Source organism: Micromonospora sp. bgisy143, from assembly GCF_057708145.1.
In genome coordinates, this window is the sequence record NZ_JBYIRN010000006.1 from 1 (window position 1) to 57,671 (window position 57,671).

At 72.2% G+C, this 57,671-nt stretch carries 49 protein-coding genes (1 of these 49 running past the window's edge); 20 read left to right on the forward strand and 29 right to left on the reverse strand.

Going from position 1 to position 57,671, the window contains the following annotated elements; all coding sequences use genetic code 11:
* On the reverse strand, positions 1-939 hold a 939-nt coding region (locus AC3EN4_RS10340; RefSeq protein WP_435205712.1), incomplete at its 3' end, for a LysR family transcriptional regulator.
* 123 nt (positions 940-1,062) lie between these two features.
* Between AC3EN4_RS10340 and AC3EN4_RS10345 the strand changes: the two genes are divergently transcribed.
* The 4 genes from AC3EN4_RS10345 to AC3EN4_RS10360 are packed head-to-tail and all read left to right on the forward strand — an operon-like array spanning position 1,063 to position 6,134.
* On the forward strand, positions 1,063-2,355 hold the full coding sequence (locus AC3EN4_RS10345) for an MFS transporter (protein ID WP_435205713.1): 1,293 nt from the start codon (positions 1,063-1,065) through the stop codon (positions 2,353-2,355).
* 32 nt (positions 2,356-2,387) lie between these two features.
* On the forward strand, positions 2,388-3,410 hold the full coding sequence (locus tag AC3EN4_RS10350) for a pectinesterase family protein (protein WP_435205714.1): 1,023 nt from the start codon (positions 2,388-2,390) through the stop codon (positions 3,408-3,410).
* A complete protein-coding gene (locus AC3EN4_RS10355) occupies positions 3,407-4,843 on the forward strand; it encodes a cellulose binding domain-containing protein (protein ID WP_435205715.1) in 1,437 nt (478 codons plus the stop codon). The genes AC3EN4_RS10350 and AC3EN4_RS10355 overlap by 4 nt, the downstream gene beginning before the upstream one ends.
* Positions 4,844-4,877: 34 nt before the next feature.
* Entirely contained in the window at positions 4,878-6,134 is a 1,257-nt protein-coding gene (locus AC3EN4_RS10360) for a cellulose binding domain-containing protein (protein ID WP_435205716.1), read from the forward strand.
* A gap of 25 nt (positions 6,135-6,159) precedes the next feature.
* Here the strand turns inward: AC3EN4_RS10360 and AC3EN4_RS10365 are convergent, their stop codons facing one another.
* The 5 genes from AC3EN4_RS10365 to AC3EN4_RS10385 all read right to left on the reverse strand — a co-directional run bounded on the left by AC3EN4_RS10365 (position 6,160) and on the right by AC3EN4_RS10385 (position 10,080).
* A complete protein-coding gene (locus AC3EN4_RS10365) occupies positions 6,160-6,447 on the reverse strand; it encodes a hypothetical protein (RefSeq protein ID WP_435205717.1) in 288 nt (95 codons plus the stop codon).
* Between the two features lie 83 nt (positions 6,448-6,530).
* Positions 6,531-7,484, reverse strand: a complete 954-nt coding sequence (locus AC3EN4_RS10370; protein ID WP_435205718.1) for a hypothetical protein — start codon at positions 7,482-7,484, stop codon at positions 6,531-6,533.
* 69 nt (positions 7,485-7,553) lie between these two features.
* A complete protein-coding gene (locus AC3EN4_RS10375; RefSeq protein ID WP_435205719.1) occupies positions 7,554-7,877 on the reverse strand; it encodes an effector-associated constant component EACC1 in 324 nt (107 codons plus the stop codon).
* Entirely contained in the window at positions 7,814-8,455 is a 642-nt protein-coding gene (locus AC3EN4_RS10380; protein WP_435205720.1) for a hypothetical protein, read from the reverse strand. The genes AC3EN4_RS10375 and AC3EN4_RS10380 overlap by 64 nt, the downstream gene beginning before the upstream one ends.
* A gap of 65 nt (positions 8,456-8,520) precedes the next feature.
* Positions 8,521-10,080, reverse strand: a complete 1,560-nt coding sequence (locus AC3EN4_RS10385) for an NAD(P)/FAD-dependent oxidoreductase (protein ID WP_435205721.1) — start codon at positions 10,078-10,080, stop codon at positions 8,521-8,523.
* 158 nt (positions 10,081-10,238) lie between these two features.
* On the opposite strand from AC3EN4_RS10385, the gene AC3EN4_RS10390 reads away from it, so the two are divergent.
* The 3 genes from AC3EN4_RS10390 to AC3EN4_RS10400 all read left to right on the forward strand — a co-directional run bounded on the left by AC3EN4_RS10390 (position 10,239) and on the right by AC3EN4_RS10400 (position 12,543).
* Positions 10,239-11,456, forward strand: a complete 1,218-nt coding sequence (locus AC3EN4_RS10390; protein WP_435205722.1) for a hypothetical protein — start codon at positions 10,239-10,241, stop codon at positions 11,454-11,456.
* Positions 11,457-11,517: 61 nt separating this feature from the next.
* Positions 11,518-12,087: a GNAT family N-acetyltransferase gene (locus AC3EN4_RS10395; protein ID WP_435205723.1), complete on the forward strand. Its 570-nt coding sequence runs from the start codon at positions 11,518-11,520 to the stop codon at positions 12,085-12,087.
* Positions 12,088-12,129: 42 nt separating this feature from the next.
* Positions 12,130-12,543, forward strand: a complete 414-nt coding sequence (locus tag AC3EN4_RS10400; protein ID WP_422740546.1) for a type II toxin-antitoxin system Phd/YefM family antitoxin — start codon at positions 12,130-12,132, stop codon at positions 12,541-12,543.
* A 126-nt stretch (positions 12,544-12,669) separates the two neighbouring features.
* Here the strand turns inward: AC3EN4_RS10400 and AC3EN4_RS10405 are convergent, their stop codons facing one another.
* From AC3EN4_RS10405 to AC3EN4_RS10425, 5 genes are all read right to left on the reverse strand, one after another.
* Positions 12,670-13,734 carry an ABC transporter ATP-binding protein gene (locus AC3EN4_RS10405; RefSeq protein WP_435205884.1) on the reverse strand — a complete coding sequence of 355 codons (1,065 nt, stop codon included), beginning with the start codon at positions 13,732-13,734 and terminating at the stop codon, positions 12,670-12,672.
* A gap of 56 nt (positions 13,735-13,790) precedes the next feature.
* Positions 13,791-14,606: an ABC transporter permease gene (locus AC3EN4_RS10410; RefSeq protein WP_435205724.1), complete on the reverse strand. Its 816-nt coding sequence runs from the start codon at positions 14,604-14,606 to the stop codon at positions 13,791-13,793.
* Positions 14,603-15,397, reverse strand: coding sequence for a molybdate ABC transporter substrate-binding protein (gene modA / locus AC3EN4_RS10415; RefSeq protein ID WP_435205725.1), 795 nt, complete (start codon positions 15,395-15,397; stop codon positions 14,603-14,605). Before modA ends, AC3EN4_RS10410 begins: the two co-directional genes overlap by 4 nt.
* Positions 15,394-15,819: a TOBE domain-containing protein gene (locus tag AC3EN4_RS10420; RefSeq protein ID WP_435205726.1), complete on the reverse strand. Its 426-nt coding sequence runs from the start codon at positions 15,817-15,819 to the stop codon at positions 15,394-15,396. Before AC3EN4_RS10420 ends, modA begins: the two co-directional genes overlap by 4 nt.
* 99 nt (positions 15,820-15,918) lie before the next feature.
* Positions 15,919-16,362, reverse strand: a complete 444-nt coding sequence (locus AC3EN4_RS10425) for a winged helix-turn-helix transcriptional regulator (RefSeq protein WP_435205727.1) — start codon at positions 16,360-16,362, stop codon at positions 15,919-15,921.
* Positions 16,363-16,501: 139 nt separating this feature from the next.
* Between AC3EN4_RS10425 and AC3EN4_RS10430 the strand changes: the two genes are divergently transcribed.
* Positions 16,502-17,368: an aldo/keto reductase family oxidoreductase gene (locus AC3EN4_RS10430; RefSeq protein ID WP_435205728.1), complete on the forward strand. Its 867-nt coding sequence runs from the start codon at positions 16,502-16,504 to the stop codon at positions 17,366-17,368.
* A gap of 79 nt (positions 17,369-17,447) precedes the next feature.
* On the opposite strand, the gene AC3EN4_RS10435 is transcribed toward AC3EN4_RS10430, so the two are convergent.
* The 3 genes from AC3EN4_RS10435 to AC3EN4_RS10445 form a co-directional block, all read right to left on the reverse strand.
* The gene (locus AC3EN4_RS10435; protein WP_435205729.1) at positions 17,448-17,840 is read right to left on the reverse strand and encodes an SCO5389 family protein; all 393 of its coding nucleotides are present in this window, start codon (positions 17,838-17,840) and stop codon (positions 17,448-17,450) included.
* A 119-nt stretch (positions 17,841-17,959) separates the two neighbouring features.
* Positions 17,960-18,451, reverse strand: coding sequence for an SsrA-binding protein SmpB (gene smpB / locus AC3EN4_RS10440; protein ID WP_435205730.1), 492 nt, complete (start codon positions 18,449-18,451; stop codon positions 17,960-17,962).
* A gap of 25 nt (positions 18,452-18,476) precedes the next feature.
* The gene (locus tag AC3EN4_RS10445) at positions 18,477-20,729 is read right to left on the reverse strand and encodes a hypothetical protein (RefSeq protein ID WP_435205731.1); all 2,253 of its coding nucleotides are present in this window, start codon (positions 20,727-20,729) and stop codon (positions 18,477-18,479) included.
* Between the two features lie 147 nt (positions 20,730-20,876).
* On the opposite strand from AC3EN4_RS10445, the gene AC3EN4_RS10450 reads away from it, so the two are divergent.
* The 3 genes from AC3EN4_RS10450 to AC3EN4_RS10460 all read left to right on the forward strand — a co-directional run bounded on the left by AC3EN4_RS10450 (position 20,877) and on the right by AC3EN4_RS10460 (position 26,005).
* Complete coding sequence (locus AC3EN4_RS10450) at positions 20,877-22,535, forward strand: NAD(P)/FAD-dependent oxidoreductase (RefSeq protein WP_422740537.1); 1,659 nt, start codon at positions 20,877-20,879, stop codon at positions 22,533-22,535.
* Entirely contained in the window at positions 22,532-23,965 is a 1,434-nt protein-coding gene (locus tag AC3EN4_RS10455) for an ATP-binding protein (protein ID WP_435205732.1), read from the forward strand. Before AC3EN4_RS10450 ends, AC3EN4_RS10455 begins: the two co-directional genes overlap by 4 nt.
* Positions 23,966-24,058: 93 nt before the next feature.
* Positions 24,059-26,005 (forward strand): ABC transporter ATP-binding protein, encoded by a 1,947-nt coding sequence (locus tag AC3EN4_RS10460; protein ID WP_435205885.1) that lies wholly within the window; start codon positions 24,059-24,061, stop codon positions 26,003-26,005.
* 332 nt (positions 26,006-26,337) lie between these two features.
* Here AC3EN4_RS10460 and AC3EN4_RS10465 read toward each other — a convergent pair whose 3' ends face one another.
* From AC3EN4_RS10465 to AC3EN4_RS10510, 10 genes are all read right to left on the reverse strand, one after another.
* Complete coding sequence (locus AC3EN4_RS10465; RefSeq protein WP_422740535.1) at positions 26,338-26,853, reverse strand: NUDIX domain-containing protein; 516 nt, start codon at positions 26,851-26,853, stop codon at positions 26,338-26,340.
* A 172-nt stretch (positions 26,854-27,025) separates the two neighbouring features.
* Positions 27,026-27,664, reverse strand: a complete 639-nt coding sequence (locus AC3EN4_RS10470) for an SRPBCC family protein (RefSeq protein WP_435205733.1) — start codon at positions 27,662-27,664, stop codon at positions 27,026-27,028.
* Complete coding sequence (locus tag AC3EN4_RS10475) at positions 27,664-28,029, reverse strand: ArsR/SmtB family transcription factor (RefSeq protein ID WP_435205734.1); 366 nt, start codon at positions 28,027-28,029, stop codon at positions 27,664-27,666. The genes AC3EN4_RS10470 and AC3EN4_RS10475 overlap by 1 nt, the downstream gene beginning before the upstream one ends.
* 28 nt (positions 28,030-28,057) lie before the next feature.
* The gene (locus tag AC3EN4_RS10480) at positions 28,058-30,148 is read right to left on the reverse strand and encodes a xanthine dehydrogenase family protein molybdopterin-binding subunit (protein ID WP_435205735.1); all 2,091 of its coding nucleotides are present in this window, start codon (positions 30,146-30,148) and stop codon (positions 28,058-28,060) included.
* Positions 30,145-31,128 (reverse strand): FAD binding domain-containing protein, encoded by a 984-nt coding sequence (locus tag AC3EN4_RS10485; protein ID WP_435205736.1) that lies wholly within the window; start codon positions 31,126-31,128, stop codon positions 30,145-30,147. Before AC3EN4_RS10485 ends, AC3EN4_RS10480 begins: the two co-directional genes overlap by 4 nt.
* On the reverse strand, positions 31,125-31,622 hold the full coding sequence (locus AC3EN4_RS10490; protein WP_435205886.1) for a 2Fe-2S iron-sulfur cluster-binding protein: 498 nt from the start codon (positions 31,620-31,622) through the stop codon (positions 31,125-31,127). Before AC3EN4_RS10490 ends, AC3EN4_RS10485 begins: the two co-directional genes overlap by 4 nt.
* Positions 31,623-31,813: 191 nt before the next feature.
* Positions 31,814-33,181 (reverse strand): GH1 family beta-glucosidase, encoded by a 1,368-nt coding sequence (locus AC3EN4_RS10495; RefSeq protein WP_435205737.1) that lies wholly within the window; start codon positions 33,179-33,181, stop codon positions 31,814-31,816.
* Positions 33,182-33,210: 29 nt separating this feature from the next.
* Complete coding sequence (locus AC3EN4_RS10500) at positions 33,211-34,050, reverse strand: carbohydrate ABC transporter permease (RefSeq protein ID WP_422740529.1); 840 nt, start codon at positions 34,048-34,050, stop codon at positions 33,211-33,213.
* Positions 34,043-35,035, reverse strand: a complete 993-nt coding sequence (locus AC3EN4_RS10505) for a carbohydrate ABC transporter permease (protein WP_435205738.1) — start codon at positions 35,033-35,035, stop codon at positions 34,043-34,045. The genes AC3EN4_RS10500 and AC3EN4_RS10505 overlap by 8 nt, the downstream gene beginning before the upstream one ends.
* A 70-nt stretch (positions 35,036-35,105) precedes the next feature.
* Positions 35,106-36,404, reverse strand: a complete 1,299-nt coding sequence (locus tag AC3EN4_RS10510; protein WP_422740527.1) for an ABC transporter substrate-binding protein — start codon at positions 36,402-36,404, stop codon at positions 35,106-35,108.
* A 237-nt stretch (positions 36,405-36,641) separates the two neighbouring features.
* Between AC3EN4_RS10510 and AC3EN4_RS10515 the strand changes: the two genes are divergently transcribed.
* The 4 genes from AC3EN4_RS10515 to fxsT all read left to right on the forward strand — a co-directional run bounded on the left by AC3EN4_RS10515 (position 36,642) and on the right by fxsT (position 46,301).
* Complete coding sequence (locus tag AC3EN4_RS10515) at positions 36,642-37,844, forward strand: ROK family transcriptional regulator (RefSeq protein ID WP_435205739.1); 1,203 nt, start codon at positions 36,642-36,644, stop codon at positions 37,842-37,844.
* A 397-nt stretch (positions 37,845-38,241) separates the two neighbouring features.
* Complete coding sequence (locus AC3EN4_RS10520; protein WP_435205740.1) at positions 38,242-40,881, forward strand: discoidin domain-containing protein; 2,640 nt, start codon at positions 38,242-38,244, stop codon at positions 40,879-40,881.
* A 257-nt stretch (positions 40,882-41,138) separates the two neighbouring features.
* On the forward strand, positions 41,139-42,380 hold the full coding sequence (locus AC3EN4_RS10525) for a TIR-like protein FxsC (RefSeq protein WP_435205741.1): 1,242 nt from the start codon (positions 41,139-41,141) through the stop codon (positions 42,378-42,380).
* A gap of 12 nt (positions 42,381-42,392) precedes the next feature.
* Complete coding sequence (fxsT, locus tag AC3EN4_RS10530) at positions 42,393-46,301, forward strand: FxSxx-COOH system tetratricopeptide repeat protein (RefSeq protein WP_435205742.1); 3,909 nt, start codon at positions 42,393-42,395, stop codon at positions 46,299-46,301.
* Between the two features lie 264 nt (positions 46,302-46,565).
* On the opposite strand, the gene AC3EN4_RS10535 is transcribed toward fxsT, so the two are convergent.
* Genes AC3EN4_RS10535 through fxsA form a run of 3 tightly spaced genes read right to left on the reverse strand, consistent with a single transcriptional unit; the run spans position 46,566 to position 49,665 of the window.
* Positions 46,566-48,263, reverse strand: a complete 1,698-nt coding sequence (locus AC3EN4_RS10535) for an aKG-HExxH-type peptide beta-hydroxylase (RefSeq protein ID WP_435205743.1) — start codon at positions 48,261-48,263, stop codon at positions 46,566-46,568.
* A complete protein-coding gene (locus AC3EN4_RS10540) occupies positions 48,260-49,426 on the reverse strand; it encodes an FxsB family cyclophane-forming radical SAM/SPASM peptide maturase (protein WP_435205744.1) in 1,167 nt (388 codons plus the stop codon). The genes AC3EN4_RS10535 and AC3EN4_RS10540 overlap by 4 nt, the downstream gene beginning before the upstream one ends.
* Positions 49,427-49,473: 47 nt before the next feature.
* Entirely contained in the window at positions 49,474-49,665 is a 192-nt protein-coding gene (gene fxsA, locus AC3EN4_RS10545; RefSeq protein ID WP_435205745.1) for an FxSxx-COOH cyclophane-containing RiPP peptide, read from the reverse strand.
* Positions 49,666-49,937: 272 nt separating this feature from the next.
* Between fxsA and AC3EN4_RS10550 the strand changes: the two genes are divergently transcribed.
* From AC3EN4_RS10550 to AC3EN4_RS10560, 3 genes are all read left to right on the forward strand, one after another.
* Positions 49,938-50,291, forward strand: coding sequence for a YciI family protein (locus AC3EN4_RS10550; protein WP_435205747.1), 354 nt, complete (start codon positions 49,938-49,940; stop codon positions 50,289-50,291).
* 2 nt (positions 50,292-50,293) lie between these two features.
* Positions 50,294-51,502 carry an RNA polymerase sigma factor gene (locus AC3EN4_RS10555; RefSeq protein WP_435205749.1) on the forward strand — a complete coding sequence of 403 codons (1,209 nt, stop codon included), beginning with the start codon at positions 50,294-50,296 and terminating at the stop codon, positions 51,500-51,502.
* A gap of 88 nt (positions 51,503-51,590) precedes the next feature.
* Complete coding sequence (locus tag AC3EN4_RS10560) at positions 51,591-52,724, forward strand: carboxylate-amine ligase (protein ID WP_435205750.1); 1,134 nt, start codon at positions 51,591-51,593, stop codon at positions 52,722-52,724.
* Positions 52,725-52,792: 68 nt separating this feature from the next.
* On the opposite strand, the gene AC3EN4_RS10565 is transcribed toward AC3EN4_RS10560, so the two are convergent.
* Both AC3EN4_RS10565 and AC3EN4_RS10570 read right to left on the reverse strand, forming a co-directional pair.
* Positions 52,793-54,577: an N-acetylglutaminylglutamine amidotransferase gene (locus tag AC3EN4_RS10565; protein WP_435205751.1), complete on the reverse strand. Its 1,785-nt coding sequence runs from the start codon at positions 54,575-54,577 to the stop codon at positions 52,793-52,795.
* Between the two features lie 146 nt (positions 54,578-54,723).
* The gene (locus AC3EN4_RS10570) at positions 54,724-55,152 is read right to left on the reverse strand and encodes a MarR family winged helix-turn-helix transcriptional regulator (protein ID WP_435205752.1); all 429 of its coding nucleotides are present in this window, start codon (positions 55,150-55,152) and stop codon (positions 54,724-54,726) included.
* Positions 55,153-55,246: 94 nt separating this feature from the next.
* Here AC3EN4_RS10570 and AC3EN4_RS10575 point away from each other — a divergent pair, with 94 nt between their 5' ends.
* Together AC3EN4_RS10575 and AC3EN4_RS10580 are read left to right on the forward strand one after the other, a co-directional pair.
* Positions 55,247-57,025, forward strand: coding sequence for an ABC transporter ATP-binding protein (locus tag AC3EN4_RS10575; RefSeq protein WP_435205887.1), 1,779 nt, complete (start codon positions 55,247-55,249; stop codon positions 57,023-57,025).
* A 136-nt stretch (positions 57,026-57,161) separates the two neighbouring features.
* Positions 57,162-57,671 carry the beginning of a hypothetical protein gene (locus AC3EN4_RS10580; protein ID WP_435205753.1) on the forward strand. 1,014 nt of this gene lie beyond the right edge of the window, so only the first 510 of its 1,524 coding nucleotides appear in the window; it begins with the start codon at positions 57,162-57,164; its stop codon lies beyond the right edge, outside the window.

Below are 57,671 nucleotides of genomic sequence, written 5' to 3' on the forward strand. Positions count from 1 at the left end.
GGCGTGTCTCGAAGCCCCTGCCCAGCTCGGACGCCAGGTCGTCGCCGGTAACGGCGTCAGGCCGGCACAGTGGTCGAGCACCGCGCGCAGGCCCGGGTGCGGGTTCGCGCGGCGAAGGATGAGCGAGAGTGGGTACGCCAGCGTCGGGCGCGCGATCGGGATGCGGCGCAGGTCATGGCCGGTCGGCCAGAGGTACCGGTCGCGCGCGCCGACGAGGGTGGCCACGTCGGCGGACTCGGCGAGGATGTCGAGCAGCACCTCGTCGCCGAAGTGCGGGCCGGCGGCGTCGATCCGCAGGTCGAAGGCGGCGGCGAGCTGGTGGTAGAAGTCCGCCCACTCGCTGCGCGGGGCGATGCCCGGCACCCAGATCCGGTGCCCCCGCAGGTGGGCCGGCGTCAGGGTGCGCGCGGACGCGAGCGGATGCCGTGGGCCGACGAGCAGCTCCAGCGCCGAGTCGAAGGCGTGCACCACCCGTACCTCGCGCGGCAGCGTCGCCGGGTCGGTGACCGACCGGAACGAGGCGTCCACGTCCCCCGCCCGCACCGCGGCGACCGCCTCGCGCGGGTCGCTGACCCGCAGCGTCACGACGTCGAGGTCGACCTCCGGATGCGAGCGCCAGTAGTCGTGCAGGACCACGGCCTGCGCCGAGCGCAGGCCGAGAACGTCGATCCGCAGGGCCCGCGAGCCCGGTCTGATCGCGGCGACCGCGCGGTCCACCCCGGCGACGATGCCCCGGGCGTGCGGCAGGAACGCCTGGCCGTCGGGTGTCAGCTCGACCCCTCTGGGGGTACGCGTGAACAACCGGACGTCGAGCGCGCGTTCGAGGGCCGCGATCCGCTTCGACACGGCCTGCTGCGTCACCCCCAGCTCGTCGGCCGCGTGCTGCAACTGCCCGAACTCGGCTGCCCGCACGAACGACCGTACCGCCTCGGTATCCACCGGCTGATTATGGACCCGCACAACCGATGGTTGTGACGCGGCCTGATCCGGTTGTTTGCTTCCAGGTAGAAGGCTGCGATCTGCTGCCCCGGATCCGAACACCGGTTGTCCCGAGGGAGTCAGATGCGCGCGCGGTTGGGGCCCGACTTCGGCTGGCTGTGGTCGGCCTACGCCGTGAGCACGTACGGCACCTGGCTCGCCTTCGGCGCGTTCGGGCTGATCGCGGTCCGCGTGCTGGACTCGTCGCCGTTCGCGGTCTCGCTGCTGGAGGCGGTCGGTCCGGCCGTCGTGGCGGTGCTGGCGTTCTCCCTCGGGCCCTGGGTCGAGCGCCGGCCGAAGCGTCCGGTGCTGATCGCCATGGACCTGATCCGGGCCGCGGCGATGGCGAGCGTCCCGGTCGCGTACGCCCTCGGTCTGCTGTCGTACGGTCAGTTGCTGGTCGTCTCCGTGGTCTGCGGGACCGCGGGCATCGCGTTCGCCGCGGCGTCCGGCGCGTACCTCAAGCATCTTCTTCGTGGCGACGACCTGCTGGTCGCCAACGGCCGGTTCGAGGGCACGGCCTGGGCGGCGACGGCGGCCGGGCCGCCGCTCGGCGGCGCGCTCGTCGGACTGCTCGGCCCGGTCGTCACCGTCGGCGTCGACGCCCTCAGTTACCTGCTGTCGGCGCTCGCGGTCCGGCGGGTACGCGGCGGCGACGTCGCGTCACCCCGCGACCGGTCGGCCGGACCGCGACCCGCCGACCTGCGGTACGGGTGGCGAATCATCGTCGGTGACGCCGTCCTGCGCGGGTTGTTCCTCAACGCGGTCCTGGTCGGCGGCCTCATCATGGCCACCGCGCCGTTGCTGGCGGTACTCCTGCTCGGTCAGTACCACTTCCCGGCGTGGCAGTACGGTCTCGCCTTCGGCGTCCCGGCGCTCGGCGGCCTGGTGGGCGCCCGCCTCTCCGCCCGCCTGGTGGCCCGCCACGGCCGGCACCAGGTCATGATCGTCTCCGGGTGGCTGCGTTCGGTCTTCCCACTCGGTCTCGCCCTCGTCCAGCCGGGTGTCCCCGGGCTGCTCACCGTGATCGTCGTCGAGGGGCTGCTCATCACCTGCATGGGCGTCTTCAACCCGATCTCCGCGACCGAGCGGCTGCGCCGCATTCCGCTGAGCCACACCGCTCGCGTCCTCAGCATGTGGAGTGCCGTCAGTCGGCTCGTCCAGGCGGCGCTGGTGGTGATCTGGGGTGTGCTCGCGACCCTCACCAGCCCGCTCACGGCGATCACGGTCTCCGGCGTGCTCCTGCTCGCCACCCCGCTCCTGCTGCCCGGCCGACGCTTTATATTTCCAAACGTCGATGTTAACGTTCACGTAACGTCGTCGTCTGCCGGTCGACATCAGATTCGGCAGCGGCCCGGGATCGGAGAACGCTCATGACCACATCCGGCAGGGCTCGTCAGGTGCGCTCGATGGCGGTGCTGACGGTGTGCGCGCTCGCCGCCGCGGTCGCGCCGGCCACTGCCGCGTCGGCGGCCACGACCATCACGGTGGCCGCCGACGGCAGTGGCACCTACCTGACCGTGCAGGCGGCGATCGACAGTGTCGCGGCGAACAACGGTGTTCCGGTCACCATCTCCATCAAACCCGGCACCTACCGGGGCGTGGTCACCATTCCCGCCAACAAGCCCTTCCTCACCCTGGTCGGCGCCGGCAGCTCCGCCAGCCAGGTGGTGATCGTCGAAGGGCATGCCTCCGGCCAGACCAAGCCCGGTGGCGGCACGTACGGCACGTCCGGCAGCGCCTCGGTCTTCGTCAACGCCAACGACACCACCATCAGGAACCTGACCATGTCGAACGACTTCGACGAGGCAGCGCACACCCTCGACGCCGAGCAGGCCGTCGCGGTCAACACCTCCGGCGACCGGGTGCAGTTCGACAACGTCCGCATCCTCGGCAACCAGGACACCCTGCTGGTCAACGCCCCCAGCGTCAGCGCGGTCCGGCGGCTCTACGTCCGTAACTCCTACGTGCAGGGTGACGTCGACTTCATCTTCGGCCGGGGCACCATGGTCTTCCAGAGCGGCACCGTCCACTCGCTCACCCGGGGCTCGTCGTCGAACAACGGTTACCTCACCGCCGCGGCCACCGACATCAACAACAAGTACGGCTTCCTGTTCTGGGGCACCACCCTGACCAGCAACGCCCCCGCCCGGACCGTCTACCTGGGTCGACCCTGGCACCCCAGCGGCGACGTCAACGCCCGTGGTCAGGTCCTCTACCGGGGCGTCACGATGGGCGCGCACATCCGTACCGACCCCTGGACCGACATGTCCGGCTTCTCGTGGCGGGACGCACGGTTCGCCGAGTACGGCAGCACCGGGGCGGGCGCCGGCGTCAACGCCAACCGGCCCCAGATGAGCGCCTCCACCGCCGCCCAGTACACACCCACCGCCTACCTGGCGGGCACCGACGGCTGGAACCCCATCCGATGACGAGGATCCGTTCGCTGCGTACCGCCGCCGGCATCGCGGTCGCCGCCGGGGTGCTCGCCGCGGGTCTACCGGTGCTCAGCGCCGAGGCCGCCGCCGGCGACGGCACACCGACGGACTCGAACATCAGCTTCGTCGGCCGGTGGAACAGGACGAATCCCTCGGCCTACGTGCCCTACTGGGCCGGCGCGTACCTGCGGGTCGGGTTCACCGGCCGGACGGTGAAGCTTCGACAGCGCAACACCATCCAGTTGTGGGCCAGCATCGACGGCGGGGCGTTCACGTCCTTCACCGGCTCCGGCACGATCAACCTGACGCCGACCGCCCTCGCTGCCGGCAGCCACACGTTGATCGTCAGTTACCGGCAGGTGGCCGGCTCCTACACCGGGGACGCGGTCTTCCAGGGGCTGGTCCTCGACTCCGGCGCGGGCACGTACCGGCCACCGGTCCGCCCCAAGCTGGTCGAGTTCGTCGGTGACTCGATCACCGCAGGTGCCACCAGCAGTCAACTCGCCGTGACGGACTACGCCTTCAAGGTCGGTGAGCGGCTCGGGTACGACCACACCCAGATCGCGATCGGTGGGATGTGTCTGGCCGAGACGACCGATGGCTGCTGGGCCCAGTCGACCCGCTACTGGATGTCCTCCGGTGGTCAGGCCGGCACCGACCCGTGGGACTTCTCCCGCTACACCGCCGACGGCGTGGTGATCAACCTGGGCACCAACGACAAGAGCCACGGCGTGAGCGCCACGGCCTTCCAGGCGGCGTACACCACCTTCCTGACCAGGATCCGGGCCACGTTCCCGAACGCCACGCTCTTCGCCCTGCGGACGTTCATCGGTCGCTACGCGGCGGAGACGGAGGCGGCGGTGCGGGTCCGTAACGCCGCCGGTGACGCGAACGTCGTCTACGTGGACACCACCGGCTGGCTGCCGGCCGGCGGCCTCAGCGACTCGGTGCACCCGAACGACGCGGGCCACCAGGCCATCACCGACCGGCTCGCCCCGATCCTCAGCGCCCGCCTGACCACCACCCCGGGCCCGACCACCCCGCCCCCCACGACCCCGCCCCCGACCACCCCCGCGCCGACCACTGGTGCGCCGACGCCTCCGGCGGGTGCGGGCTGCGCGGTCAGCTACCGCAAGACCGGTGACTGGGGTACGGGCGCCCAGTTCGACGTGACGCTCCACAACACCTCCGCCGTCGGCGTCAACGGGTGGACCCTGACCTGGTCCCTGCCGGGCGGTCAGCGGATCACACAGTCCTGGAATGCCACCGTCACCCAGTCCGGCGCCGCGGCCACGGCGGCGAACGTCGCCTGGAACGCGGTGATCCCGGCCGCCGGCTCGGCGAGCTTCGGGATCATCACCGACAGCCCGCTCACCGGAGCCACCGGTTTCGCCCTCAACGGCTCCCCGTGCGCCGCCGCCACCTGACGGTGGGCGTCCCCGATCGAGGCAGGAGTAACCGATGAAGGTTCGCCGATCGCGCCTCCTGGCCCTGGCCGCGGCGGTCCTGACCGTCGCGGCCGGCGGGCTCGGCGTCGCCACCGCCCGGGCCGCCGCCCCGGCGTGCGCCGTCGACTACCGGATCACCAGCCAGTGGAGCGGCGGATTCGGCGCGGATGTCGTCGTCACCAATTTCGGGGACGCGGTGACCGGTTGGACCGTCGGTTGGCGCCTCGCCTCCGGGCAGGGCGTGACCCAGGCGTGGAACGCCACCGTCACGGTCACCGGTACGGCGGTCACCGCCACCAACATGAGCTACAACGGTGCCGTCGGCACTGGCGCGTCGGTGGCCTTCGGTTTCACCGGCTCGTGGAACGGCAGCAACCCGGTGCCCTCGTCCTTCACGTTCAACGGCACCACCTGCGTCGGACCACCGGGGGCGAGCCCCACCGCGCCGACGCCGTCGCCCACCGCGCCGTCGCCGACATCGACGCCGTCGCCCGAGCCGACACCCTGCACCGGTCCGAGCACGCCGCCGGTCAGCCCGTCCACGTCACCGACACCCGCGCCGATCACGGTGTGGATGGCCGGCGACTCCACGATGATGAACGCCAGTTCCTGTCCGATCGGGTGGGGCAGCCAGTTCGCGTCCTACCTCACCTCGAACGTCACCGTGCGGAACAGCGCCGTCGGCGGGCGCAGCATCCAGACGTGGCTGTACGAGGGCAACGTGACCACCACCAAGAACTCGGCCGGCGAGTGCGTGCTCAGCTCGACCGCCTACAGCGCACGGTGGGCGGCGATGCTGGACAGCGGCAGTGGCTTCAAGGCCGGTGACTACCTGATCATCCAGTTCGGCATCAACGACGGCGACTCGGCCTGCCCGCGCCACGTCGGTCGCAACCGCTTCAAGGAACTGCTCGGCGTCATGGCGACGGCCGCCAAGGCCCGGGGCGTGAAGCCGATCTTCGTCACCCCGGTCGCGGCGATCACCTGTAGCGGCGGCACCGCCGTCGGCAATCGCGGTTTCGTCACCGAGACGACGGCAGCGGCCGCCGCCAACGGCGTACCCGTCATCGACCTGCACGCGAAGAGCGTGGCGCTCTACAACACGCTCAGGTTGTGCCCGAACAACGGTGACTACTCGACGGGCGCGGTCGGAGCGTTCTTCTGCAACGACCACACCCACTTCGAGGTGGCCGGAGCCCGACAGATCGCCGGCCTGGTCGCCACCGCCCTGCGGGCACAGAACATCCCGCTCGCCGCGTACCTGAGGTGACACCGCCCCTTGACGGAGTGCGCAGCTACCGGCTCTGCGTACGTCTTTCGTCGGCAGCGATCCGGACGTCCCGGAAGTCGATGACCGCCTCGCGAGCAACGGTGATCAGGACGGCCAGGTCACCGTCTGCCAGCAGCAGGACATCGTCGAGCACCGGAGGTGGAACCTCCAGTTCCTGCGGGCCGTAGCAGTCGTGCCAGGCCATGTCCATGAGGTGCAGGAGGTCGAGCGCGGCGTCAACCTGCCCACCGGCGAACAGTCCTTCGACGCGCGGCCTGCGTTCTGCGCGACGCTGCTCGCTGCCAAGTGCCACGGATGACTCCTTCGGCTCGGGTCTGCTGGCGACAGCACGTCAGCGACTCACGGCGATCGCCCTGCCGCGACCCTGTCGCGCGGTCAACTCTGCTGGTAGTTCACTGCGGCGAAGCCGCACGGCTGGTGCAGGTGCAGGTAGAACGCGCCCTCGCCGTACTCGTCCAGGTCGGCGCCGGCGATCAGACCCACGTAGTCCATAAGTTCGCCGCAACCGGGGCAGTCGGCGTGCTCGGCGTCCTGGATCCACTCGGGCCGGCCGCCCAGTGTCGATCCACCCTGGTTCCAGGCGCTGACCTGGTACGGGCTCGTCAAGGCCGGCCCGAGGACCGGTGACAGTGCCGGGGGATCCTCCGGTTGGGTGGCGTCCGGGAGGTAGGTCGGGCGGGCGTTGCCGGCCCACCAGGTGACGTCACCGGCCGGCGTGACGTGGCTGTACAGCGTCGTGTAGCAGGCGCAGAAGTGGCAGGTCTCGATCACCAATCGCCCGGACCACCCCGTGTGGGCCAGCGCCGCGGCGATGTCGGCGTCCGTGGTGTCGAGGTCCGCGGCGACCCACAGCGGCGAGGAGCACCAGGGGCAAGCGGACCGATCGACGCCCGGCGGCGTTTCCCGCATGACCCACCGGTACGCGGTGTCCCCGCACAGGTCCCGTCGCCGACCGTCCGCGCCGACCGCCCAGCCGCCCTCGTGCGCGTAGCTGAGCGCATCGACATGCAGCTTGTCCGAACCCGCGGGAGGCTGCGTCGTCCAGCGACGCAGCGCGCTCTCTGCGGACGGGTGAGCAGTGTGCGCCAGGACCATGAGCAGGTGGTTGAGCCGGTCGGGCGTTCGGCCGCTGTCGACCTGCTCGATGATCCGACGGACCAGGTCGGCGTCCGCCGCGCGGTACAACTTTCCCGGGTACAGCACGTCGAGGTCGAGCAGGAGACCCAGGTGCGGGGTCAGCCGGCGAGGGTCGGCGTCCGCGATGGCGCTCAACTCCTCGATCGCGTCGTCGTCCTCGGTGGCGGCGCGTCTCATCAATTCCTCGATCACGAGAGGATGGTAGCCACGCCGTCCAGGGGAGGTCCGAGCTCGTCAGTCGGCGGTGGTGCCGCCACCGCATCACGCCTTGTCGGGCTCGCCCGCCTCGCGCTCGACCGCCCCGCTGCGCTCCTCCTGGCGCTTCACGAATGCCTGCACGATTTCGGCGATATCGGCCTCGTCGGCGCCCTCGACCCGCAACGTCCGGCCGTCCACCGTCACCTCGACGGTGTTCGTGGCCGGTCGATCACGACGACCCCGCAACACGGCCCAGACGGTGTTGGCGACCGCACCGACAGCGGTCAACCCGCCGACCGCGATCAGCAGCGCCTCGAACACGGTCACCACCTCTCCGAGAGCACCACGTTGGCCACGCTGGTCACGATCGCGAAGAGCAGCACCCACACGGAGACCTGGGTGATGCGGTTGCGGCGGTCCTCGGCCGTCTGGGCGGCGGCCGTCGATTGTGCTCGCGGCGACTCCGGCGCTGCGCCCATTGTGGCCGGCGCGCCACCGAGGACCGTCGGCGCGACGCCGATCGAGTCGGGCACGTCCGGAGCGGAGACGCCGACCGACTTCGGCAGCGCCGCGGCACTCGGTGACGCGGCGAGCGCCACGGCCGGACCGGACATCTCGTCCACGGTCTTGGCCGCCCCGTAACCGACCGCCGCGAGCGTGATGATGATGAGCGCCGCGGCGATGGCGAGACCGTGGGCGATGTCCGCGTGCCCGTCGATCCTGCGGTCGAACACGAGATCGCCCACGGCCGCCGTGGCCAGGCCCACGGCCAGGAAGAACAACTCGCCGTCACCGAAGACGTCGATCGCCTCGGACGTGTTTCCCTGCAACCACAGGACACCGGTCTGGCACACGATGGGCAGCACGCCAAGGAGCAGGCCGAAGAAGAGCCATTTGCAGAGCTTGCGGACCATCCGCTGGCCCGTGGTCATTCCCGTGTGGATGGAGACCTGTGTTGGCGTCATGGACCCTCCCGGCCGCCGGGCTGTCCCGACACCCTACTGGGTGGCCTGGACGACTAAGTCCCTACTCAGACCAGCGGCGCCTGCGCGGATCGACCGCCGTCGCCGGCCGTGCGGGCAGCCTCGGGAGCGGTGATCGGCGCGGTGATGATCCGGCTCGGCAGCACCGGCGCGTCCCGGCCGGTGCCCCGCCGCACGTCGCCGTCGGTCGACTGCTCGTGGTAGTCCTGCTCGACGTTGACCGACCAGATGTCGTGGGCGCTGCCGGTGACGATGTTGTCGACGGTCAGCATCGCGGTGAGCATCGAGTGGTCCTGGTTGTTGTAGCGGTGCATGCCGTTGCGTCCCACCGGGTGCACGTTCGGCACGGCCTCGGCCAGCCACGCCCGGATCACGTCCACGTTGTGCTGGTAGCGCTCGTCGTACACCGGATAGGCCTTCGGCATCCGCACGACGTGCCCGGCCTCGACCACCCCCGGGCGGACCAGACCGAGCCGCTCCAGCTCCGCGGTGGCCAGGGCCACCAGGTCGGCATCGGAGGTACGCCACATCTCGTCGTCCTCGAACACGAAGTACTCCAGGCCCAGGCAGGTGCGCCCGTCCTTGACCAGGTACGGCGACCAGGAGCCGAAGTTCTGGATCCGGCCCACCCGTACCGCCGGATCGTGCACGTAGATCCAGTTGTCGGGGAACGAGAACTCCGCCGGCACCACCAGCGCGACGGTCAGGAAGTCGCGGTAGCGCAGGTCGGCGGCGCAGGCCAGCACCTCCGGGGGCGCGGGCGGGCGCAGCGCGGCGACCAGCTCCGAGATCGGCATCGACGAGATCACATCGTCGGCCGGCTCGGTACGCTGCCCGCCCGCGCCGTTGAGCGTCACGCTGATCGCCCGACGTCGTTTCGGGTCGCGGTGCACGGCGGTCACCCAGGTACCGGTCGACACCTCGCCGCCGCGCTGGCGTACCTGCTCGGCGCAGCGCTCCCACATCATCCCGGGCCCGTACTTCGGGTACTGGAACTCCTCGATCAGGCTGGTCACGTCGGTGCGGCGGCGGTGGGGCAGCAGCGCGTTACGGATCGCCGTGGCCAGCGACAGGTTCTTGATCCGCTGCGCGGCCCAGTCGGCCCGCAGCCGGTCCGCCGGCATACCCCAGACCTTCTCGGTGTACGTCTTGAAGAAGATCGAGTACAGCCGCCAACCGAACCGGGCCGACACCCAGCCCTCGAAGTGCGACTGGTCGCGCGGTGGGCGCAGCCGCGCCCGGGCGTACGAGCCGAGGCAGCGTACCGCCTCCGGCAGACCCAGGTTGCGCAGCGCGTTCGTCGCGCTCAGCGGATAGTTGAACAGGGCGCCCCGGTAGAAGATCCGGCTCATCCGGGGTCGGGTCAGGAAGTCCTCGTCGGGCAGGATCTCGTGCCAGAACGCCTCCACCCGGGGGACCTTGGTGAAGAACCGGTGCCCGCCGATGTCGAAGCGCCAGCCGTCGCGCTCCACGGTTCGGCTGATCCCGCCGACCACCTCGTCGGCCTCGAAGACCCGGACCGGCCGCCCGTGGCGGAGCAGTTCGTACGCCGCCGTGAGCCCCGCCGGCCCCGCGCCGATGACCACCGTGCCGTGTTGCTCGCTCATGCCGCCGTACTCCCTGTTGCTGGTCGAGGCGGCCCGCGTACCCCTTATGCCCGGGATGTCACCTCCTGGTCCTGGTGGGTTTCCCCTCCGGCGAGCGCCGCCGGGGCGTACAACGGGGAGGGCGGCGGGCGGCGGGGCGGACCGGGGGAGCGGGGCGGATGCACCGGTGGCGAGACGGCCGGCGGCGTGCGGCGGCGCTGGCCGGTGCGGGCGCGCGACTGGTCCACCGGATGCCGGCGCCCTGGCCGTACCTGATCGGGCTCTTTCTCGGCGCGAAGCTGCTGCTGACCCTGCTCGGCTTGCTGGTCCTGCACGCCTGGGACGGCATTCCCGGCGCGCCGCCGCCGGACGAGGCGCTGATGTGGGCGCAGCAGCGCGAGATCTCCGGGCACCGGTGGATCTCGTTCTGGTTCGCCTGGGACGCGCTGCTCTACCTGCGGCTGAGCGAACTGCCGCTGACCGGGCGACCGTGGGGGGATTTCGGCTTTCCACTGCTCTACCCCTTCCTCGCCCGACCGGTCGGCGCGCTGCTCGGCGGCGACAACGCGCTGGCCCTGCTGTTGATCAGCAACGTCGCGTTCCTGGGCGCCCTCGGGTACGGCTATCGGCTGGCCGAGGTGCTGCTCGGTGAGGCCGACGCGGCCCGGCGGTTCACCCGCTACCTCGTGCTCCTGCCGACGGCCTTCCTGTTCCAGGCCGCGCTGACCGAGTCGCTGTTCGTCTGCCTCGCGCTGGCCGCCTTCTACTACGCCGAGCGCCGCCGGTGGCTGCTGGTCGGCGTGGTCGGCTACTTCCTGGCGATGAGCCGGTCGCTCGGACTGTTCGTCGCCCTGCCGTTGGCGCTGGTGCTGCTGCGCCAGCACGACTGGCGGCTCGGTCCGCGTGCCCTGCTCGGCTACCTGCGGACCGGCTGGCCGTTGCTGCTGCTGCCCGCCGGATGGTTCACCTTCATGGCGTTCTGCCGGTGGCGGGGCGGCGACTGGTTCGCCTACCAGCACGCGCAGAAGGCCGGCTGGGGGATCGAGGCGCAGAACCCCGTTCCGGTGGTGCTGGATGCGTTCACCGGCGAGCCGCGCGACGCCGCCCGGGTGCTGTTCGCCCTGGTCGTGCTGGTCGTCCTGGTCGCCGGACTCCGCCGTCGGGAGGTGCCCTACCTGGTCTACGGCGTGCTCATGGTGCTGGTGCCGCTGTCGCTGGGCCCCGCCGTCTACAAGAGCCTGCTGCGCTACCTGCTGGCCGCGTTCCCGGTGGCCCTGGTGCTGGCCCGCTGGGCCCGCCGGGCGGGTGTCGACGTGTGGCTCACGGCGGCGCTCGCCCTCGTGCAGGGCGCGCTGTTCGTGCTCTGGCTCAGCTACTGGACCCACATGATCATTTGATGGGCCGGGCGTCGGCCAGGCAGGATGGTGCGATACCCGAGCGCGCCCGAATGGAGGCCCGGTGTTCGCCCTGCTGTTGAGCGAGGACGTCGAGCTGCGCGCGTTGCACCCCTGGCAGGCCGAGGAGTTCCTCGCCCACCTGGACCGGGCGCGGGAGCACATCCGGCCCTGGGTGTCGCCGTCCTTCGTCGCCACCGACCTGCCGTCGGCCCGGGCCGTGTTGCAGCGCTACGCCGACCGCTGGGCGGCCGACACCGGCGGCATCTGGGGGCTGTGGTGGCGCGGCACGCTGGTCGGCGGGGTGATGTTCGTGTCGTTCGACGTCACGCTCGGCCTGTGCGAGGTCGGCTGCTGGCTGGAGCCGGCGGCGCAGGGTCGGGGCATCGTGGCCCCCGCGGTACGGCGGATCGTCGACTGGGCGGTACGCGAGCGCGGCATCCAGCGCGTCGAGTGGCGCACCAACGCCGCCAACGTCCGCAGCATCGCCCTGGCCCGCCGGCTCGGCCTGCGTCACGACGGCACCCTGCGCCAGGTCTACCCGGGCCCGCACGGCCGCATCGACCTGGAGATCTGGTCGGTGCTGGCCGACGAGTGGCGGGCCGCCCCCGTACCGCCGCCCACCGTCCACTGACGACGACGGATTTCTGTCGTACCCGGGCGGCAGCATGCATTCATGGCCATCCCCGCGCTCACCCCACATTCCGACCCGCCGCGTTCCGTGCCGCTGCGTGAGGCGCGCACCCGGTTCAGCCAGCTCGTCGCGTTGGCTGAGCTGACCGACGCGGTCACCGTCGTCACCCGCGACGGCGATTCCCGCCCGGTCGCCGCGATCGTTCCCGCCGTCGCGGCCCGCAGCGCCGCCCAGGCCCGCGCCGACGCCGACCGGCTCGCCGCGGTCACCGCCGGTTGGGCCCGCCGCCTCGACGAGCAGCACCGCCGCAGCAGCCAGCGGCACGCCGCCGAGCTGGGCGCGGTCCGTGCGGCGCTGGCCGAGGTGTGGGCCGAGCTGGACCGCCGGGTCGTCCCGGGCAGCGACCCGACCCTGGCCCGGCTACGCGCCGCGCACGCCGACCTGCTCGCCGACTGACCTCCGCTCACCGGACGGGCGGCCGGCTGCGCATCGTGTAGCAGGGGCCGCATCCGGTCCGGCATCGGCCTGCGCACCGAGCCCGACAGCGACGGCCGCGCGCCCGCTCCTCGCGCGACGGCGGCGTCAGGTCGTCGCCGGGTACGCGTGGGTCTCGGTCGCCTTGACCGCCACCCAGATCCGTTGGCCGGGTATCAGCCGGAGCTGCGCCGCCGCGGCCGGCGTGACGTCGGCGGCCACGCCGATCGGCCCGTCCACCTGCACCCGCACGTTGTCGCCGTGGCGCTGCACGCCGGTCACCGTGCCCGCCCAGGTGTTGCGAGGGCTGCCGTCGGGTCGCGCCGGATGCAGGGCCACCGCCGCCGGGCGGAACGCCACGAACGCGTCGCCGTCGAGCCGGTCGGCCACGCTGAGCGTCAAATCCGGCGCGACGCGTACCCCGTGGCCGTCGGCCCGACCCCGGTAGAGGTTCAGCCCGACCAGCCGTGCCACGTAGTCGGTGCGCGGCCGGGCCGTCACGCTCGGGCCGTCGCCCTCCTGGACGACGCGCCCACCCTCGACGATGACCAGGCGGTCGGCGAGCGCCAACGCGTCCAGCGGATCGTGGGTGACCAGCACCGTCGCGCCCGGGTGCGCGGCCAGGTGACCGTGCAGTTGGGCGCGGGTCTCCAGACGAGTACGCGCGTCCAGCGCGGCCAGGGGCTCGTCGAGCAGCAGCAGCGACGGCCCGACGGCCAGCGCGCGGGCCAGCGCCACCCGCTGCGCCTGCCCGCCGGAGAGCTGGCGGGGTTTGCGGTGCGCCTGGCCGGCGAGGCCCACCCGGTCGAGCCAGTTCCGCGCGGTGACCCGTGCCGCCCGCCGGTCGACACCGTGCCGGCGCGGCCCGAATGCCACGTTGTCCAACGCGTCGAGGTGCGGGAACAGCAGGTAGTCCTGGAAGACCACGCCGATCGGCCGACGCTCGGTGGGCACCCAGCCCCGGCCGGCCGGCCGGTCCAGGTCGACACCGTCGAGGGTGATGTGCCCGGCGGTGAGCGGGTGCAGTCCGGCCAGGGCGCGCAGCGCGGTGGTCTTGCCGGCCCCGTTCGGCCCGAGCAGCGCGACGACCTCGCCGGGCGCGACCCGCAGCGGCACGTCCAGCCGGAAGGCCCCCCGGTCGACGACCAGTCGGGCATCCAGCAGCGGCGCGATCGCCGGCGGGTCGGCCGGCGGCGCGGTCCCGAGCCGGTCGTCCGGTGTCGGCGCGGTCACGGGCCGGCCAGCCAGCGGTCGCGCAGCGCGGCCAGGATGCCCACCGAGACGATCAGCAGCACCAGGCTGAGCACGATCGCGGACTCCAGGTCGGTCTCCAACGCCAGGTAGACGGCCAACGGCATGGTCTGGGTACGCCCGGGATAGTTGCCGGCGAAGGTGATGGTGGCACCGAACTCGCCGAGCGCCCGCGCCCAGCACAGCACCGCGCCGGCGGCCAGCCCGGGCGCCACCAGCGGCACCGTGACATGGGTGAAGGTGGTCCACCGGCTGGCACCCAGTGTCGCGGCGGCTTCCTCGTAGCGGTGGTCGGCGGCGCGGAGCGCACCCTCCACGGCGATGACCAGGAACGGCATGGCGACGAACGCTTCGGCCAGCACCACGCCCGCGGTGGTGAACGGCAGGGTGACGCCGAACGTGGCGTCGAGCCAGCCGCCGAGCAGCCCGCGCCGGCCGAAGACCAGCAGCAGCGCCACGCCGCCGACCACCGGCGGCAGCACCAGCGGCACGGTGACCAGGGCGCGGACCAGCCGACGGCCGGGAAACTCGACCCGGGCCAGCAGCCACGCCAGGGGCACCCCGAGCAGCAGGCAGAGCAGCGTGGCCAGGGTCGCGGTCTGCACCGACAGACGCAGCGCGGTCAGCGCCCCCGGCGCGGTGAGCCGCTGCGGCAGTGTCGTCCACGGTGCCCGGACCACCAGCCCGGCCAGCGGCAGGACCAGGAAGAGCAGACCCAGCCCGGCCGGGATCAGCAGCGCCGCCGGCACCCGTCCCCGCCGCCGGAACGTGCTGGGCGCGTGGAGCAGGCTCATCGGGCCGCCTGGAAGCCCGCCTCGGCGAGGACCGCCTGTGCCGGCGTCGAGCGGACGTACGCGACGAAGGCCCGCGCGCCGGCCCGATTCGGCGCGTTCGTCAGCGCGACGATCGGATAGTCGTTGATCGCCCGCGCCGACTCGGGGAACTCGACACCTGTCACGTCGGTGCGCGCGGCGCGGGCATCGGTGCGGTAGACCAGGGCCGCGTCGACCTCGCCGAGCTTGACCTTTGCCAGCGCGCCTTTGACGTCCTGTTCGAGGGTGACCGGCGTCAGCGCGACGCCGGCCGCGGTCAGGGCGGTACGCGCCGCCGCGCCGCACGGCACCTGGTCGGCGCAGAGCGCCACCTTCACTCCCGGACGGGCGAGATCGGCGAGGCCGGTCACGCCCCTCGGGTTGCCGGCGGGCACCGCGATCACCAGTTGGTTGCGGGCGAAGACGAACGGCGTGCCGTCGGCGTCGCCGGCCTCGGTCACGGTCGCCATGTTCTTCGGCGCGGCCGAGGCGAAGACGTCCGCCGGTGCGCCCTGGGTGATCTGGTTGGCCAGGGCCGAGCTGCCGGCCAGGTTGAGGGTGACGGTGACGCCGGGGTTGGCGGCCTCGAAGTCCCGGGCGATGCGGGTGAACGACTCGGTCAGCGAGGCGGCGGCGAACACGGTGATCGTGCCGCTGACCCGACCGTCCCGGGTGTCGCCCCCGGTCGCCGGGTCGCCCGTACGGTCGCAGCCGGCCGTCGCCAGCACGGCCACCGCCAGTGCCGCCGCGATGAGTCGGGCCCGACGCCTCATCCGTTCCCCCGCGCTGCGGCCGAGGCGGCGGGAGCGGCGCGCTCCACCACCACGGTGGTCGACTTGATCACGGCGACGGCGACCGAGCCGACCCGCAGGTCGAGGTCGTCGACCGCCTCCCGGCTCATCAGCGACACCACCCGGAACGGGCCGGCCTGGATGTCGACCTGGGCCATCACCGTGTCCTTGCGGACGTCGACGACGATGCCGCGCAACCGGTTGCGCGCCGAGGAGAACTCGGCACCCGCGTCCGGGTCGGCGGCCTGCGTCCGGGCGAACGCCGCGAGGTCGACCCCGTCGATGATCCGGTGGCCGTGTTCGTCGCGCCCGGCGGGCAGCCGCCCGGCGTCCACCCAGCGGCGGATGGTGTCGGCGCTGACGCCGAGCAGGTCGGCCGCCGCGCCGATCCGGAAGGTCGTCACGGGACCACCCTAGCGTCCGCACCTGCGAGGAGGAACTGCCGGATGAGATGGTTCCTGCGTGTCGTTGCGGCCTTCTCAGTGGGTAGGTGCGAGGGGTGATCAGGTCGCGCGACCGTCGTACGTCGCGCGGTTGGCGAACACGTCGTCCATGTGCGTCTCGGCCCAGCTCTTCAGGCCGCGCACCACCTCGTGCAGGGAGAGGCCCAGGTCGGTGAGCGCGTAGGTGACCGTGACGGGCACGGTCGGCTCCACGGTGCGCGTGATCAGACCGTCCCGCTCCAGCGAACGCAACGTCTGCGTGAGCATCTTCTGACTGACACCGGCGAGCAGGCGGGACAGCTCCGAGTAGCGCATCGGCCGGGGCTCGCCGGAGCAGTCGGCACCGGACTGCGGCGAGCCTGCGCCGCGGAGCGCGGCCAGCACCAGTGTGACCCACTTGTCCGCGATCCGGTCGAGCAGCTTGCGGCTCGGACACTGCGCCAGGAACGCGTCGTAGTCCGACTTGGCCTGCGCCCTCTTCTGGGCCGCCGTCGTCGTCGCCATCGCCGTGCTCCTTCACCCCGGTGAGTTACGTACTTTCAGGTTCCTACTTCCCGAAAGGAAGCTACACCCTGACAGTTGGTTCCGGTAACAGCGAGGCACCGGAACCACCCGGTGCGATGCGAGAGTCAGAGGTACGAACATGGCTTCCCACTCCCTTCCCGGCGGCACCTGGACGCTGGGTGACCTGGACGTCACCCGGTTCGGCTACGGCGCCATGCAGCTCGCCGGCCCCTGGGTCATGGGGCCGCCGGCCGACCGGGACGGCGCACTCGCCGTCCTCCGCGAGGCCGTCGAACTCGGTGTCACCCACATCGACACCGCCGAGGCGTACGGGCCGCACGTCACCAACGAGCTGATCCGGGAGGCGCTGTACCCGTACCCCGAATCACTGCACCTGGTGACCAAGGTCGGCGCGGTCCGTGACCAGCAGGGCGGGTGGCCCCCGGCTCGCGACCCGCAGAGCCTGCGTCGGGCCGTCCACGAGAACCTTCAGACCCTCGGCCTCGACGCGCTCGACGTGGTCAACCTGCGGCTCGGCAATGCCGAGGGGCCCGAACCCGGGCCGGTGGCGGAGGCGCTGGAGGCGCTCGTCGACCTCCAGCGGCAGGGCCTGATCCGGCACCTCGGGGTGAGCAACGTGACGCCGGAGCAGGTCGCCGAGGCGCAGTCGATCACGTCGATCGTGTGCGTGCAGAACAGGTACAACCTCGCGCACCGCCAGGACGACGAGATGATCGACGCGCTGGCCGACCAGGGCGTCGCCTACGTGCCGTTCTTTCCGTTGGGCGGCTTCAGCCCGTTGCAGTCCGCGGTCCTCTCGGCCGTCGCCACGCGGCTGCGGTCGACACCGATGTCCGTCGCCCTCGCCTGGCTGCTACGGCGGTCGCCGAACATCCTGTTGATCCCTGGCACGTCGTCCGTGGCGCACCTGCGCGAGAACATCGCCGGCGCGGCACTCGCCCTCGCCGACGACGACGTCGTCGAGTTGGACACGATCGGGCGCTGACCGCGCCTCGACCCGCACGATCGCGGGCCCGGTGCGGTGGGGGTGTCGCGCGGCGGCGACACCCCCACCAGCCGGTCCGTCAGCAGTTGCGCAGCTCAGGGGACTGGTTCAGGAGTTGCCCCCGGGGCGAGACGAAGCGGCGGTAGTGCTCCCCGTCGACCGCCGACGGGCGGAACGCGGCCACCCGGTGGCAGTTCTGGAAGGCCAGTCGTACGCCGAAGTGGCGTTCCAGGCCGGCGCGGATCGCGTCGCTCGCCAGCGCCCGGAGCAGTTGCCCGCGGTCGGCGTCGGTGGGCGGCGGGACGACGTTGTCCGCGAGGTCGGCGTCGCCGGCCTCGAGATCGGCGACGACCCGGCTGACGGTGGCCCAGGCGTACGGCAGGGAGTCGCGGACGCAGGCGACGAACGCCTCGTCGTCGACGGGTCCGCGTTCGGCGGTGTCGAGCAGGGCGGGCGGGACGGTGAGCGACATGATTCTCCTCCGCTTTGGGTAACGACTACCGTTTTCATTAACGGCATCGACGTGAGCACATCACTCCGTGCGGATGTCGTCAACGGTCGGCGCGGCGTGGCGCGCGGAAAAACCCCGGTTCAGGGGCGGCGGGGATGGCCCTTGAGGTGTCGACCCAGCTCCCGGGCGATCTCGCGGTTGGCGTCGCGCTCGGCGAGGGTCTGCCGCTTGTCGTACGTGCGCTTGCCCTTGGCCACGGCCAGCTCGACCTTGGCCCACCCGTTGTCGAAGTACATCGACAGCGGCACCAGGGTCACCCCGCCCTCGCGGACCTTCTCCAGGATCTTGCCGATCTCGGCGCGGTGCAGCAGCAGCTTGCGGTTCCGGCGCGGCGCGTGGTTGGTCCACGTGCCGTAGCGGTACTCGGCGATGTGCAGCCCGTACAACATGATCTCGCCGTCGCGCTCGTGCGCGAACGCGTCGACCAGCGACGCCCGCCCCTCGCGCAGCGACTTCACCTCGGTGCCCATCAGCACGATGCCCGCCTCGTACGTGCGCAGCACGGTGTACTCGTGCCGCGCCTTCTTGTTCGACGCGATCAGCCGGCGCTCGGGCTTGCGGGACGGGCTCACCCGGCGACGATATCGGGCCGCCGCCTCAGCGTCCCGTCCGGCGCTCGGCGCGCAGCCGCCCGGCCAGGTCCCGCACCGCCTGCACGAACTCCTCCTGCGACTCGCACGGCCAGTGACCGAGGATCGGTGGCGGCACGCTGTCGCTGGGCGGTGGCACGAGCCCGTGCGGGTCGGTCAACCGGCGGTCCACCGCCGCCTCCGGCCCGGCCGGCGGCGCGGCGTCCCCAGGCCGGTGCGGGGCGAAGATCCACCCACCGATCGGGTCGGTGTCGCGCCACAGGTTCACCCAGCGCCAACCGACCCGGTCGCCGATCTCCCGCAGCGCCGACCTGTCGACGTAGGCCGGGAACAGCCGTGAGTACAGCCGACTCAGCGGCGACCCGTAGGTGAGCAGGGCGACCCGGTCGGTGACCCGCCGCGGCAGTTGCAGCAGCGTGGCCGCGAGCAGCACCGAACCGTGACTGTGCCCGGCCAGCAGCACCCCCTCGCCCTGGTCCGCCAGGTAGGTGATCCGCTTGGCCAGCTCCGGCACCGCCCGCTCGGCGTAGCAGGGCGGCGCGAAGGGATGCGCTCCCCGGGGCCAGTAGGTGCCCAGATCCCACAGGACGCCCACGTACCGGCGGAACCCGGCCGTGCGGTAGGCGAAGATGCCGCCGATCACGAGCCCGACCAGGATCACACCGATCGCGTAGCTGCCGGCCCCGATGAGGAAGTTGACGAAGCTGTCGGGCACGCCGAGGTACTGCTCGAACACATCGCCGGGATAGATCTGCAACAGGCCGAGCATGCTGGTGGCCAGGCCGAGCGCGGCGAACCCGGCGTAGGACACGGTCAGCGGTTCGAGCCGTTCGGTGAACCGGGCCCGGGCCACCGCCTGCTGGACCTGGCGCAGCCGTCCCGCAGCCTCCGGCGGGGCGTCCGGGAAGTCGGCGGCCACGATGGCCCGCGCGGCCCGCCACCGGCTGGGGCGGGTCACGACCGTGACCAGCACGCCCACCAGCACCGCCGCCAGTACCGCCAGGAAGAACCCACAGATCGCCCACTTGTACGCCAGCGGCGGGTCGAACGCCATTTTCTGCGCGTGCCCACCGTCGCGGTCCAACACGTCCGCCACCCGGTAGACCAACTCGGCGGAGAACGCCACCGCGAGCCCGGCGGCGACGGTGACGAAGACCGGCGCGCCCAGCGCCCGCAGCCGTGGCAGCCGTCGGCCGTCCGCGCGTCGCCCGCGGCCGCGGGCGACGACCACCGCCGCCGCGAGGAGCACCAGCAGGACGGTCTGGCTCACGAACAACCACGCCACGGCGGCGCTGTACCCGGGCAGCATCCTGCTCTGCGGCCACGGCTCGCCGCTGGCCATGGTGTACGCGATCACCAGGATGGTGAGGCCGAAGGCGATCGTGCGGAGTCCGCGGGTGACGCGCTCGAGCGGGGGCACGGTGCTGGTCCGATCCATGCCGCTCACCTGGGTCAGCAGGAACAGGCAGGCGAGCAGCACGACGACCGTCGCCACCGCCAGCGCCGCCCGGACCCAGGAGGAGTTGTCGCTGTCCCAGGCGGCCAGCAGGCTGCCGTCCAGCGTGGCGAACGCGGCCGCGACGTGCAGCGAGCGCAGGCGCCCCACCACCGGGGTGCCGTCCCACTGGCCGACGGCGCTCAACTGGTGCACCGAGGTCTCCTGCACGGCGCCGGTGCGAAAGGCGTCGAACGAGTGGCTCGGCCGCGCGCCCAGCCACCACACGATCCCGATGGCGGCCACCGGCACCAGCGCCAGCACACCCAGGCGTACGCCGGGCGGCCGTCCGCCGAGCCAGGACAGCCAACTCCGTCCGGCCACGCAATCGGGGTCGCCCATGCAGCGCCAGGCGATGAGGTCCACCGCCATCCCGACGATGGAGAGCACGTAGAGCATCGTGAGGGTCAGCGCGAGCAGCCGGCACAGCGCGACGATGCCGTGTTTCGCCGGCTTGTTCCCCGGACGCATCCAGAGCGCCACGTTGCAGAGCATGAACGGCAACAGGAACACCAGCGACAGCGTCCGTACGGCGGTACCGGAGGGCAGGTCGTTCCAGCGGTACGCCTCCAGCGTCACTCCGTCCGTGCCGGTCGAGTCCGGGTAGCCCGGGCGGGGGCGGTAGAAGCCGCCGCTGCGGTCGCCGGCCACCTGGTGCACGAACGGCCGGTTGAGCACCCGGTCGGCGCCCGCCCCCGAGACGCCGTGCACCCGCAGCTCCACGATCCGACCCCTCGGCGGTTCGGTCGGCGACGCGTCCGGCATGGGCCCCCCGCAGGTGTGTGACAGCCGGCGGTCGACGGCGCCGGCCGCCCGCGGCGGTGCCGCTTACCCGTCCCGGGCCGGGTCACGCCTCGTGGCCGCGGCCACCGGTGGTGCGGTCCGGCCCCGCGAGGTGGTTCTATTGGCGCCATGGCAAACCCGGTGATCCTGACCGTCGACGACGATCCCGCGGTCTCCCGGGCGGTGGCCCGGGACATCCGGCGCCGCTACGGCGACCGCTACCGGGTGCTGCGCGCCGCCTCCGGGCCGGAGGCGCTGGACGCGCTACGGGAGGTCAAGCTGCGCGGTGAGCAGGTGGCGCTGCTGCTGGCCGACCACCGGATGCCGGAGATGACCGGCGTCGAGTTCCTCGAGGCCGCCATGGACATCTTCCCGGCCGCCCGCCGGGTGCTGCTCACCGCGTACGCGGACACCGACGCGGCGATCGAGGCGATCAACGTGGTCGACCTCGACCACTACCTGCTCAAGCCGTGGCACCCGCCGGAGGAGAAGCTGTACCCGGTCGTCGACGGACTGCTGGAGGCGTGGTCGGTCACCCCGGACGCCGCCAGCACCGAGATCCGGGTGGTCGGGCACCGCTGGTCGGCGCCGTCGTTCAAGGTCCGCGACTTCCTGGCCCGCAATCTCGTGCCGTACCGCTGGCTGTTGTCCGACGACCCGGAGGGCGCCCGGCTGCTCGACGCGGCCGGTGCCACCGAGGCGGACGTACCGCTGGTGGTGACCGCCGAGGGCAAGGCGCTGGTGGCCCCCAGCGAGGCCGAGTTGGCCGCGCTGGCCGGGCTGACCGTGGTGCCGGCGTCCGACTTCTACGACCTCGTGGTGATCGGCGGCGGTCCGGCCGGGCTGGGCTCGGCCGTCTACGGCGCGTCCGAGGGGCTGCGGACCGTGCTCGTCGAGCGGCGGGCGACCGGTGGGCAGGCCGGGCAGAGCAGCCGGATCGAGAACTACCTGGGCTTCCCGGACGGCGTCTCCGGCGCGCAGTTGACCGACCGGGCCCGCCGGCAGGCGGTCAAGTTCGGCGCGGAGTTGCTCAGCGCCCGCGAGGTGGTCGGCCTGAGCGAGGCCGGTGGCGCACGGCTGCTGCGTTTCGGCGACGGCAGCGAGATCGCCGCGCACACGGTGGTGCTGGCGACGGGCGTGTCCTACCGGGTGCTCGACGCCCCCGGACTGGCCGACTTCACCGGCCGGGGAGTGTTCTACGGGGCGGCCGCCACCGAGGCCCCGAGCTGCGTCGACCAGGACGTCTACATCGTGGGCGGGGCCAACTCGGCCGGGCAGGCGGCCGTGCACTTCTCCCGGTACGCCGCCCGGGTCCACCTGCTCATCCGGGGCGCGGACCTGACGGCGTCGATGTCGCGGTACCTGATCGACCAGTTGGCGCGCATCGACCGGATCACCGTGCACCCGCACACCGCCGTGGTCGGCGCGGCCGGTGACGACCACCTGGAACGGCTCACCCTCTGCGACACCCGCACCGGGCAGAGCCGCACGGTGGACACCTCCTGGCTGTTCATCTTCATCGGCGCCGAGCCGCGCACCGACTGGCTGGACGGGGTGCTCGTACGGGACGGGCGCGGTTTCATCGTCACCGGACCGGACCTGCTGGCCGGTGGCCGACGCCCGGCCGGCTGGTCGTTGTCCCGCGACCCGTACCACCTGGAAACCAGCGTGCCGGGGGTGTTCGCCGCCGGTGACGTGCGTGCCGAGTCGGTCAAGCGGGTCGCCTCGGCCGTCGGCGAGGGCGCGATGGCCGTGTCGCTCGTGCACCGCTACCTGGAGGCCCAATGACCAGCGACCGGCTGACGCCCGCGCAACTCCGGACCCTGTTCCTGTTCGAGGCCCTCGACGACGCGCAGCTCGACTGGCTGGCCGAGCACGGTCGGGTGGAGCAGCGCGCCGGCGGCACCCTGGTGTACGGCGAGGGCGAGCCGGCCACCTGCTTCTTCGTGCTGCTGGGCGGCGCGGTGGCGTTGAGCCGTCAGGTCCGGGGCGACGACGTCGAGGTCAGCCGCACCGACCAGCGCGGCGTGTACGGCGGGGCCACCCAGGCGTACCTGGGCGACCAGGTCGAGCAGACGTACCGCAACAGCCTGCGCGCGCTCGTCGACGCCGAGTTCTTCGTGCTGCCGGCGGAGGATTTCGCGCACGCCCTGCGGTCCTGGTTCCCGATGCCGATGCACCTGTTGGAGGGGCTGTTCTTCGGCATGCGGGACAGCCAGACCATCGTGGGTGAGCGGGAACGGCTGCTGGCGCTCGGCTCGCTCTCGGCGGGTCTGACCCACGAGCTGAACAACCCGGCCGCCGCGGCGGTGCGGGCCACGTCCGTGCTGCGCGACCGGGTCGCGGGGATGCGGCACAAGCTCGCGATGATCGCCGACGGGCGGCTCGACGGGCGGGCGCTGCACGGGCTGGTCGCGTTGCAGGAGGAGGCGGTGGGTCGGGTGGCGACCGCGCCGAAGCTCAGCCCGGTCGCCACCGCCGACGCCGAGGACACCCTCACCGACTGGCTGGAGGACCACGGTGTGGGCGGCGCGTGGGATTTGGCACCCATCCTGGTCGCCGGGGGTCTGGACGCGGCGTGGCTCGCTCAGGTGAAGGCGGCCGTCGGCCCGGCGGACCTGGAGGCCGCGGTGCGGTGGCTGTCGTACACGGTCGACACCGAACTGCTGATGCGTGAGATCGGCGATGCGGTGACCCGGATCTCGGGCCTGGTGGGCGCGGCCAAGCAGTACTCCCAGATCGACCGCGCGCCGCACCGGGTGGTGGACGTGCACGATCTGCTCGACGCCACGCTGGTCATGTTCAAGGGCAAGATCCCCGCCGAGGTCAAGCTGGTCCGCGAGTACGACCGGAGCCTGCCGCCCATCCCGGCGTACGCGGCGGAGCTGAACCAGGTGTGGACCAACCTCGTGGACAACGCCCTGGGCGCGATGGGGGAGAAGGGCGTGCTGACCGTCCGCACCGGACGCGCCGGCGACCTGCTGGCCGTGGAGATCACCGACACCGGTCCCGGTATCCCGCCGGAGGTGCGCCCGCGCATCTTCGAGCCGTTCTTCACCACCAAGCCGGTCGGCGCGGGCACCGGGCTGGGGCTGGACATCTCGTACCGGATCGTGGTCAACAAACACCACGGCGACATCCGGGTGGAGACCGAGCCCGGGCGGACCACGTTCCGGGTGCTGCTGCCGATCACCGAGGAAGCGGCCGCGTTGCCCTGACACGCCGACTACCTAGAGACATCGGGTGGCTGCGGGCAGTAGTGTCGGGCGGCGTCCGTGCTTCCCGCCCCCCGAGGAGCGTCCGTGGACTCGATGGCCCGCCCGCGTACCGCGAACCACGACGACCAGCCGAACGACCCGCCCGATGACGGCTCGGTGCTGCCGGAGCTGGAGGACGCCGCCTGGATGCACCACGCGCACACCTTCGCGCACACCAGCTTCTGGGCGGTGGCCCGCCGGCTGCCGAGGCTGGTCCGTGAGGCGGTGGCCCTGGCCTGGGCCACCAACCGCACGGACACGGTCGCCTCCATCGGCCTGAACGTCGCCGCCGGGGTGATGACCACCTTCGGCCTGCTCGCGACGACCGGCGTACTGCGGGAGCTCTTCGCCGCCGGTCCCACCCCGGACCGGGTGCGCTCCGCCCTGCCGGCGCTGATCGTGGCCGCGACGGCGATCTCGGCGCGCGGCGGCCTGACGATCGCCGCCGGCTGGGCCCAGGCCCGGCTCACCCCACAGATCAACTACCAGGTGGAGCTACGGCTGTTCGAGGCCACCACGGCGGTGGACCTGGCGGCGTTCGACGACGCCGGGTTCGCCGAGGAGATGGACCGCGTCCGCGATCGGGGCATGGTCGAGGCGGCCTGGATCGTCGACCACACTGTCAACCTGGTAACCGGCGTGGTCGGCATGCTCGCGACCGCCGTCGCGGTGACCGTCATCCAACCGCTGCTGCTGCCGTGCCTGCTGCTCGCCGCGGTGCCCCAGGCGGTCACGGCCGTAAGGATGGCCCGCCGCGAGTACCTGGCGATGCTGGCCCGGATCACCCGTCGGCGGCGCATGTGGATGCTCGCCCACCTGATGGCCAACCGGCACACCGCCGCCGAGGTGCGCGCCTACCAGATGCGCGAGTTCCTGCTCGCCGAGTACCGGGGCGTGATGGCCGTCGAGACCCGCGCCCAACTACGGCTGGTCCGCTCGCAGACCGGTACCCGGGTGGCCGGCGCCACCGTGGCCGGCCTGGCCACCTTCGGCGTGTACGCGGTGCTCGGCGGCCTGCTGCTCGCCGGTATGGTCGCCCTCGCCGCCGCGGCCACCGCCCTGCTCGCCCTGCAGTCCGCCCGGACCAGCCTGGGCGTCGCGGTCGTCGCCACCAACTCGCTGTACGAGGACGCCCTCTACTACCAGGACTACCGGGACTTCCTCACCCGGGCGCAGGGCCGGGTGCCCGTCGGCGGCAGCCGGACAGCCGACGGCGTCGAGGCGATCGAGCTGCACGAGGTGAGTCTGCGCTACCCGGACACCGACACGCCCGCGGTGGACCGGGTCAGCCTGACGATCCGACGCGGCGAGGTGGTGGCCCTGGTCGGTGAGAACGGCTCCGGCAAGACCACTCTCGCCAAGCTGATCGCCGGGCTCTACCAGCCGACCGGCGGAACGATCCACTGGGACGGCGTCGACGCCGCCGAGCTGGACCCGCGGGCGCTCGGCGCGCTGGTCGCCGTGATGACCCAGGAGTACTGGAAGTTCCCGTTCACCGCCGGGCAGAACATCCGGGTGGGCCGGCACGACCGTACCCCCGACCGGCCCGGCCCCAGCGTGCAGGAGGCGGCCGACGCGGCCGCCGCCCACGACATGATCCTGGGCCTGCCGCACGGCTACGACACCCTGCTCGACCGGGAGTTCAAGAACGGCCACGAGCTGTCCGGCGGGCAGTGGCAACGGCTGGTCGCCGCGCGCGGCCTCTACCGCGACGCCGCCCTGCTGATCTGCGACGAGCCGTCGGCGGCGCTGGACGCCCGCGCCGAACACGCCCTGTTCCAACACCTGCGTCGGCGCCCCGACCGCGCGGTCGTCCTGATCACCCACCGGTTGGCGAACGTCCGGCACGCCGACCGGATCTTCGTGATGGATCAGGGCCGCCTCGTCCAGCAGGGCAACCACGACGAGCTGATGGCGGCCGGCGGCCTCTACCGCGAGCTGTTCGAGCTACAGGCCAGCGGCTACCGAGCCCACACCGGCGAAACCGCCCCCCGCCGCTGATCCACCCCTGTCCCTGTCCCTGTCCTTGTCCCCGCGATCTTGCAGTTTCGGTTGTCGAATTCGGCGTTATGGGCCCTTATGTCGCCACAGAAAGTGCAAGATCGCCGGGGCCGGGGCCGGGGCCGGGGCCGGGGCCGGGGCCGGGGCCGGGGCCGGGGCCGGGGTCGGGGTCGGGGTCGGGGTCGGGGCTGGGGCGTGATCGACTCGGGTTCGGGGAAGTCGGGGTGTCGTGACGTGGGGAACGCGCCGAGTTCACCGAACCCGAGTGGATCAACGTGCCGGGGCGCGCTCGTCCTGCACGGTCCTGGGCCAGGCCGACCCGGTGGCTGGGGTCAGGCGTGGTGGGGTGCGGTGAGGAAGTCGGCCAGGACGCGGGTGTGGGTGGAGAACGCCAGCTGGACCGGGTCGGTCAGGACCAACCACTCGGTCGCCTCCTCGGTGGGCCGCGACGGCGGCAGGTCCTCGGCGGCCCGCTCCGGCAGCGCCCCGAAGATCATCATGGTGCCGCCCTGCGGTGCGCCCCGCACCGCGAGGAGCCGGGCGTCGCGGGCGTCCGCCACCAGCCCGGTCTCCTCCCACAGTTCACGCACCAGCGCATCGGACCACTCCTCGCCGTACTCGATGAAACCGCCGGGCAGCGCGAGCAGCCCGCGGGCCGGCTCGATGGCCCGGCGGACCACCACCACGCCCAGGCCCACGGCCGTGCGGACCGGAAGCACCGCCACCGCGACGGGCAGCGGGTTGCGCCAGACGGTCTCGCCGCAGACCGCGCAGACGCGCGGCCAGCCGGCCGCCGGCGGGTAGGCGGCGCCGCAGTAGGAGCAGTGCGAGTACGGCGTACCGGTCATGCCGCAGCACGTTACCCGCCGGCGACGCTCAGGGCGTGTGTCGAAGCCCCTGGCCGGCCTGCGGCGGGCCCGGACGACGGCCGGCGACGACGGGTCGGAGACAGCACCGGTATCCGACCCATCGTCGCCGTGCCGGATCGCCTCGGCTCGACCGAGGGCTTTGACGCACGCCTCAGGCGGCCGGCGTGCCGGTGTAGAAGGCGGTGGTGCGCTCGGCGGCGGCCTTGGCCTCGTCGGGGTCGGTGCCGGCGGCGATGCTCGCCTCGCTCCACAGTTGGCTGCTCAGCTCCATGGCCCGTCGCCCCTCGGCGGAGACGACCCACGCGGCGCTGTCCTCCGGTCGGACGCCGACGCCGCCGGAGAGGTACGTGGCGAGACCGAGCAGGCCCAGGTCCCAGCCGACACCGACGGCCCCCGGTCCGAACTGGGCCCACCGGTCCTGGTCGACGTGCGCGATGTGGTCCAGGTCGAGGCGGGCCCGATCGTCGCCCACCGGTGTGACCCGCACCTCGATCCAGCTCACCTCGCCGCCCATCTCCCAGGTCGCGGTGAAGCGGTGCGGGGGTTCGCAGGTCTCGATGGTGCCGCCCGCGTTGCCCTCAAGCTGGTACGTGCCGTGCAGTCGCAGGTCGCCGCTGATCGGCAGGAACCAGCGGGGGATGCGCTCGGCGTTGGTGCAGGCGTCCCACAGGTCCTCGGCCGTCGCCTGGTAGGTCTGGCTGAGCGTGGCCACCCGCGCCTCGCCGGCGGCCAGGGCGCGGCTGCCGACCTGCCGCTGCACGGCGTTGATCTGCTCGGTCGCGTCGAACATCAGGTGTTCCTCTCGTCGGATGGGTCAGCGGGCCCGCGCAGGCGACGTTCGCGTCGGCCCCGGGCCAGTTCGGTGGCGAGCGCCGCCAGGGGTGGCGCCCAGAACCGGCGGAAGTGCTCCAACCAGCCGTCGACCTCGCGCAGCGGGCGTGGGTCGACCGCGTACAGCCGCCGGGCGCCGTCCGGACGCACGGTGGCGAAGCCGTTGTCCCGCAACACCTTGAGATGTTGGGACACGGCGGGCTGGGAGATGCCGAACTCGGCGCGGATGACCGCGCTGACCGCGCCGGCGCTCTGCTCGCCGTCGGCGAGCAGTTCCAGGATGCGGCGCCGGACCGGATCGCCCAGCACGTCGAAGGCGTGCACGGCGACAGTTGTATCACCGATGGCTTATTTAAGCCAACTCTGATACCCCGATCAGCTTGTCGAGCTGGATCGGCAGGTCACGAATCCGTACGCCGGTGGCGTGGTACACGGCGTTGGCGACCGCAGCCGCCGCGCCCACGATCCCGATCTCCCCGATGCCCTTCACCCCGGCGAGGTTCAGCTCGTCGTCGTGCTCGTCCACCCAGTACGCCTCGATGGACTCCACGTCCGGGCAGGCCGTGATGTGGTACGTGGCCAGGTCGTGGTTGACCCAGTCGCCGTACCGCTCGTCGAGCAGGCCGCCCTCGTGCAGCGCCATCGACAGGCCCATCGTCATGCCGCCGATGAGCTGGCTGCGCGCCGTCGTGGGGTTGACGATGCGGCCGGCCGCGAACACGCCGAGCATCCGGTTGAGCCGGATCTCGCCGGTGGTGGTGTCCACCCGGACCTCGACGAACTGCGCCCCGTACGCGTACCGGGGGAGCGCGGCCTGGGCGGCCACCTCGTCGGAGGTGTCCGCCTCGGCGCTCACCTCGACGTCCGGCGGTGTGCCGTCGCGTAGCTTGGCGCGCAGCGCCGTGCAGGCCCGGATCACCGCCCAGGTCCAACTCGATGTCCCCATCGAGCCACCGGCCACCGGCGCGGTGGGCAGGTCACTGTCACCGATCCTGATCTCGATGCGCTCCGGCGGCACCCCCAGGGCGTCGGCGGCGACCAGCCAGAGCGCCGTACGCGCCCCGGTGCCGATGTCGGTGGCGTTGATCTCGACCAGCAAGCCGCCGCCGGGGCGGGCGGTGGCGCGCGCCGAGGACGGGCGGGACCGGGTCGGGTACGCCGATCCGGCCACGCCGGAGCCGACCAGAAAGCGTCCCTCACGCCGGGACCGGGGCGTCGGGTTCCGGTCGGCCCAGCCGAACCGCCGCGCGCCCTCGCGCAGGCAGGCCACGAGGTTGCGGCTCGTGAACGGCGCTCCCTGATCGGGGTCGACCTGGGGGTCGTTGCGGATGCGCAGCTCCACCGGATCGATGCCGACGGCCACGGCCAACTCGTCCATCGCCGACTCCAGGGCGTACGCGCCGGGGCACTCGCCCGGCGCCCGCATCCAGAAGGGGGTGGGCACGTCGAGGCGGGTCACCCGGTGCGTGGTACGGCGGTGTGGCGCGGCGTACATGCTGCGGGTGTAGACGGCGGTCTGCTCGGTGAACTCGTGGATCGTGGAGCTCTGGCTGATCGCGTCGTGGCTGATCGCGGTGAGTCGCCCGTCGGCGTCGGCGGCGAGCCGGACCCGCTGGATGGTGGGCGTGCGGTAGCCGATCGGCCCGAAGATCTGCTGGCGGGTCAGCGCCAGTTTCACCGGCCGGTCCACGTGCCGGGCGGCCAGGACGGTCAGCACCACCGCGGCCTTGGCGTACCCCTTGCTGCCGAAGCCGCCACCGACGTGTTCGGCGACCACCCGGACGGACTCCCGGGGCAGGTCGAACAGCTCGGCCAGGGTGGCCTGCACCGACGATGCGCCCTGGTTGGAGTCGTGCACGAGCAGCCGACCGTCGATCCACTGGGCCGTGGTGGCGTGCGGCTCCATGGGGTTGTTGTGGTACGCCGGAGTGCGGTAGGTGGCGTCCACCCGGACCGGCGCGGCCGCGTACCCGGCGTCGAAGTCGCCCTCCGCGGTGTCGGTCGGGTAGTGGGGATTGACGTGGTCCGGCTTGTACAGGCCGGGGTGGTCGTCGGTGAGCACCGTGCTGTGCGGGCCCGCGTCGTAGTCGACACGTACCAGCCGGGCACCCTCGCGGGCCGCCTCCAGGCTGGTGGCCACCACCACCGCGACGTACTGCCCCCGGTAGTGCACCACCGGGTCCTGGAGCAGCCACAGGTCCGCCTCCGCGTTGCTCGCCAGCCGGGGCGCGTTGCCGTGGTGCACGACGGCCAGTACGCCGGGCGAGGCCAGCGCCTCAGCCGTGTCGATCCGGGTGATCCGACCCCGTACCACGGCCGCGGGCACCACCCAGCCGTAGGTGACGCCCTCGACCGGATACTCCACCGCGTACCGGGCCGCGCCGGTGACCTTCTCCCGGCCCTCCAGCCGGGGGTGCGCCCGACCGAGCGCCCCGGTGCTCACGACGCCGCCAGTTCGCTGAGCACCCGTACCGTGATCGACCGGGTCAGCGGCAGCTTGAAGCCGTTGTCGCTCAGCGGCCGCGCCTCGGCCAACTCCGCGTCGGCGGCCCGCGCCGCCAACTCGGGGCTGAACGGCTGGCCGCGCAACTCCTGCTCGGCCCGGTACGCGCGCCACGGCCGGTGGGCCAGCGCCCCGTAGGCCAGCCGCACGTCGCGGATGACGTCGCCGTCGAGGTCCAGCACCGCGGCCACCGAGCCGGCCGCGAACGCGAACGACGCCCGGTCCCGCGCCTTGAGGTACGTCGAGCGGCGCGCGGCGGGCAGCGCCGGCAACCGTACGGCCGTGATCAGCGCCCCCCGGGTCAGGGTGGTCTCCCGTTCCGGGTGCGCGCCGGGCGAGCGGTGCAGGTCGACCATGGGGACGTCGTGGACGCCCTCGGTGTCGTGCACCTCCACCACGGCCTCCAGCGCGGCGAGGGCGACGGCCAGGTCCGACGGGTGGGTGGCCACGCACTGCTCGGACCAGTCCAGCACCGCGAGGTCCCGGTTCTCGCCGTGCAGGGCGGCGCACCCGCTGCCCGGGTCGCGCTTGTTGCACGCCTTGCCGGTGTCCTGGAAGTACGGGCACCGGGTGCGTTGCAACAGGTTGCCGCCCGTGGTGGCCATGTTGCGCAGTTGCCCGGACGCGGCGGCGAGCAGGGCGCGGGTCAGCACCGGGTAGTCGCGGCGGACCGTCGGGTGTACGGCGAGGTCGCTGTTGCGTACCGTCGCGCCGATCCGCAACCCACCGTCGGGCAACTCCTCGACGGCGTCCAGGGGCAGTCGGTTCACGTCCACCAGCACGTCGGGGCGCTGCACGCCGAGTTTCATCAGGTCCACCAGGTTGGTCCCACCGGCGAGGTACGCCGCCTGCGGCTCGGCGGCCAGCACGGCGACGGCGTCGGCCACGTCGGCCGGCCGGTGGTAGCGGAACGGCCTCATCGCGCCGCCGCCGTCTCGCGGACCGCCGCCACGATGTGCGGGTACGCGGCGCAGCGACACAGGTTGCCGGCCATCCGCTCGCGGATCTCGGCGTCGGTGAGGTCGGGCGCGGCGGTGAGGTCCTCGGTGACCGCGCTGGGCCACCCCTGCTCGACCTCGTCGAGCATCCCGCGCGCCGAACAGAGCTGCCCGGGGGTGCAGTAGCCGCACTGGAAGGCGTCGTGCGCGATGAACGCGGCCTGCAACGGCGACAGCTCCTCCCCGTCGGCCAACCCCTCCACGGTGACCACCGAGCGGCCGTCCAGGGTGACCGCGAGGAGCAGGCAACTCTTCACCCGGCGACCGTCGAGCAGTACCGTGCAGGAGCCGCACTGGCCGTGGTCGCAGCCCTTCTTGGCGCCGGTGAGGCCGAGGTGCTCGCGCAGCGTGTCGAGCAGGGTGGTGCGGTTGTCCAGCGTCACCTCGCGCGGCACGCCGTTGACGTCGAACGCCACCCGCGACGCGTGCTGGGCGTCGACAACTGTCTGACTCTCTGCTCCTGCGGACACCGCCCCAGGTTAGCCGTGCGCGGGACAAATCCGGGTAAATAACACGAAGACCCCTCTGCGGACGAGCCGCACGGAAACGGCGACGGCCGCCCCGGTACCCGCCGCAGCGGTACCCGGACGGCCGTCCGCCCCCCGTATCAGGCCACCGGCGTGCCGGCGCGGGCGAGGTGCCGGTGGGCGCGGATCAGCTCCGCGTAGCGCAGACCGCTCGCCTTCACCGTCCGCCGCTGGGTGGCGTAGTCGACGTGCACCAGCCCGAAGCGCTTGTCGTAGCCGTACGCCCACTCGAAGTTGTCCAGCAGCGACCACACGAAGTAGCCCTCCAGCGGCACACCCCGGGCCACCGCCGACGCGCACGCCGCCAGGTGCTGCTCCAGGTGGTCGGTACGCTCCTTGTCCTCCACCGTGCCCTCGGCGGTGACCTCGTCGTGCCACGCCGAGCCGCTCTCGGTGACGATGATCCGGGCCGGCCGGTACTGCTCGTGCACGTCGACGAGCAGCCGCTCCAGGCCCGGCGCGTACATCTCCCAGCCCATCGCGGTCTGCACCGAGCCGGGCACCGGCACCTGCTTCGCGTACGGCGCCGGACCGGTCGGGTCGTCGACCACCAACTGCCGGAAGTAGTAGTTCACCCCGAGGAAGTCGGTGGGCGTGGCGATCACCGCCAGGTCGTCACCGCGTACCGGCGGCTCGACGCCGTACGTCTCGACCATGTCGGCCGGGTAGCCGCGCCCGTGGATCGGGTCCAGCCACCAGCGGTTGACGTGGCCGTCCGCCCGTCGCGCCGCCGCGACGTCCTCGGGCCGGTCCGTCGCCGGCTCGATCGGGCTGAGGTTGACGACCAGGCCCACCGAGGCGGGTCGGGCGGCGTTCGCCCGGATAGCCTGGGTGGCCAGCCCGTGCCCGAGCAGTACGTGGTGCGAGGCGTGCACCGCGCGGGTGAGGTCCCGCTCGCCGGGGGCCATCGTGCCCTCCAGGTGCCCGATCCAGCACACGCAGAGCGGCTCGTTCACGGTGTTCCAGTCGGCCACCCGGTCGCCGAGGCGACCGGCGACGACCGCCGCGTAGTCGGCGAACGCCTCGGCGGTGGCGCGCTCCGGCCAGCCGCCGGAGTCCTGCAGGGCCTGCGGCAGGTCCCAGTGGTAGAGCGTGACGAACGGCCGTACCCCGTCGGCGAGCAGCGTGTCGACGAGCCGGTCGTAGAAGTCCAGCCCGGCGGCGTTGACCCGGCCGACGCCTTCGGGCATCACCCGGGGCCAGGCCACCGAGAACCGGTACGCGTCCACGCCGAGCCGGCGCAGCAGCGCCAGGTCCTCCGGCCACCGGTGGTAGTGGTCGCAGGCCACCGCTCCGGTGTCGCCGTTGTCGACCTTGCCCGGGGTCGCCGAGAAGGTGTCCCAGATGGACGGCGCCCGGCCGTCGACGTCGACGGCCCCCTCGATCTGGTACGCCGCCGTGGCAACGCCCCAGAGGAAGTCGGGTGGCAGCTTGGACAGGTCCGGCACGGGAAGGCTCTCCTCTGGGTTGGGGTGTCTCACTTGACGGCGCCGGCGGTGAGGCCGGCGACGAAGTACCGCTGCAGGGCCAGGAACCCGGCGACGACCGGGATGCTGACCACCAGCGACGCGGCCATGATCTGGTTCCAGTAGACGTTGAACTGGGTCGAGTAGCCCTGAAGGCCGACCGCCAGGGTGCGGCTGCCCTCGTCGGTCATCACCGAGGCGAACAGCACCTCGCCCCAGGCGGTCATGAACGCGTACACGGTCACCGCGACGACGCCGGGCACGGCGGCCGGCAGGATGACCTGGAACAGGGTGCGCAGCGCCCCGGCGCCGTCGACCTGCGCCGCCTCGTCCAGCCCTCGGGGGATCGAGTCGAAGTAGCCGACCAGCATCCAGATCGAGAACGGCAACGAGAAGGTCAGGTACGTGATGATCAGGCCGGTCCGGCTGGCGTACAGCTCGATGCCGGTGGCGTTGCCCAGGTTGACGTAGATGAGGAACAGCGGCAGCAGGAACAGGATGCCGGGGAACATCTGCGTGGACAGCACGGTCACCGTGAAGACGCCCCGGCCTCGGAACCGGTACCGGCTGACCGCGAACGCGGCGAAGATGGCGATCGCGACCGAGCAGACCGCCGCGACGCTCGACACCACGAGGCTGTTCACCAGGTAGCGGGCCAGCGGCACGGTGCTCCACATGTCGACGAACGGTTGCAGGGTGGGCCGGCTGGGCCACCAGGTGAAGCCGTTCTGGACGTCCCGCAGCGGCTTCGCCGCCGAGGTGACCATCACGTAGAGCGGGATGACGACGAAGAGGGTGAGCAGGGTCAGCACGATGCGTCGGCCCCAGCGCTCACCGGCGGTCTCACGCATGGTCGTCCCTCCGGCGGTTGGTGATCAGCAGGTACGCGGCCGAGACGACCAGCAGGAACAGCAGCAGCGCCACCGACATCGCCGAGCCCGACCCGAAGTCCCAGGTCTTGAAGGAGCTGCGGTAGATGTGGATGGAGATCAGGTCGGCCTGCTCGGGCGCGGAGCCGCCGAAGAGCACGAACGGCGTGTTGAAGTCGTTGAACGTCCACAGGAACAGCACCAGCAGCAGCACCAGGTTCACCGGGCGCAGCATGGGCAGGGTGACCGAGCGCAGCCGACGCCAGAACCCGGCGCCGTCGATCGCGGCGGCCTCGTACAGCTCGCCGGGCACGTTCTGCAGGCCGGCCATCAGGCAGAGGAACGCGAACGGCCAGTTGCGCCAGACCGACACCACCAGCAGCGACCAGAAGCTGTTGTCGCCGATCAGCCAGAACGGCCGCTCGTTCAGCAGCCCGAGTTGGTCGACGAGCACGTGGTTGACCAGGCCGGTGTCGCGCTGGAGCAGGAAGCTCCAGGTGATCACGGCGGTGTAGACCGGCAGCGCGTACGGGGTGAGGAACAGCGCCCGCAGCAGGGCCCGCCCGCGGAACGGCTTCTGCAGCACGACCGCCGCCGCGATGCCGAGCAGCCAGGCGAACCCGACCGAGAGCACGCTGTAGACCAGCGTCACCCAGAACGAGTGCAGCAGCTCCTTGCCGGCGGCGCTGTTCAGGTCGAGCGTGGCCCGGTAGTTCTCCAGGCCGACGAAGGGCGCGGTGGACCAGTCGCGGATGTGGAACTGGGTCAGCTCCAGCAGGCTCATCCAGACCCCGACCACCATCGGGATCACATGGACGGCGAGTTCCAGCACGATGGCCGGGGCGAGCAGCAGGTACGGCAGGAGGGATCGGCGGGGGCCGCGTGGCCGGCGGGCGGATCCCGGGGCGGGTGACCCGGCCCGGGGTACGCGCCGGTCGGCGTCCGGCGCGGTGGTGCTGGTTGCCATCGGGGTCCTCTCGGAGGCGGTGGCCGTGGCCGGGCTCAGCACCCGACCACGGCCACCGGCGCTGCGTGGGTCAGCGCATCTTCTGCTGCGCGTCGGTCAGCTTCGCCTTCACCGACTCCTCGGTGACCGGCTTGCCGCTCGCCGCGTCGGCGAACAACTCCTTCATCGCGGTGCCGACCAGGGTCTCGAAGGTGCTCTCGTCGGGCACCTGCGGCAGCGGGGCGGCGGTGGTGACAAGCGTCTCCTGGATGCTCTTCTGCTCCGGGGCGCTGAACGCCGGGTCGGTGGCGGCGGTCTTGACCGCCGGCAGCGAGCCGTACGTCTTGTTGAGGATCGTCTGCTCCTCGTCGCTGGTCATGAACTTGACGAAGCTCAGCGCGCCGTCCTTGTTCTTGGTGTGCTTGAAGACCGCCATGTTGATGCCGGCCACCATGCTGTTGACCTTCTTGCCGCCGGCCGGCGGGTTCGCCAGGAACGGCACCGGGGCCACGCCGTACGCGTCGGCCGGCATGTTCTGCGACTTGAGGTTCGAGCCGGCGGACTGCCAGAGCAGCATCGCGGCCTTGCCGTTGGCGAAGTCCGAGACCGACTGGTTCTGCGCGTACTCGGCGTTGCTCGGGTTGGTGATCTTGTCGGCGGCCATGAAGTCGATGTAGCGCTTGATGGCCGAGACGTTCTGCGGGGTGTCGAAGGTCGGCTTGCCGGCCGAGTCGAACCACTCACCGCCGTACTGCTGGCTGAAGGTGAAGGCGTGGTGGGCGTTCTCCGACGGGTTCGCCCCCTCGATGGCCAGGCCCCACTTGCCGCCGGTGCTGAGCTTCTTGCCGTACTCGGCGACCTGCTCCCAGGTCGTCGGCGGCGCGGTGATCCCCGCGTCGGCGAACATCTTCTTGTTGTAGTAGAGGCTGTACGCCATGGAGTAGAGCGGCACGGCGGCCGGCGGCTTGCCGGGCGCACCGGCGGCCGCGAGCGCGGCGGGCACGATCCGGTCCTTGCCGCCGACGGCCTGCAGCGTGGCGTCGTCGAACTCGACCAGCGCGCCGGTGGCCTGCAGCGACGCCGACCAGGTGTTGCCGATGTTCACCACGTCCGGGCCCTTGCCCGAGGTGGCGGCGGCGAGCAGCCGGTTGAGCAGGTCCGACCAGGGGACCACCTCGACGTTGACCTTGATGCCGGTCTGCTTCTCGAACTTGTCCAGCTCGGGCTGGAGGGTGGTCTTGTCAGCCTCCAGGCTGGGGCCCTGGTTGCTGGCCCAGTAGGTGAGGGTCTTCGGCGACGAGCCGGAGTCGTCGCCGGAGCCGCCGCAGGCGGTGAGCGATGCGGCGGCCAGTACGGCGGCAGCGAATATCCCGAGGTGTCGTCTCGACACGGTCAGCCCTTCCGGTGCGTGGTGGGGGTCCGCCGACCGTCGTCGTCGATAGGGGCGAGGCGACGTCGGTCGGCTGCGGACGGGGTTTCTCCGGACGCGCCGTCGGAGGTCCTTCGGCGTTTCCCGGGAGTTACATCACGGCTTAATGAATGTCGTCATTAAAGTGGTTGGCCGGTGGGTCGTCAAGCACGGTGCGGTTACAGTCGCCACCTACGGCCGACGGGAACGAGGTGACGAGTGGAGCTGGCGCGTGCCACCAACCGGAGCGTCCGGCTGCGCAACCGGTCCGCCCTGCTGACGAAGCTCTTCCTCGATGCCCCGCTCACCCGGCAGGACCTGGTGCGCAGCACCGGGCTGAGCCAGCCGGCGGTGAGCAACGTGGTGACCGACCTGATCGACGAGGGCATCGTCGTCGAGGCCGGGGCCGCCGAGTCCGACGGCGGCCGACCCAGCATGCTGCTGCGGGTCGCCCCCCGGTACGCGTTCGTGATCGGCGTGGACGTCGGCGAGACCCGGGTCCGGGTCGAGCTGTTCGACTTCGCGATGACGCTGCTCGCCAGCGTCGAGTACCCGCTCGACCCGGCGCGTACCGAACCGGACGTGGTGGCCGGGCACGTGCTGTCCGGCATCGAGGCGGTCACCGGCCGGGCCGGCGTGGCCACCGCCGACGTGCTCGGCGTCGGCATCGGCGTCTCCGGTGTGGTCGAGCAGGGCGACGAGGCCGTCGTGCACGCCCAGGCGCTCGGTTGGGACCGGGTGCCGCTGGAACGCCTCATCGGCGCCGGCACCGACCTGCCGCTGCACATCGACAACGGCGCGAAGACCCTCGGCCAGGCCGAGATGTGGTTCGGCGCCGGCCGGGGTGCCCGGCACGCGGTGTTCGCGCTGGTCGGCTCGGGTGTGGGCGCGGCCGTGGTGACCAACGGCGCCACCTACCGGGGCGCGTCCAGCAGCGCGGGGGAGTGGGGCCACACCACCCTGGTGTACGGCGGGCGGACCTGCCGGTGCGGCGCGCGCGGCTGCCTCGAGGCGTACGTGGGCGCGGAGGCGATCATCGACCGGTACCGGGAGGCCCGTCGGGGTCGCGCCGTTCCGGGCGAGGACGAGGAGTCCCAGCTCGCCGCGCTGGTCGCCGCCGCCGACACGTCGGCCACCGCCCGGCGGGTACTTGACGACACCGCCGGCTACCTGGGCGCCGGGGTGGCCAACCTGATCAACCTGTTCAACCCGGAGCGGGTGGTCCTCGGCGGGTGGGCGGCGATGGCGCTGGGCGACCTGCTGCCGGCCGTACGCGAGGCCGCCGGCCGGCAGGCGCTGCGCCAACCGTACGAGCAGGCGTCGATCGAACTCTGCCGCCTGGGCGTCGACGCGGTGGCCCTCGGCGCGGCCACCCTCCCGATAGCCCGCTTCCTGACGGCCGGCGGCGTCCGCCCCTCCTGACCCCACCCCCTGTGGTGCGGTGATCAAGAGGTTCGCGTCATCCCAGACGCGGTTCCTGACGCCAACCTCTTGATCACCGGGGGTCAGCGCGGGGTCGGCGCGGGGTCGCCGCGGGGTCGGCGCGGGGTCGACGCGCGGTGGGCGCCGGGGTGAGGCCCGGTGGGCGCGCGGCCGGGGACGGTGGGGGAGGGGGCGGAATTACACAAAATCTGATCCTCGGGATAAATAACGAAGTTATAGATCGATGTCTTGACGCCGCCGCAATCTCGCCGCAACACTCCTACGAGAGCGCTCTCCTCCCCGCGGCGTCGCATCGGCGGCACCACCCACGGCACCACGGGCGAAATCCGACCTCCACCCGCACGGCGTCCGTAACGCCCTATCGACAGGCGATGTCATGACATCTCGTGCTACATCCGTACGCCCGCGTCCCCGGCGGCGGACCGTTCGGCACCTCCTCACCGGAGTCGCGGTGGCCCTGGTGGCGGCCCTGACCCCGGCGGTGGCCACGGCACCCGCGCAGGCCGCCCCCACCCTGCTCTCGCAGGGTCGCCCGGCCACGGCCTCGTCGACCGAGAACGCCGGCACTCCCGCCTCGGCCGCGGTCGACGGCAACACCGGCACCCGCTGGGCCAGCGCCTTCAGCGACCCGCAGTGGCTCCAGGTCGACCTCGGCGCGCGGGCCACCATCAGCCAGGTCAACCTGCTCTGGGAGGGCGCCTACGGCCGCGCCTTCCAGATCCAGACCTCCGACGACGCCGCCACCTGGACGACGATCTACTCGACCACCACCGGCGCGGGCGGCACGCAGAACCTCACCGTCACCGGCGCCGGCCGGTACGTGCGGATGTACGGCACCGCCCGGGGCACCGCCTACGGCTACTCCCTGTGGGAGTTCCAGGTCTACGGCGAGACCGGCGGCGACACGTCCACCTGCGGCAGCGCCAACGTGGCGCAGGGCAGCCCGGCGACCGCCTCGTCCACCGAGAACGCCGGCACCCCCGCGTCCGCGGCCGTCGACGGCAACACCGGCACCCGCTGGGCCAGCGCCGCCAGCGATCCGCAGTGGCTGCGCGTCGACCTGGGCAGCAGCCGTACGATCTGCCGCGTCACGTTGACCTGGGAGGCCGCGTACGCCCGGGCCTTCCAGCTCCAGACCTCGGCCGACGGTTCCACCTGGACCACCATCTACTCCACCACCACGGCCACCGGTGGCACGCAGAGCCTCACCGTCACCGGCACCGGACGCTACCTGCGCGTGTACGGCACCGCGCGGGGCACCGCCTACGGCTACTCGCTCTGGGAGGTGGCGGTCAACACCACCGGCGGCGGCACCAGCGAGCCTCCGGTCAGCACGACCGACCCGTACAACCCCAACCTCGGCGCGAACACGTACGTCTTCGACCCGAGCACCCCGACGTCGACCATCCAGAGTCGACTGAACACCATCTTCACGCAGCAGGAGACCAACCAGTTCGGCGCGCAGCGCTACGCCGTGCTGTTCAAGCCGGGCACCTATACCGCCGACGTCAACCTCGGCTTCTTCACCCAGGTCGCCGGCCTCGGCATGAGCCCGGACGACGTCAACCTCAACGGCCACGTCCGGGCCGAGGCGACCTGGTTCGGCGGCAACGCCACGCAGAACTTCTGGCGGGCCGCGGAGAACCTCTCGGTGACGCTGCCCTCCGGCGTCAGTGTGGAGCGCTGGGCGGTGTCGCAGGCCGCGCCGTACCGGCGGATGCACCTGCGCGGCGCGCAGAACCAGATCCAGCTCTGGAACGGCGGCGACGGCTGGTCCAGCGGCGGTCTGCTGGCCGACACCCGCATCGACGGCCTGGTCGTCTCCGGCTCGCAGCAGCAGTGGTACTCGCGCAACAGCGAGTTCGGCAACGGCTGGACCGGCTCGGTGTGGAACATGGTCTTCCAGGGCGTCAACGGCGCCCCGCCGCCGAGCTTCCCCAACCCGTCGCACACGGTCATCGCGCAGACCCCGCAGGTCCGCGAGAAGCCGTTCCTGTACGTGACGAGCGGCGGCGAGTACCGGGTCTTCGTACCCGCCCTGCGCACCAACTCCACCGGCACGAGCTGGTACAACAAGACCCCGGCCGGCTCGTCGATCTCGCTGTCGCAGTTCTTCGTGGTCCAGCCCGGCACCAGCGCGGCCACGATCAACGCCGCTCTCGCCCAGGGCAGGCACCTGCTCTTCACCCCGGGCGTGCACCACGTCACCGAGCCGATTCAGGTCAACCGGGCCGACACGGTGATCCTCGGCCTCGGCCTGGCCACCATCCAGGCCGACAACGGCAGCGTCGGCATGCGGGTCGCCGACGTGGACGGCGTCAAGGTCGCCGGCATCATGTTCGAGGCCGGCACCACCAACTCGCCGGTGCTCATGGAGGTCGGGCCGTCCGGCTCGTCCGCGAGCCACGCCGCGAACCCGACCTCGCTGCACGACGTGTTCTTCCGCATCGGCGGCCCGCACGTCGGCAAGGCCACCAACACGCTGACCGTCAACAGCGACAACGTCATCGGCGACCACATGTGGCTGTGGCGGGCCGACCACGCCGCACAGGGCGTGCCCACCGGGTGGACGCTGAACACCGCCGACACCGGGCTCACCGTCAACGGCGACGACGTCACCATGTACGGCCTCTTCGTCGAGCACTACCAGAAGTACCAGACCATCTGGAACGGCAACGGTGGGCGGACGTACTTCTACCAGAACGAACTGCCGTACGACCCGCCGAACCAGGCGGCCTGGATGAACGGGTCGACCCGCGGCTACGCCGCGTACAAGGTGGCCGACTCGGTGACCAGCCACCAGGCGTTCGGCCTCGGTAGCTACAGCTACTTCAACGTCAACCCCGCAGTGGTCGAGGAGCACAGCTTCGAGGTGCCGGTCAACCCGAACGTGCGCTTCACCAACATGGTCACCGTCTCGCTCGGTGGCGTCGGCACCATCAACCGGGTGATCAACAACGCCGGCGGCACCGCGAACGCGGCCAACCAGACGGTGTACCTGACGAACTACCCCTGACCGGGGCGTCCGCGCCTATCCGGTTGACTCATCGGACCGGGCCGGCGCGGATCGTACCCAGGGCCGAGGCCGGCCCGGTCCCGCCGAAGACCGGGCCGGCCACGGTCGTCTCCGCGTACGACAGCACCGCGGCCACCCGAAAGCGTCGGGCATATGACTCTTCGCGCGCCCGCGCCGATGATCGCGGCCAGGATGAGCTGGCATCGACGGTCCTATACTGTGCCTACCGGTCGTGGAACCCGTGAGCGGAGGCGGGCGTGCCACTCTTTTTCCTGAGTTACGCCCAAGAGGACAACCGCAACAGCCAGATCCAGGAGTTCTTCGTCGATCTCAGCGAGGCGGTGGCCGGACTGGCCGCCCTGCACTGGACCGAGGCGGGGTTCATCGACGGGCACATCCCGCTCGGCAGCACCTGGCCGGACACCCTCTCCGACGCGTTGTCCAGCAGCGCCTGCCTCGTCGCGCTCACCTCGCCGCGGTACGTCGTCAGCGACTACTGCGGTCGGGAGTTCCAGGTCTTCGTCGACCGGATCGAGGAGCACGAGCGGCAGTTCCGCATCCGCCCGCCCGCGATCGTGCCGGTGCAGTGGCTCCCGTGTGACCGGCTGCCCAAGGCGGTCGCCGGTTTCCAGTACCGCAACTTCCACACCGGCACCGCCTACGCCCAGGACGGCCTGCTCACCCTCAAGCAGCGCAAGCGGCACGAGGACGACTACAAGGACTTCGTCGACGCCCTCGCCCGGCACATCGTGCAGACCGCGCGTGACCACGCCCTGCACCGTCCGGCGCAGCGCCCGGTGCTGTCCAAGGTGACAAGTGCCTTCGGCGGGCCGTCGCGGCCGCAGGCGCACCACGGCCAGAGCGTGTCGCCGGCGGTGCAGCGCGCCACCAGTGCCCGACACGTGCACATCGTGCTGGTCGCCGGCAGCTCCGCCGAGCTGACCGGCAGCCGGCCCGGCGCCGAGGACCGCTACGGCGCGGTCTCGCGGGACTGGCGGCCGTACCGGCCCGAGCTGGAGGTGCCGATCGGCAGCTGGGCCGGGGCCATCGCCACCACCAAGAGCTACGGCTGGACGGTCGAGGACGCCGGAGAGCTGGCGGCGATCCGGGAGTGGGCGCGGGCGCACAACCAGATCGTCGTGCTGGTGGTCGACGTCTGGTCCGCCGACCTGCCGCGTTACGAGGTCAGTCTGATCACCTACGACCGCGACGTGGACTCGCCACGGTCGCCGGTACTGGTGCCGTGGACGGCCGCCGACGACGCGGCCGCCGGCGGCAACCGCAAGATGTGGGACACCCTGGCCCGGGTGCTTCCGCATCACGTGGTGCACAACAACCGCGACGTGTGGCGCACCGAGATCGCGACCTCCGCGCGCTTCCAGGAGGAACTGGAGGACGTGCTGGTGGTCGAGCAGGGCCGGATCTACCGCACGGGCACGGTCTACCAGGAGCCGACCTCCGACGGCTCCGGTCCTCGCCCGATCCTCGAAGGTCCCTAGGGGAGGCACGCCATGGCGGTGAACGAGACGGCACGCGGCCAGATCGTGACCTTCTACTCGTACAAGGGCGGCACCGGCCGCACGATGGCGCTGGCCAACGTGGCCTGGATCCTGGCCAGCCAGGGCCTGCAGGTGCTGGTCGTCGACTGGGACCTGGAGTCTCCGGGCCTGCACCGCTACTTCCATCCGTTCCTACGGGACAAGGAACTGCGTGCCACCCCCGGCGTCATCGAGATGATCTGGGATTACTCGATCGCCACGATGCAGCGCAACCGGGACGAGGACTCCCAGGAACTCCTCACCGGCCACGCCAAGATCCAACGCCGGGCGGTCTCGTTGAACTGGGACTTCAGCCACGGCGGGGTGATCGACTTCGTGGCCGCCGGGCAGCAGGACTCCGCGTACTCCCGGCTCGTGAGCACCTTCGACTGGGCCAACTTCTACGAGCGCCAGGGCGGCGCGTCGTTCATCGACGCGGTCCGGGCGCAGATGCGCGCCGAGTACGACGTGGTGCTGATCGACAGCCGTACCGGCCTCAGCGACGTGGCCGGCATCTGCACCGTCCAACTGCCCGACCTGGTGGTCAACTGCTTCACCATGTCCACCCAGAGCATCCGGGGCGCGGCGGCGGTGGCCCGTTCGATCCGCAGCCAACGTCCGGACGACCCGCCGCTGCTGCTGCCGGTGCCGATGCGCGTGGAGGACGCCGAGCTGCGCAAACTGGAGACCGGTCGGGACCTGGTACGCGCCGAGTTCGCCCCGTTCCTGGACCACCTCTCCGACGCGGCGGCCGCCCGCTACTGGAACACCATCGAGGTGCCGTACCGCACGTTCTACGCCTACGAGGAGATCCTCGCCGCCTTCGGTGACCGGCCCGAGCAGGTCGGCACCCTGCTGACCGCGTACGAGCAGCTAGCCTCGGTGATCACCGACGAGCGGGTCACCCAGCTGCACCCGATCGGCGAGACGGACCGTCGCCGCTTGCTGGCCGAGTTCGAACGGAGCCGGCTCAGCGCCGAGCAGGCCGTCCTGCTCAGCTACGCCTCTGCCGACCGGCTCTGGGCCGAGTGGATCACCGATCAGTTGGAGGACGCCGGGCTGCGGGTGGACCGCCGCGCGCTGGACGTGCCGGTGGCCGCCGCCGGGCGGGCCGAGTTCGACCGGGCCGTCAGCGGCGCGAGTCGGGTGCTGACAGTGCTCACCCGGCACTACGCCAGCACGCCCCTCGGTGCCGAGGTGTGGAAGAACGCCACCGGTCGGGACCAGCTCGGCGGCGCGGGCGTGCTGGTTCCGCTGCGGGTCGACGAATCCCGGCTCACCATGCCGTACAGCGACCACAGCCCGGTGGACCTCACCGACGTCGACCCGTCCACCGCCCGGAGCCGGCTGCTGGAGGCCGCCGGAGCGACGGTCCTGGCCGGCGGCCGTGCGGTCGGCCGGTTCCCCGGCCCGTTCCCGACGATCTCCAACGTCCGTCAGCACGGCACCCCGTTCGTCGGGCGGGCCGCCCAACTCGAAGCGCTGCGCGACCGGCTCACCACCGCGCCGGACTCGGCCATCCAGGTCGTGCACGGCCTCGGTGGCGTCGGCAAGACCCAGCTCGCCGCCGAGTACGCGCTGCGCTTCGGCCGCGACTACGACCTGGTCTGGTGGATCCCGGCGGACAGCGAGGACCGCATCCGCGGTGGCCTCGCCGACCTCGGGCAGGCGATGGGGCTGGGCACCGGCGGTGGCGCGGAGGCGGCCCGCCGGGTGCTCGACACGCTGCGCCGCGCCGGGCCCGACGAGCGCTGGCTGATCATCCTGGACAACGCCGACAAGCCCACCCACGCCACCCGCGCGCTGCTGCCGCAGGGGCCCGGCCACGTGCTGCTCACGACCCGCGACCAGAGCTGGAGCGAGTACGCCACCGCGACCGAGCTGACCGTCTTCGACCGCGCCGAGAGCGTCCAACTGCTGCGGGACCGGGTCCGCGGGCTCACCGAGGCCGAGGCCGCCCAGGTGGCCGAGAAACTCGGCGACCTGCCGCTCGCGGTCGAGCAGGGCGCGGCGTACCTGCGGGCCAGCGCCATGCAGGTGGAGAAGTACCTGAACTCGCTGGACACCCCCGGTCTGCTGCGCATCCTCGACGGCCGGCAGTCCGCCGGCTACTCCAAGGCGCTCGCCGCCACCTGGCTGTTCACCCTCGGCCAGTTGCGCGAGGAGAAGCCGGCCGCGGCCCGGCTGCTGGAGCTGTGTTCGTTCTACGCCCCGGAGCCGATCCCGGTCGCCATGCTCACCGGTGACCGCTTCGCCAGCTTCATGGCGCCGATCGACCCGACGCTCACCGACCCGATCCTGCAGGGCCTGGTCACCGCCGAGCTGGGCCGCTACGGCCTGGCCCAGGTCGACGCCGAGAACAACACGGTACGGATCCACCGGCTGGTCCAGTTGGTGATCCAGGACCAGCTCAGCGATCCCGACGAGGCCCGCCGGGAAGCCCAACTACTGCTCGCCGCCGCCAATCCCCGCGACCCCGACAAGCCGGTCAACTGGCCCGAGTACGCCGAGCTGTGGCCGCACGTACGCCCCAGCGGCCTGCACCTGTCCACTCTGGACGAAGCGCGGCAGCTCGTCGTGGACATCGTGCGCTACCTCTACCGGCGGGGCGACTACGACACCAGCCGTACCCTCGCCGAGGACGCGCTGACCGGGTGGCGCGACACCGACGAGGACGACCCCACCCGGCTGCGCATGCGCTTCCACCTGGCGAACGTGCTGCGTGCGCAGAGCCACTTCGACCGGGCGTACGAGATCGACCGGGACGTCTACGACCGGCAGCGGCGGATCTTCGGCGAGGAGCACCTCTACACCCTGATGACGGCCCGCAGCCTCGGTGCCGACCTACGCGCCCAGGGCCTGTACCACGAGGCCGAGGCGCAGGACCGGCGCACGCTGGAGTTGAGCGTACGCAGCTTCGGCGACGACAGCGGCCGTACGCTGACCGCCGAGAACAACCTCGCCGTGTCCCTGCGCCTGGTCGGTGACTTCCGTGGCGCGGCTGCCCTGGACCAGCACATCCACGAGCGGCGGCGGGACCGGTTCGGCGAGGAGGACCCGTCCACCCTGGCGTCGGCCAGCAACTACGGGCGCGGCCTGCGCGACACCGGCGAACTGTGGCGGTCGCACAGCGTGCTGCAACGCACGTACACCAGCCAGCAGAAGGTGAACGGCCCGGACCATCCGGAGACCCTGCGCACGGCGAAGGAGTTGGCACTCACGCTGCGTCAGCTCGGTCGCTTCACCGACGCGCACCGGCTGATCGAGCGGACCGTGGTCCGCTACCAGCGCACGCTCGGCGCCGAGCACGCCGACACCCTCTCGGCCGAGATGGCCCTGGCCACCACCTGGTCGGCCGTGGGTGACAACCAGACCGCCCTGCGTATGGCGCGGCGCCTGCGCGACGGCTACAAGGATGTGCTCGGCGAGTCGCACGCCATCACCCTGGCCTGCCTCAACAACCTCGGTGTGCTGCTGCGTAAGCAGGGCGACCACACGCAGGCCCGGGAGCTGTCCCAGCGGGTCCGCGACCAGTTGCTGACCAGCCTCGGCGAGCGGCATCCGCACACCCTGCTGGCCACCCTCAACCTCGCCAACGACCTGTTCGCCCTCGGCGACCCGGACAACGCGTTGCTGCTGGACACCACCGCGTACGTGGAGCTGACCCGGGCGCTGGGCGCCGAGCACCCGGACACCCTCTCGGCGTCGGTCAACCTCGCGTTGAGCCGCCAGGTGACCGAGAGCGAGGCGGACGCCGGCCGGGCGCTCTACGACGAGGCGTTCGGGCAACTCGTGCAGCTCTTCGGCGGTGACAATCCCCGGGTGGTGCAGGCCCGCCAGCGGGAACGCTCCAACGCCTACATCGAGCCGGCGCTGCTCTGAACCGCGCCACCCCCCACGCCCGCGCAGTCAAGCCCCGGCGGCGTCGCCGTCCCACCTCGACCATCTCTCGTGCGTCCTTTGCACTGCTTCACTCCACGCAACACTTCTGGGCCGCGAGTGTTGCGCCAGTTGAAGCAGAGCAAAGGACACAAGCGGGCCCCTGGCGTCGCATCCGGCGGCGGCTGGTCCCCTGGCGCATGCGCGCACGGCTGGCCCTGGCGTCGCGTCCAGGGGCGTCGGCGTCACGGTTCGCCAGCCGACCGGTCAGGCGGGCTGTGCCAGCCAGGCCGCGAGCGTGAGCGGGTCGGCGTCGGGGAGCGCGTGGCTCAGCGCTCGTACCAGCTCGGGTCGGCGGGTGAGCACCCGCGCCGCCGCAGGTTGCCCGGTGCGGTGGGCGGTCAGGGCGAGCCCCACCCAGGCGTCGACGTCGCCGGAGTCGGCGGTGAGACGCCGTCGGTACCCGGCCAACGCGTCCTCGGAGTTGCCCGCCGCGTACGCCTGGTCGCTCGGGCTCGACTGGTGCGGCCCCCCGCCGCCCAGGAGCCGGTGCCGGACGGCCGCCTCGGGGCCGCTGGCCACGGTGAGAGCGGGCCGGGCCGGTGCCGGGACGACCGTCGACGGCGCGCGGTCGAGAGCCGGCGGCACCCCGTGCCGCCACGCGTGCGCCAGCCGGGCCACCCCGTCCGGATCGGGCCGCAGGTTGGCCAGGCCCCAGCGCACCGCACCGGCGTCCGCCACGTCCCGCACGGCGGCCTCGACCGGGCCGTCGACCGGGTCACGCCAGCCGTGCAACGTGCCCGCCATGCCGGCCACGAACGACCGGCCGGCGTCGGTCAGCTCGCTCGCCCCGGCGAGCTGCCGGACCGCGCGGATGGTCTGCTCCCGCCAGTACGCGTACTCGAACGCGGCCGCGACGCCCTCGTGCCGGCGCTGCCGCCACACCTCGGCCACTCCTAGGTGGGCGTACGCGCCCTGGAGCAGCGCGCCGACCGGACGCGGGTCCAGCCGCCACGGCGCCCGGTAGCGTGCCGGCCCACCCGCATGGTGCAGCGGGACGAGGTCGAGCAGCGCGCCGAGTTTGGTGTGCTGCACCTCGTGCACGAGCAGCAGCGCGAGGGTCTGCGGGTCGGCCGGCACGGAGAGCGCGATGGCCCCCAGCGCGTCCCTGCTGGTGGCGCTCACCGGGTTACCGGAGGGCGGCGGTCGCAGCGGTACGAGCGAGCGCAGCAGACCGGCCAGCGCGTCGACGTGCGCCGGAAGGTGGTCGCGCAGCCACTGCCCGGCCCCGGCGGCGAGACGGTCCAGCCGGGCCGCGCCCGCGTCGTCCAGCCGGGGCGCGGACGGCCGGTGGTAGCAGTCGCGCCACGGGTCCTGGTCGTCGACCAGCACCCCGGCCGGGTCGAACGGCACGGTCCGCCGGGCCGGCTGCCAGTCGATCCCGCTGTCGCCCGCGTCGCGCAGCCGACCGGCGCGGGTGTCGACGCGTACCCCGTGGTCGTCCGAGCCGTCGTCGATCCGCAGCTCGCCGGCCGTGCCGTGCAGCCGGACCGGGCCGTCGGCGGGCAGGCCGGACGCCGCGCCGACGGTGGGCAGCGGCAGGACCCCGTCGGCCGGGCGGGGCAGCGTCAGCGTGAACGTCAGGCCGGCGCGGACGGCCGCCGCCGCAGCGAGCGTGGCCAGGTAGCTGGGCCCGGCGGCGCCGTCGAGCGCGGCCCGGGCCCAGCCGGTCACCGGTGGATGGGCCAGCACCGCGCCGACCGTCGCCGGGTCGGCCTGCTCGGCCCGGGTGAGCAGGTCCAGACTCTGCCGTACCAGCGGCTCGTCATGGCAGGCGCGGGCCGCGGCGACGGTCAACAGCCGGCGTCGTCCGAGCTGCCCGCCCCGCAACACCGCGATGGTGTCCGCGTCGCCGCGACCGGCGGCCAGCCCGGCGAGCTGGGGTGCCGTCAGCGGGCCGGTCATCGGTGCGCCGCCGGTACGCTCTGCCGGCGCAGCGCCGCCACGTCGGCGCTCACCCGTTCCCGGACGTGCCAGATCAGCCGGAACAGGTCCGCACAGTAGACCGACGGCTGGGCGAAACCGACGCCGTCGCGGAAGCGGTGCGCGTACAGGCCGCCGCCACAGACGTCCACCACCGGGCAGGCGCGGCAGGCCGCCGCGAGCGCCGCCATCCCGGTAGGACGCCCGGCCAGCGACGGGTGCCGCAGCGCCTCGTCGAAACTGTGCCGGAACACGTCGTAGCCGGTCCGCATCGCCGCCGCGGTGGTGGTCTTGAGCGTGTCGGTGCCCTCGATGGTGCCGTTGGTCTCGATCGTCATCACGTCCGGCTCGGCCACACCGAGCGCCTGCGTGCCGCTGCGACCGCCCAACAGCAGCGCGATCAGCGACTCGAACAGCCGGATGCCGGTCCGCCGGGGTCGCTCGGCGTACCAGCGGTCGAAGACCGCGATCAGCCAGTCCGCGTACGGGGTGGCGGGGTCGTCGGGGTGCCGCCCGGGCGGGGGAACGCTCCAGTTGCCGTGCGGCAGCAACAGGTCCAGCCGGGGCGGGTCGAACTCCCGCAGGCCCTCGTAGACGGCGATCGGGTCGTTGGCCAGGTCCACGGTGCAGAGCAGACCGGCGTAACGGGCGCGGTGCTCGGGCCGCGCCAGCAGGCGCAGCGCGGTGGCCACCTCGGCGTAGCTGCCGCGCCCGTCGGCGTGCCGGCGGTGCCGGTCGTTGGCCGTCCGGTCACCGTCCACGCTGACGCCGACGTCGATGCGGTGCGTGTGGCACAGCTCGAGCGCCGCCTCGTCGAGCAGCAGCCCGTTGGTCTGCATCGCCACGTCGAGAGTGGCGCCGGTGGGCAGCGCGGCGCGCAGCGTGCGGACCGTCCGGTCGAGCGCGGCGAGGCCGGCGAGCAGAGGCTCACCGCCGTGCAGCACCACCCGGACCCGCTCGGTGCCGTGCCGCCTCATGTGGGCGGCGAGCCGGTCGGCGACCCGGCTCACCGTGCCGGGGGCCATGATCCGGGGCCGGGACCGCCAGTCCTGGTCGGCGTGCCGGTAGACGTAGCAGTAGTCGCAGGCCAGGTTGCACCGCGAGTGGACCTTCAGCACCACCTGGCGGACGTGGGGCGCGGTCACGGCAGGGCGGTGTCGGGTGGCCGACGGCGGGGCGTCGGCCGGCACGGTCAGAAGCTCGACTCGAAGGCCGACACGTCGCCGGGCCGGCCCGGCTCACCCTCGGCGGTCAATGTGCCCAGCACGTGCGCCAGGACGCCGTCGCCGGCGCCGGCCAACAGGTCCGCCAAAGGTACGTCGCCGAGCTGCACCAGAGCGGTGCCGACAGTGCGTCCGATGGGCGGCTGGTCGTGGTCAGCCACCGTGGACCGTCCTTCGGTCGAAGGCCGGCACCTGAGTCACCGCTGCGCTCACTCCGCCTTTCTACACCATCGCACCCGACCCGCGACGGCGCGACACCGTACCCCGTACGCGCTGGCCACCGTGCCGTTACCTGGCGTACGACCGCAATCGTCCGGCGGCCCGGCGTCGGCGGGCCGATGCGGGTCCGGCCGGCCTGTCGATGTGGGCGGTCGTCGTTCGTATGGAGGATGAGGGGTCGGCGTCGGACCGACCGCCACCGCGAGGAGGAACGATGACGCGCTACCTGCTCAGCATGCACCAGCCCGACGGCGGGACACCGGAACCGGAGTTCCTGGCCCGGGTGATGCGCGAGGTCGGCGAACTGCGGGACGAACTGGTCGCGGACGGGTCGTGGGTGTTCGGTCAGGGCCTGCACGGGCCGGAGACCGCCACCGTGCTGCGCCCCCACGACGGCGACGTCCTGGTCACCGACGGGCCGTTCGTGGAGGGCAAGGAGCACCTGGGCGGCGTCACCATCATCGACGTTCCGGACCTGGACGCCGCCCTGCGCTGGGGTCGCCGCTACGCGTTGGCCACCACCCTGCCGATCGAGGTGCGCCCCTTCCGGCCCGGCGTCGAAGGCTGACCGTGCCCGACGTGGCGGCGGTGTTCCGTGCCGAGTACGGCCGCGCCGTCGCCGTGCTGGTGCGCCTGCTCGGCGACATCGACCTCGCCGAGGAGGCCGTGCAGGACGCCTTCACGATCGCGCTGCGGCGGTGGCCGACCAGCGGCCCACCACCCAGCCCGGCCGGTTGGATCATCACCACCGCCCGCAACCAGGCCATCGACCGGCTGCGTCGGGAGGCGACCCGGGCCGACCGGCACGCCCAGGCGGCCCTGCTGTACGCCCCCGACCCACCCACCGAGGAGGGGCCCGTGCGCGACGACCGGCTACGTCTGATCTTCACCTGCTGCCATCCGGCGCTCGCGCCGGCCACCCGGGTCGCGCTCACCCTGCGTCTGCTCGGTGGCCTGCGCACCGCCGAGATCGCCCGCGCGTTCCTGGTCCCGGAGGCGACGATGGCGCAGCGGCTGGTCCGGGCCAAGTCGAAGATCCGCGACGCGCGCATCCCGTACCGGGTGCCGAGCGACGCGGACCTGCCCGAGCGGCTGCACGCCGTGCTCGCGGTGCTGTACCTGATCTTCAACGAGGGGTACACGGCGAGCGGCGGCCCGCACCTGGTCCGCGCCGAGTTGTGCGTGGAGGCGATCCGGCTGGCCCGGCTGCTCGTCGAGCTGATGCCGGACGAGCCGGAGGCGCTGGGCCTGCTCGCGCTGATGCTGCTCACCGAATCCCGCCGGCCCGCCCGCACCACCGTCGACGGTGCCCTGGTGCCGCTGCCCGAGCAGGACCGGGGCCGGTGGGACGCCCGCCTGATCGCCGAGGGGCAGGCACTGGTCCGCCGCTGCCTGCGCCGCGACCGGCCGGGGCCGTACCAGATCCAGGCCGCGATCGCCGCCGTGCACAGTGCCGCGAGCAGCGCCGCCGACACCGACTGGGCGCAGATCCTCATCCTGTACGACCACCTGACGGTCGTCGCCCCGGGCCCGGTGGTGGCGCTGAACCGGGCCGTCGCGCTCGCCGAGGTGGCCGGCGCGGCGGTGGCGCTGGCCGAGGTGGACCGGCTCGACCTGCCCGGGTATCACGTGCGGCACGTGGTCCGCGCCGACCTGTTGTCCCGGCTCGGCCGCGAGGCCGAGGCCGTCGAGGCGTACCGGATGGCCGTGACGTTGACGGACAACGCGGCCGAACGGGCCTTCCTCACCGCCCGGGCGGCGGCGCTGGCCCCGGGCTGACCGGCGTTTGCCGGTGGCCCGGTCGGGAAACCGAGCCGCCCGTCGGCCCGGTGTCCGCCCGTGGCCGCAGCAGCGGATGGAGGCGGCCATGGCGTACCGACCGGCGACCGTCGACGCCGTTACCGACCTCGGCACCCTCACCCTCGGCGTCGAGGAGGAGTTCCTGCTGCTCGATCCGGACAGCGGCGGCAACCTGCCGGTCGCCGACGAGGTGCGGGCCGCGCTGCGCGGTCCGGCCCGCGACCAGAGCCGCCAGGAGTTCCGGCACAGCATGGTCGAGATGGTCACTCCGGTCTGCGCCGACATCGGCGAGCTGCGGACCCAACTGGCGGCGCTGCGGCGATCGGCCGTCGCGGCCGCCGCCGCGGCCGGTGCCCGGCTCGTCGCGGTCGGTGCGACGCCGCTGGCCGAACCGCACCGAACGGTGCCCGACGAGCCGCGCTACCACGCCATGTCCCGTCGGTACGGGCCGGTGGCACACGATCCGGCGGTCTGCGGCTGTCACGTGCACGTCGGGCTGCCGGACCGGGAACTCGCCGTGCAGGTCTGCAACCACCTGCGGGTGTGGCTGCCCGTGGTGCAGGCCCTCACCACCAACTCGCCGCTGCACGACGGGTACGACACGGGTCACGCCAGTTGGCGGTCGATGCAGTTGGAACGCTGGCCCAGCATCGGCCCCACCCCGTACTTCGACTCCGTCGCCGACTACGACCGTACGGTCGACGAGCTGATCGCCGCCGGCATCATGCTGGACGCCGCGATGGTCTACTGGTACGCCCGGCCGTCGTCGGCGTACCCGACGGTCGAGGTGCGCGTCGGCGACGTGTGCCCGACCGTGGACGACACGGTGCTGGTCGCCGCCCTGGTCCGCAGCCTGGTCGCGACGCTCGCCGACGACGTCCGCGCCGGTGTGCCCGCCCCGGGGGTACGCGACTGTCTCGTCGCCGCCGCGCACTGGCGGGCGGCCCACGACGGCCTCGACGGCGAGCTGATCGACCTGCGGGCCGGTGGTGCCCGCCCGGCCTGGGAGCTGGTTGACGACCTGATGGCGACGATCGCGCCAGCGCTGCTGCGTCACGGCGACCTCGGGTACGTGCTGGCCCAACTGGCCCGGCTGCGCCGCGACGGCACCGGCGCGACGCGGCAGCGCCGGGTACTCGACGACACCGGTGATCTGCGAGCCGTCATCGACGACCTCGCCGCCCAGACCGCCGCCGGCTGACGGACTCGCCCTCGTCGTCGCGCCGCTCGCGGTCGGCGGCGGCTCGTTCTTCTGCCGGCGGCGGTGGCTCAGCTGATGTCCTGGGTCTGTAGCCACAGCTCCAGCAGACCGAGCTGCCACAGCTTGTTGCTGCCGGCGGCGGCCTCGGCCCGGTCCGGCTCGGCGAGCAGCCGTGCGACGTACTCGGGTCGGAACAGGCCCCGCTCACGCGCCACCGGGGCCTGCAACGACTCGGCGACCAGTGCACGCACCGGACCGTCCACGTTGCGCAGCGCCGGCACCGGGAAGTACCCCTTGGGCCGGTCGATCACCTCGCCCGGCAGCACCTCCCGGGCGACCTCCTTGAGGACGCCCTTGCCGCCCTGGGCCACCTTGTGCTGCGGCGGGCAGTGCGCGGCGAGGGTGACCAGGTCCTGGTCGAGGAACGGGGTACGCACCTCCAACCCCCAGGCCATGCTCATGCTGTCCACCCGCTTGACCGGGTCGTCGGGCAGCATCAGGTGGGTGTCCAGGCGCAGCACCGCGTCCAGCGCGGTCTGCGCCCCGGGCGCGCCGAGATGCCCGGCGAGCAGGTCCCGGCTGGCGTCGTGGTCCAGCGCGTACGCCGGGCCGACGATGGCGCGCAGCTCGTCGTGGTCGCGGTCGAAGAACGCCGCCGCGAACGTCTCGGCGGCGCCGTGCCGGGGCGCGTCGACAAGCGGCTGGTGGTAGCCGTAGCCGGCGAAGACCTCGTCCGCGCCCTGCCCGGACTGGGCCACCTTCACGTGCCGCGACACCTGTTCGCAGAGCAGGTGGAAGGCGACGACGTCGTGACTGCCCATCGGCTCGGTCATGGCCTGCACGGCCCGCCGTACGGCCGGCGCCAGGTCGTCGTCGGCGAGCCGGATCCGCTGGTGGTCGGTGTCGTACGCGCGGGCCACCAGGTCGGAGTAGTGGAACTCGTCGCCGGACTCGTCGCCCCGACTGTCGAAGCCGATGCTGAACGTGCGCAGGTGCTCCTGGCCGGCCTCGGCGAGCAGCGCCACGATGAGGCTGGAGTCCAGCCCACCGGAGAGCAGCACACCGACCGGGACGTCGGCGACGAGCCGGCGGCGTACGGCCGTGCGCAGCGCGTCCCCGACGGCGGCCCGCCAGTCGGCGGCGTCCATGCCGGCGTCGGCGGGCTCCCGGACGTAGTCGGGCTGCCAGTACACCTGCTCCCGGCTGCGCCCGTCGGCCTCGACGACCCGCAGGGTGGCCGGTGGCAGCTTGCGGACGCCGCGCAGCACGGTCCGCGGCGCGGGCACGATGGAGTGCCACGACAGGTAGTGGTGCAGCGCCACCGGGTCGATGGCGGTGTCGACGTCCCCGGCGCGCAGCAGGGCGGGTAGGGTGGACGCGAACCGGAGCCGTCCGGGTGTCTCGGCGAGGTAGAGCGGTTTGATGCCGAGCCGGTCCCGGGCCAGGACGAGCCGCCGTCGGACCCGGTCGACCAGGCCGATCGCGAACATGCCGACCAGGTGGTCGACGAAGCGTTCACCCCAGTGCGCGTACGCCACCAGGATCACCTCGGTGTCGCTGGTGGAGTGAAAGGCGTAGCCGGCGTTCCGTAGCTCCTCGCGCAGCTCCGGATAGTTGTAGACGCAGCCGTTGAAGACCAGCGCCAGGCCCAGGTCGTCGCGCACCATCGGCTGGCCGCCGGCGTCGGACAGGTCGATGATGGTCAACCGGCGGTGCCCGAGCGCTATCCAGTCGTCGGAGAGCAGGCCCTCGGCGTCCGGTCCACGCGAGCGCATCGCCTCGGTCATCCGGGTGACCGCCGCCGCGTCGGGCGGCCGGCCGTCGAAGCGCGCCTCTCCGCTGATCCCGCACATCAGGCGGGGCGGTGCTGGTTCAGGGCGGACATGGCCCCTCCTGTCAGGTCTCCCCGACTGGTGGTGGCGGGGCCCTCGGTGAAAACGGGGGCGCTGGCTACCCGGGCAGCGGACCGGCAAACCCGCGGGTGAAGCCGGCGTCCGATTCAGCCGCGCAGGGTGCGCAGGATGCGGGTCAGCTCGGACCGGTCGGCGTCCGGGAGGTGCCCGAAGAAGCGGTCCGCCTCGGCACGGCGGGCGGCCCGGATGGCGGCGCTGATCCGGGTGCCCTCGGCGGTCAGCGCCACCAGGGTGGCCCGCCGGTCGGCCGGGTCGGGCCGCCGCTCGACGAGCCCTCGGGCCTGGAGGTCGTCGACGACCTCGGTGGCCGAGCGGGGTGCGATGCGCAGGTGTTCGGCGAGGGTGCCGGGGCGTACCTCGCCGTGCCGGCCGAGTACGCCGAGCGCCCGGGCCTGGCTGGGGGTGACGTCCCACGGGGCCAGCGCCTCGCGGGCCTGCCGGCGCAGACGGGACGCGACCGCCCAGAACGTCTCGGCCAGGCTCTCGTCGCCGCTCTCGGCGGTGTCCTCGGTCACCGGAATACGGTAGCAGCCGATGCTGTTGTTCCCTCATGTTGAGGTAACCTCAGCATATCCCCTTCGAAAGGAAACCCTCTTGGAACCCACCCCGATGGGCCGCGACCGCGGCCACCGCACGGTCAGCGCCGAGGAGAAGGAACAGGCCCGCCAGGTGTCCCTGGGGCGCATCGGCCGCCTCTTCACCCCCCACCGATCCGCGCTGGTCGTCGTCACCGCGATCATCGTGCTCTCCTCGATCGTCTCGATGGCCAGCCCGTTCCTGCTGCGTACGGTGATCGACCGGGCGCTCCCGCAGCGTGACGTGACCCTGCTGGTCTGGCTGGTGCTCGGCATGGTCGCCGTCGCCGCCGTGACCGCCGCGCTCGGTGTCGTCCAGACCTGGATCTCCACCCAGGTCGGGCAGCAGGTCATGCACCGGCTCCGCACCGACGTGTTCGGCCACCTCCAGCGGCAGTCGCTGGGCTTCTTCACCCGCACCCGCACCGGCGAGGTGCAGTCGCGCATCACCAACGACATCGGCGGCATGCAGTCGGTGGTCACGTCCACCGCCACCGCCGTCGCGGCCAACCTCACCACCGTGGTCGCCACCGCCGTCGCGATGGTCGCGCTCTCCTGGCAGCTCTCCCTGGTCTCGCTCGTGGTCCTTCCCCCGGCCATCTGGCTGACCCGCCGGGTCGCCCGGATGCGCCGCGAGATCACCGCCCAGCGTCAACGCGAACTCGCCGACCTCAACGTCACCGTGGAGGAAGGGCTGTCGATCAGCGGCGTCCAACTCGCCAAGACCCTCGGCACCGGCCCCGCCCTCATCGAGCGGTTCACCGCCTCCTCCGCGCGCCTGGTCGACCTGGAACTGCGCAGTGAACTGGCCGGCCGCTGGCGGATGGCCTCGATGAGCATCATCTTCGCCGCCGTACCGGCCGTCATCTACCTCGCCGCCGGCCTGCCCGGCACCGCCGGCACGCTGAGCATCGGCACCCTGGTCGCCTTCACCGCGCTCCAGGGCGGCCTGTTCCGGCCGCTGATGGGCCTGCTCAACGTGGGCGTGTCACTGACCGCGTCGCTGGCCCTGTTCGCCCGCATCTTCGAATACCTCGACCTGCCGGTCGACGTGGCCGACCCGGCCGAACCGGTCCGCCTCGACCCGACCCGGGTCCGGGGTCACCTGCGCCTCGAGGACGTCACCTTCGGCTACCCGGGCAGTGACACCGCCGCCCTCGCCGGCATCACCCTCGACGTGCCGGCCGGCACCAGCCTCGCCCTCGTCGGCGAGACCGGCTCGGGCAAGAGCACCCTGGCCGGTCTGGTCAGCCGCCTGCACGACCCGACCGCCGGCCGGGTCACCATCGACGGCGTCGACCTGCGCGACCTGCGTCTGGCCGATTTGGCCGCGATCGTCGGCGTGGTCAGCCAGGAGACGTACCTCCTGCACACCACCATCCGGGAGAACCTGCGGTACGCCCGGCCGGACGCCACCGACGCCGAGATCGAGGCCGCCGCCCGTGCCGCCCAGATCCACGACCTCATCGCCGCGCTCCCCGACGGGTACGACACGATGGTCGGCTCCCGTGGGCACCGGTTCTCCGGCGGCGAGAAGCAACGGCTCGCCATCGCCCGTACGCTGCTGCGTGACCCGCGCATCCTGGTCCTCGACGAGGCGACCAGCGCGCTGGACACCGAGACCGAACGCGCCGTGCAGCGGGCCTTCGACGTGCTCGCCCAGGGCCGTACCACGATCACCATCGCGCACCGCCTCTCCACGATCCGCGACGCCGACCAGATCGCGGTGCTGGACCACGGCCGCATCGTGGAATCGGGGACCCACGACACCCTGCTGGGCAGCAACGGCCGCTACGCGACACTGGCGGCCTGAGCTGAGGCGCACCTGACGCAGCTTTCGGGTGGGTGCCCTCCGCCAAGAGGCCGGACATATTCGCGAATGGAGGCTGACGGCCGGGACTGCAAGATTACGGACAGCGAATTGAGCGTGCGGGAACTACGGTCCCGCCATGGCATCGTCAATCTCCAGAAGTCTCAGTCCGAAAGACGGTGCCGACACGGGGAGCGACCGTGCCAGCGAGGCGTCGACGCTGCCCTCGGTGCCGAAAGACCTGGCCAGCCGAGAGCTGTGTTGCGCCATGCACCTGCGTCCGCCGCTGGCTGCGCACGTGTTGCTGCATTACAGCATCGACAACCCCAAGGCGTGGTGTCCTCCTTTCGGGGTGGACGCGGTTGCGGTGGTGCGGCACGCCCAGGCGGCCGACACTCATTGGCGAAAGCTGTACGACGCGGTCGCGATGACGCGTTATTCGTTGCTCGGTCTGCTCGCGATCGGCCTCTTCCTGCTCTGGCGCGACGGCCCGATCACCGCGATGCTCTCGCTGCCTCTGATAGCTGTCGTGTGCGGAGTCGGGTGGCGCACGACGTTCCTCAGTCTGCAGGAAACCCGCGCGTCGGCGATCGACACCATGGCGGAGGGAAAGGCTCTGGCCGCCCAGGTGCCAGGGGTCGAATCCGAC

Bases quoted from the DNA above. Each gene is read 5' to 3' on its own strand.
- AC3EN4_RS10560 (WP_435205750.1), top strand. From the start codon at position 51,591: ATGGCGTACCGACCGGCGACCGTCGACGCCGTTACCGACCTCGGCACC.
- AC3EN4_RS10455 (WP_435205732.1), top strand. From the start codon at position 22,532: ATGACCAGCGACCGGCTGACGCCCGCGCAACTCCGGACCCTGTTCCTG.
- AC3EN4_RS10345 (WP_435205713.1), top strand. From the start codon at position 1,063: ATGCGCGCGCGGTTGGGGCCCGACTTCGGCTGGCTGTGGTCGGCCTAC.
- AC3EN4_RS10520 (WP_435205740.1), top strand. From the start codon at position 38,242: ATGACATCTCGTGCTACATCCGTACGCCCGCGTCCCCGGCGGCGGACC.
- AC3EN4_RS10535 (WP_435205743.1), bottom strand. From the start codon at position 48,263: ATGACCGGCCCGCTGACGGCACCCCAGCTCGCCGGGCTGGCCGCCGGT.
- AC3EN4_RS10380 (WP_435205720.1), bottom strand. From the start codon at position 8,455: ATGACGCCAACACAGGTCTCCATCCACACGGGAATGACCACGGGCCAG.
- AC3EN4_RS10500 (WP_422740529.1), bottom strand. From the start codon at position 34,050: ATGCGTGAGACCGCCGGTGAGCGCTGGGGCCGACGCATCGTGCTGACC.
- AC3EN4_RS10505 (WP_435205738.1), bottom strand. From the start codon at position 35,035: ATGGCAACCAGCACCACCGCGCCGGACGCCGACCGGCGCGTACCCCGG.
- AC3EN4_RS10470 (WP_435205733.1), bottom strand. From the start codon at position 27,664: ATGTTCGACGCGACCGAGCAGATCAACGCCGTGCAGCGGCAGGTCGGC.
- AC3EN4_RS10550 (WP_435205747.1), top strand. From the start codon at position 49,938: ATGACGCGCTACCTGCTCAGCATGCACCAGCCCGACGGCGGGACACCG.
- AC3EN4_RS10445 (WP_435205731.1), bottom strand. From the start codon at position 20,729: ATGCCGGACGCGTCGCCGACCGAACCGCCGAGGGGTCGGATCGTGGAG.
- fxsT (WP_435205742.1), top strand. From the start codon at position 42,393: ATGGCGGTGAACGAGACGGCACGCGGCCAGATCGTGACCTTCTACTCG.
- AC3EN4_RS10425 (WP_435205727.1), bottom strand. From the start codon at position 16,362: ATGGCGACGACGACGGCGGCCCAGAAGAGGGCGCAGGCCAAGTCGGAC.
- AC3EN4_RS10385 (WP_435205721.1), bottom strand. From the start codon at position 10,080: ATGAGCGAGCAACACGGCACGGTGGTCATCGGCGCGGGGCCGGCGGGG.
- AC3EN4_RS10390 (WP_435205722.1), top strand. From the start codon at position 10,239: ATGCACCGGTGGCGAGACGGCCGGCGGCGTGCGGCGGCGCTGGCCGGT.
- AC3EN4_RS10430 (WP_435205728.1), top strand. From the start codon at position 16,502: ATGGCTTCCCACTCCCTTCCCGGCGGCACCTGGACGCTGGGTGACCTG.
- AC3EN4_RS10450 (WP_422740537.1), top strand. From the start codon at position 20,877: ATGGCAAACCCGGTGATCCTGACCGTCGACGACGATCCCGCGGTCTCC.
- AC3EN4_RS10355 (WP_435205715.1), top strand. From the start codon at position 3,407: ATGACGAGGATCCGTTCGCTGCGTACCGCCGCCGGCATCGCGGTCGCC.
- AC3EN4_RS10465 (WP_422740535.1), bottom strand. From the start codon at position 26,853: ATGACCGGTACGCCGTACTCGCACTGCTCCTACTGCGGCGCCGCCTAC.
- AC3EN4_RS10485 (WP_435205736.1), bottom strand. From the start codon at position 31,128: ATGAGGCCGTTCCGCTACCACCGGCCGGCCGACGTGGCCGACGCCGTC.
- AC3EN4_RS10350 (WP_435205714.1), top strand. From the start codon at position 2,388: ATGGCGGTGCTGACGGTGTGCGCGCTCGCCGCCGCGGTCGCGCCGGCC.
- AC3EN4_RS10575 (WP_435205887.1), top strand. From the start codon at position 55,247: ATGGGCCGCGACCGCGGCCACCGCACGGTCAGCGCCGAGGAGAAGGAA.
- AC3EN4_RS10460 (WP_435205885.1), top strand. From the start codon at position 24,059: ATGGCCCGCCCGCGTACCGCGAACCACGACGACCAGCCGAACGACCCG.
- modA (WP_435205725.1), bottom strand. From the start codon at position 15,397: ATGAGGCGTCGGGCCCGACTCATCGCGGCGGCACTGGCGGTGGCCGTG.
- AC3EN4_RS10400 (WP_422740546.1), top strand. From the start codon at position 12,130: ATGGCCATCCCCGCGCTCACCCCACATTCCGACCCGCCGCGTTCCGTG.
- AC3EN4_RS10435 (WP_435205729.1), bottom strand. From the start codon at position 17,840: ATGTCGCTCACCGTCCCGCCCGCCCTGCTCGACACCGCCGAACGCGGA.
- AC3EN4_RS10360 (WP_435205716.1), top strand. From the start codon at position 4,878: ATGAAGGTTCGCCGATCGCGCCTCCTGGCCCTGGCCGCGGCGGTCCTG.
- AC3EN4_RS10565 (WP_435205751.1), bottom strand. From the start codon at position 54,577: ATGTGCGGGATCAGCGGAGAGGCGCGCTTCGACGGCCGGCCGCCCGAC.
- AC3EN4_RS10410 (WP_435205724.1), bottom strand. From the start codon at position 14,606: ATGAGCCTGCTCCACGCGCCCAGCACGTTCCGGCGGCGGGGACGGGTG.